The 57,245-nt window shown below is 61.8% G+C and carries 51 protein-coding genes and 4 pseudogenes (1 of these 55 running past the window's edge); 25 read left to right on the top strand and 30 right to left on the bottom strand.

The features are described 5' to 3' along the window. From argF to RHIBR816_RS0116370, 4 genes and pseudogenes are all read left to right on the top strand, one after another. Nucleotides 1-836: the 3' portion of an ornithine carbamoyltransferase gene (gene argF / locus RHIBR816_RS0116385; RefSeq protein ID WP_026187071.1), read on the top strand. Its footprint begins 181 nt before the window's first position; the window shows 836 of its 1,017 coding nt (coding positions 182-1,017); its start codon lies beyond the left edge, outside the window; its stop codon occupies nt 834-836. Between the two features lie 159 nt (nt 837-995). Further along, nucleotides 996-2,592: pseudogene (locus tag RHIBR816_RS34260) on the top strand (MBL fold metallo-hydrolase). A gap of 399 nt (nt 2,593-2,991) precedes the next feature. Then, complete coding sequence (locus RHIBR816_RS38400; RefSeq protein WP_018237652.1) at nt 2,992-3,177, top strand: hypothetical protein; 186 nt, start codon at nt 2,992-2,994, stop codon at nt 3,175-3,177. A 106-nt stretch (nt 3,178-3,283) separates the two neighbouring features. Continuing rightward, the gene (locus RHIBR816_RS0116370; RefSeq protein WP_018237651.1) at nt 3,284-4,594 is read left to right on the top strand and encodes a trypsin-like peptidase domain-containing protein; all 1,311 of its coding nucleotides are present in this window, start codon (nt 3,284-3,286) and stop codon (nt 4,592-4,594) included. Nucleotides 4,595-4,642: 48 nt separating this feature from the next. Here the strand turns inward: RHIBR816_RS0116370 and RHIBR816_RS0116365 are convergent, their stop codons facing one another. From RHIBR816_RS0116365 to RHIBR816_RS0116345, 5 genes are all read right to left on the bottom strand, one after another. Next, complete coding sequence (locus RHIBR816_RS0116365; RefSeq protein ID WP_026187070.1) at nt 4,643-5,842, bottom strand: efflux RND transporter periplasmic adaptor subunit; 1,200 nt, start codon at nt 5,840-5,842, stop codon at nt 4,643-4,645. Between the two features lie 29 nt (nt 5,843-5,871). Further along, entirely contained in the window at nt 5,872-8,208 is a 2,337-nt protein-coding gene (locus tag RHIBR816_RS34250) for an ABC transporter permease (protein WP_245262601.1), read from the bottom strand. A 5-nt stretch (nt 8,209-8,213) separates the two neighbouring features. Further along, nucleotides 8,214-8,933: an ABC transporter ATP-binding protein gene (locus RHIBR816_RS0116355; RefSeq protein WP_026187069.1), complete on the bottom strand. Its 720-nt coding sequence runs from the start codon at nt 8,931-8,933 to the stop codon at nt 8,214-8,216. Between the two features lie 237 nt (nt 8,934-9,170). After that, entirely contained in the window at nt 9,171-10,001 is an 831-nt protein-coding gene (locus RHIBR816_RS0116350; RefSeq protein WP_018237648.1) for a universal stress protein, read from the bottom strand. A 94-nt stretch (nt 10,002-10,095) separates the two neighbouring features. Next, nucleotides 10,096-10,623 (bottom strand): Hsp20/alpha crystallin family protein, encoded by a 528-nt coding sequence (locus tag RHIBR816_RS0116345; RefSeq protein WP_018237647.1) that lies wholly within the window; start codon nt 10,621-10,623, stop codon nt 10,096-10,098. Between the two features lie 308 nt (nt 10,624-10,931). Between RHIBR816_RS0116345 and RHIBR816_RS0116340 the strand changes: the two genes are divergently transcribed. From RHIBR816_RS0116340 to RHIBR816_RS0116330, 3 genes are all read left to right on the top strand, one after another. After that, a complete protein-coding gene (locus tag RHIBR816_RS0116340) occupies nt 10,932-11,114 on the top strand; it encodes a hypothetical protein (RefSeq protein ID WP_157628196.1) in 183 nt (60 codons plus the stop codon). Nucleotides 11,115-11,249: 135 nt separating this feature from the next. Continuing rightward, nucleotides 11,250-11,558: a hypothetical protein gene (locus RHIBR816_RS34245; protein WP_026187068.1), complete on the top strand. Its 309-nt coding sequence runs from the start codon at nt 11,250-11,252 to the stop codon at nt 11,556-11,558. A gap of 220 nt (nt 11,559-11,778) precedes the next feature. After that, nucleotides 11,779-12,468, top strand: a complete 690-nt coding sequence (locus tag RHIBR816_RS0116330; RefSeq protein ID WP_018237645.1) for a dienelactone hydrolase family protein — start codon at nt 11,779-11,781, stop codon at nt 12,466-12,468. Nucleotides 12,469-12,628: 160 nt separating this feature from the next. Here the strand turns inward: RHIBR816_RS0116330 and RHIBR816_RS0116325 are convergent, their stop codons facing one another. The 3 genes from RHIBR816_RS0116325 to RHIBR816_RS0116315 all read right to left on the bottom strand — a co-directional run bounded on the left by RHIBR816_RS0116325 (nt 12,629) and on the right by RHIBR816_RS0116315 (nt 15,809). Further along, nucleotides 12,629-13,159 carry a flavodoxin domain-containing protein gene (locus tag RHIBR816_RS0116325; protein WP_018237644.1) on the bottom strand — a complete coding sequence of 177 codons (531 nt, stop codon included), beginning with the start codon at nt 13,157-13,159 and terminating at the stop codon, nt 12,629-12,631. 323 nt (nt 13,160-13,482) lie between these two features. Continuing rightward, entirely contained in the window at nt 13,483-15,117 is a 1,635-nt protein-coding gene (gene groL / locus RHIBR816_RS0116320; protein ID WP_018237643.1) for a chaperonin GroEL, read from the bottom strand. 86 nt (nt 15,118-15,203) lie between these two features. After that, nucleotides 15,204-15,809, bottom strand: coding sequence for a DUF6448 family protein (locus RHIBR816_RS0116315; RefSeq protein WP_198294149.1), 606 nt, complete (start codon nt 15,807-15,809; stop codon nt 15,204-15,206). A 446-nt stretch (nt 15,810-16,255) separates the two neighbouring features. Between RHIBR816_RS0116315 and RHIBR816_RS0116305 the strand changes: the two genes are divergently transcribed. Then, nucleotides 16,256-16,888, top strand: coding sequence for a Spy/CpxP family protein refolding chaperone (locus RHIBR816_RS0116305; protein ID WP_018237640.1), 633 nt, complete (start codon nt 16,256-16,258; stop codon nt 16,886-16,888). Nucleotides 16,889-16,950: 62 nt separating this feature from the next. After that, nucleotides 16,951-17,097, top strand: a pseudogene (locus RHIBR816_RS39010) (carboxylesterase family protein); the annotation flags it as partial. Nucleotides 17,098-17,298: 201 nt separating this feature from the next. Here RHIBR816_RS39010 and RHIBR816_RS0116300 read toward each other — a convergent pair. From RHIBR816_RS0116300 to RHIBR816_RS0116280, 4 genes are all read right to left on the bottom strand, one after another. Further along, nucleotides 17,299-17,784 (bottom strand): SRPBCC family protein, encoded by a 486-nt coding sequence (locus RHIBR816_RS0116300; protein WP_018237639.1) that lies wholly within the window; start codon nt 17,782-17,784, stop codon nt 17,299-17,301. Beyond that, entirely contained in the window at nt 17,781-17,990 is a 210-nt protein-coding gene (locus tag RHIBR816_RS0116295) for a DUF2933 domain-containing protein (protein ID WP_018237638.1), read from the bottom strand. Before RHIBR816_RS0116295 ends, RHIBR816_RS0116300 begins: the two co-directional genes overlap by 4 nt. Continuing rightward, nucleotides 17,987-20,209, bottom strand: a complete 2,223-nt coding sequence (locus RHIBR816_RS0116290; protein ID WP_084811088.1) for a copper-translocating P-type ATPase — start codon at nt 20,207-20,209, stop codon at nt 17,987-17,989. The genes RHIBR816_RS0116295 and RHIBR816_RS0116290 overlap by 4 nt, the downstream gene beginning before the upstream one ends. Nucleotides 20,210-20,302: 93 nt before the next feature. Continuing rightward, on the bottom strand, nt 20,303-21,769 hold the full coding sequence (locus RHIBR816_RS0116280; protein WP_026187067.1) for a multicopper oxidase family protein: 1,467 nt from the start codon (nt 21,767-21,769) through the stop codon (nt 20,303-20,305). A 559-nt stretch (nt 21,770-22,328) separates the two neighbouring features. Here RHIBR816_RS0116280 and RHIBR816_RS0116270 point away from each other — a divergent pair. Then, nucleotides 22,329-22,922 (top strand): cytochrome c, encoded by a 594-nt coding sequence (locus tag RHIBR816_RS0116270; RefSeq protein ID WP_018237633.1) that lies wholly within the window; start codon nt 22,329-22,331, stop codon nt 22,920-22,922. Between the two features lie 15 nt (nt 22,923-22,937). On the opposite strand, the pseudogene RHIBR816_RS36005 reads toward RHIBR816_RS0116270, so the two are convergent. The 6 genes and pseudogenes from RHIBR816_RS36005 to groES form a co-directional block, all read right to left on the bottom strand. Continuing rightward, nucleotides 22,938-23,147: pseudogene (locus RHIBR816_RS36005) on the bottom strand (NADPH-dependent FMN reductase); the annotation flags it as partial. Continuing rightward, nucleotides 23,140-23,265, bottom strand: a pseudogene (locus RHIBR816_RS37970) (arsenate reductase (glutaredoxin)); the annotation flags it as partial. The pseudogenes RHIBR816_RS36005 and RHIBR816_RS37970, both read right to left, overlap by 8 nt. 68 nt (nt 23,266-23,333) lie before the next feature. Further along, nucleotides 23,334-23,957: an NEW3 domain-containing protein gene (locus tag RHIBR816_RS34240; RefSeq protein ID WP_245262597.1), complete on the bottom strand. Its 624-nt coding sequence runs from the start codon at nt 23,955-23,957 to the stop codon at nt 23,334-23,336. Nucleotides 23,958-24,038: 81 nt separating this feature from the next. Then, nucleotides 24,039-25,379: a Do family serine endopeptidase gene (locus RHIBR816_RS0116260; protein WP_026187065.1), complete on the bottom strand. Its 1,341-nt coding sequence runs from the start codon at nt 25,377-25,379 to the stop codon at nt 24,039-24,041. Nucleotides 25,380-25,581: 202 nt separating this feature from the next. Continuing rightward, a complete protein-coding gene (gene groL / locus RHIBR816_RS0116255; RefSeq protein ID WP_018237630.1) occupies nt 25,582-27,210 on the bottom strand; it encodes a chaperonin GroEL in 1,629 nt (542 codons plus the stop codon). A gap of 28 nt (nt 27,211-27,238) precedes the next feature. Further along, entirely contained in the window at nt 27,239-27,553 is a 315-nt protein-coding gene (gene groES / locus RHIBR816_RS0116250) for a co-chaperone GroES (protein ID WP_018237629.1), read from the bottom strand. 359 nt (nt 27,554-27,912) lie between these two features. Between groES and RHIBR816_RS0116245 the strand changes: the two genes are divergently transcribed. The 3 genes from RHIBR816_RS0116245 to RHIBR816_RS39005 all read left to right on the top strand — a co-directional run bounded on the left by RHIBR816_RS0116245 (nt 27,913) and on the right by RHIBR816_RS39005 (nt 29,415). Continuing rightward, entirely contained in the window at nt 27,913-28,374 is a 462-nt protein-coding gene (locus RHIBR816_RS0116245) for an Hsp20 family protein (RefSeq protein WP_018237628.1), read from the top strand. Nucleotides 28,375-28,476: 102 nt separating this feature from the next. After that, nucleotides 28,477-28,989, top strand: a complete 513-nt coding sequence (locus RHIBR816_RS0116240) for an Hsp20/alpha crystallin family protein (RefSeq protein ID WP_018237627.1) — start codon at nt 28,477-28,479, stop codon at nt 28,987-28,989. A gap of 63 nt (nt 28,990-29,052) precedes the next feature. Further along, nucleotides 29,053-29,415, top strand: a complete 363-nt coding sequence (locus tag RHIBR816_RS39005; protein ID WP_018237626.1) for an NADH dehydrogenase ubiquinone Fe-S protein 4 — start codon at nt 29,053-29,055, stop codon at nt 29,413-29,415. Nucleotides 29,416-29,532: 117 nt separating this feature from the next. Here the strand turns inward: RHIBR816_RS39005 and RHIBR816_RS0116230 are convergent, their stop codons facing one another. From RHIBR816_RS0116230 to RHIBR816_RS0116210, 5 genes are all read right to left on the bottom strand, one after another. Further along, nucleotides 29,533-29,895 carry an SPW repeat protein gene (locus RHIBR816_RS0116230; RefSeq protein ID WP_018237625.1) on the bottom strand — a complete coding sequence of 121 codons (363 nt, stop codon included), beginning with the start codon at nt 29,893-29,895 and terminating at the stop codon, nt 29,533-29,535. A 270-nt stretch (nt 29,896-30,165) separates the two neighbouring features. Continuing rightward, on the bottom strand, nt 30,166-30,465 hold the full coding sequence (locus RHIBR816_RS0116225; protein ID WP_034815378.1) for a DUF982 domain-containing protein: 300 nt from the start codon (nt 30,463-30,465) through the stop codon (nt 30,166-30,168). A gap of 840 nt (nt 30,466-31,305) precedes the next feature. Then, nucleotides 31,306-32,499: an IS91 family transposase gene (locus RHIBR816_RS0116220; protein WP_018237623.1), complete on the bottom strand. Its 1,194-nt coding sequence runs from the start codon at nt 32,497-32,499 to the stop codon at nt 31,306-31,308. Between the two features lie 10 nt (nt 32,500-32,509). Next, a complete protein-coding gene (locus RHIBR816_RS0116215; RefSeq protein WP_026186521.1) occupies nt 32,510-33,397 on the bottom strand; it encodes a site-specific integrase in 888 nt (295 codons plus the stop codon). A gap of 748 nt (nt 33,398-34,145) precedes the next feature. After that, a complete protein-coding gene (locus tag RHIBR816_RS0116210) occupies nt 34,146-35,234 on the bottom strand; it encodes a LacI family DNA-binding transcriptional regulator (protein WP_245262595.1) in 1,089 nt (362 codons plus the stop codon). 238 nt (nt 35,235-35,472) lie between these two features. On the opposite strand from RHIBR816_RS0116210, the gene RHIBR816_RS0116205 reads away from it, so the two are divergent. The 11 genes from RHIBR816_RS0116205 (at nt 35,473) to RHIBR816_RS0116155 (ending at nt 48,154) form a co-directional block, all read left to right on the top strand. Further along, nucleotides 35,473-36,549 carry an ABC transporter ATP-binding protein gene (locus RHIBR816_RS0116205; RefSeq protein ID WP_018237621.1) on the top strand — a complete coding sequence of 359 codons (1,077 nt, stop codon included), beginning with the start codon at nt 35,473-35,475 and terminating at the stop codon, nt 36,547-36,549. Nucleotides 36,550-36,590: 41 nt separating this feature from the next. After that, complete coding sequence (locus RHIBR816_RS0116200; RefSeq protein WP_018237620.1) at nt 36,591-37,826, top strand: ABC transporter substrate-binding protein; 1,236 nt, start codon at nt 36,591-36,593, stop codon at nt 37,824-37,826. A gap of 68 nt (nt 37,827-37,894) precedes the next feature. Beyond that, on the top strand, nt 37,895-38,830 hold the full coding sequence (locus RHIBR816_RS0116195) for a carbohydrate ABC transporter permease (RefSeq protein ID WP_026187063.1): 936 nt from the start codon (nt 37,895-37,897) through the stop codon (nt 38,828-38,830). 5 nt (nt 38,831-38,835) lie between these two features. Next, complete coding sequence (locus RHIBR816_RS0116190; protein WP_018237618.1) at nt 38,836-39,690, top strand: carbohydrate ABC transporter permease; 855 nt, start codon at nt 38,836-38,838, stop codon at nt 39,688-39,690. After that, a complete protein-coding gene (araD, locus tag RHIBR816_RS0116185) occupies nt 39,687-41,435 on the top strand; it encodes an L-arabinonate dehydratase (RefSeq protein ID WP_018237617.1) in 1,749 nt (582 codons plus the stop codon). Before RHIBR816_RS0116190 ends, araD (RHIBR816_RS0116185) begins: the two co-directional genes overlap by 4 nt. Before the next feature lie 10 nt (nt 41,436-41,445). Then, a complete protein-coding gene (locus RHIBR816_RS0116180; protein WP_018237616.1) occupies nt 41,446-42,249 on the top strand; it encodes an HpcH/HpaI aldolase/citrate lyase family protein in 804 nt (267 codons plus the stop codon). Nucleotides 42,250-42,259: 10 nt separating this feature from the next. After that, a complete protein-coding gene (locus tag RHIBR816_RS0116175) occupies nt 42,260-43,144 on the top strand; it encodes an SMP-30/gluconolactonase/LRE family protein (RefSeq protein WP_018237615.1) in 885 nt (294 codons plus the stop codon). A gap of 3 nt (nt 43,145-43,147) precedes the next feature. Then, nucleotides 43,148-43,912 carry an SDR family NAD(P)-dependent oxidoreductase gene (locus tag RHIBR816_RS0116170; RefSeq protein ID WP_018237614.1) on the top strand — a complete coding sequence of 255 codons (765 nt, stop codon included), beginning with the start codon at nt 43,148-43,150 and terminating at the stop codon, nt 43,910-43,912. A 10-nt stretch (nt 43,913-43,922) separates the two neighbouring features. Then, entirely contained in the window at nt 43,923-45,914 is a 1,992-nt protein-coding gene (locus RHIBR816_RS0116165; protein WP_018237613.1) for an alpha-glucosidase, read from the top strand. Nucleotides 45,915-45,917: 3 nt separating this feature from the next. Beyond that, nucleotides 45,918-46,688, top strand: coding sequence for a TSUP family transporter (locus RHIBR816_RS0116160; RefSeq protein WP_018237612.1), 771 nt, complete (start codon nt 45,918-45,920; stop codon nt 46,686-46,688). Next, the gene (locus RHIBR816_RS0116155) at nt 46,685-48,154 is read left to right on the top strand and encodes an NAD-dependent succinate-semialdehyde dehydrogenase (RefSeq protein ID WP_018237611.1); all 1,470 of its coding nucleotides are present in this window, start codon (nt 46,685-46,687) and stop codon (nt 48,152-48,154) included. Before RHIBR816_RS0116160 ends, RHIBR816_RS0116155 begins: the two co-directional genes overlap by 4 nt. Nucleotides 48,155-48,298: 144 nt before the next feature. Here RHIBR816_RS0116155 and RHIBR816_RS0116150 read toward each other — a convergent pair whose 3' ends face one another. The 6 genes from RHIBR816_RS0116150 to RHIBR816_RS0116125 all read right to left on the bottom strand — a co-directional run bounded on the left by RHIBR816_RS0116150 (nt 48,299) and on the right by RHIBR816_RS0116125 (nt 54,809). Then, entirely contained in the window at nt 48,299-49,027 is a 729-nt protein-coding gene (locus RHIBR816_RS0116150; protein ID WP_018237610.1) for a ribonuclease activity regulator RraA, read from the bottom strand. Nucleotides 49,028-49,045: 18 nt separating this feature from the next. After that, entirely contained in the window at nt 49,046-50,782 is a 1,737-nt protein-coding gene (araD, locus tag RHIBR816_RS0116145; RefSeq protein WP_018237609.1) for an L-arabinonate dehydratase, read from the bottom strand. A 38-nt stretch (nt 50,783-50,820) separates the two neighbouring features. Further along, a complete protein-coding gene (locus tag RHIBR816_RS0116140) occupies nt 50,821-51,723 on the bottom strand; it encodes a dihydrodipicolinate synthase family protein (RefSeq protein WP_018237608.1) in 903 nt (300 codons plus the stop codon). A gap of 39 nt (nt 51,724-51,762) precedes the next feature. Beyond that, complete coding sequence (locus RHIBR816_RS0116135) at nt 51,763-53,262, bottom strand: tripartite tricarboxylate transporter permease (RefSeq protein WP_018237607.1); 1,500 nt, start codon at nt 53,260-53,262, stop codon at nt 51,763-51,765. A 27-nt stretch (nt 53,263-53,289) separates the two neighbouring features. Continuing rightward, nucleotides 53,290-53,763 carry a tripartite tricarboxylate transporter TctB family protein gene (locus RHIBR816_RS0116130; RefSeq protein ID WP_018237606.1) on the bottom strand — a complete coding sequence of 158 codons (474 nt, stop codon included), beginning with the start codon at nt 53,761-53,763 and terminating at the stop codon, nt 53,290-53,292. 65 nt (nt 53,764-53,828) lie between these two features. After that, nucleotides 53,829-54,809 carry a tripartite tricarboxylate transporter substrate binding protein gene (locus RHIBR816_RS0116125; RefSeq protein WP_018237605.1) on the bottom strand — a complete coding sequence of 327 codons (981 nt, stop codon included), beginning with the start codon at nt 54,807-54,809 and terminating at the stop codon, nt 53,829-53,831. Nucleotides 54,810-55,046: 237 nt separating this feature from the next. Between RHIBR816_RS0116125 and RHIBR816_RS0116120 the strand changes: the two genes are divergently transcribed. After that, on the top strand, nt 55,047-56,069 hold the full coding sequence (locus RHIBR816_RS0116120) for a LacI family DNA-binding transcriptional regulator (RefSeq protein ID WP_026187062.1): 1,023 nt from the start codon (nt 55,047-55,049) through the stop codon (nt 56,067-56,069). Between the two features lie 868 nt (nt 56,070-56,937). On the opposite strand, the gene RHIBR816_RS0116115 is transcribed toward RHIBR816_RS0116120, so the two are convergent. Then, nucleotides 56,938-57,245 (bottom strand): transposase (locus tag RHIBR816_RS0116115; protein ID WP_198294148.1); only part of this gene is annotated, 308 nt, incomplete at its 5' end.

Raw genomic sequence — 57,245 nt, 5'->3', positions numbered from 1 at the left:
TCTTTGGATCGGAAGTTGCTGCCTATGACCAAGGCGCTCACCCCGTCAGCATGCTTCTTCCTGCGGGTAATACCGGGCAGCACGGATCAATCAAGGACACGGCCCGCGTGCTTGGAAGGATCTATGACGCCATCGAATATTGCGGCCGTTCCCAAAGCGCTGTGGAGGAACTTGCCGCCTGCGCGCACGTCCCCGTCTACAATGGTTTCACCGACGAGTTTCAGCCGATCCAGGCGCTGGCGGATTTCCTGACGGTGCAGGAATTCGCCGGCAAGACGCTGCCCGAAGTTGCTGTTGCGTTCCTCGGCGACGGCCGCAGTTCCATCGCCAGATCGCTGGCCATAGGGGCGGCCAAGCTCGGCATGGATTTCCGTATCGTCTCACCACGGATATTTTGGCCCGCTCCTACCTTTGTGGAGCACGTGACGTCTGAGGCGCGCAAGAATGGTGGAAAGTTCGCAGTCCTGGAACATGTGGGCGCCGGGGTGTTGGGTGCCGATTTCATCTACACGGCATCCTGGCTGGGAGAGCAGGAGACGGGATGGAGCGAGCGCATCAGACTGCTGGCACCGTTCGGCGTCAGGGCTAACGTCATGGAAGCCACCGACAACCCGCATAGCAAGTTTATGCATTGCTTGCCCGCGTTTCACGACAGGAGCACCAGGGCCGGAGGGCGCATTGCGAAGCAGTTCGGTCTCGATTGCATGGAAGTCTCCGACGCTATCTTTGAATCGAAAGCTTCCGTCGTCTTCGATCAGGCCGAAAACCGCATGCATGCCATCAAGGCGATTTTTGTCGCGACCATTGGAGATCAGGAGACCAACGCGCCAAACTAGACCGGGCGATTGGATTGAACGACCGTTCCATTTGCCGCCCATCCGGCAAGGTCCCTGCGCCCCGAATGGGCGCGATTTGCGTTTTTGATCCGCATCAAGTCGCCCGCCGGAGCAAGTGTGCATGCTTAGGCATGCCGTCATCCATATCAGGTCGCGACTATGCCCATCGAACCGACCATCCGCTTTCATGGTGCCGCCGGAAACGTCACGGGCTCCTGCCAGCTCATCGAATTCGGTGCCACGAAGATCCTCGTCGACTGCGGTATGTTCCAAGGATCGAAGACAGAGAAGGAGCTGAACTACCGTCCCTTTCCTTTCGATCCCAAGACGATCGACGCCGTCATCCTCACGCACGCGCATATCGACCATTCAGGCCTGCTGCCGAAGCTTGCCAGGCTTGGTTATGACGGGCCCTATTTTCGCGACGCCGGCGACGACCGATCTCTGCTCCGTCATGCTGCCGGATTCTGCTCATATCCAGGAGAGCGAAGTCGTCCAGCTCAACCGCCGCAACCTGCGCCGGGGCCGGCATGCGGTGACGCCCATTTATACCGCCCGTGACGCCGCTGCCGCGATCACACTGTTCCGGCAGGTGCGCCTCGGCTCTTGGGAGAAGGCAGGCGAGGGCATTCGCTTCCGTTTCTGGAACGCCGGACATCTGCTCGGATCGGCTTCCGTCGAGATGGAGATCGATGCAGCGCCGTCGCCATTGCGGTTGCTGTTTTCGGGCGACATCGGTCCGCGCCACAAGCTCCTGCAGTTCGATGCGAAAGCGCCGAGCGGCTGGGATTATGTCATCTGCGAGAGCACCTACGGCGATGTCGAGCGCAAGGAAACGGACGATGCCGCGCGGCATCACATCCTGCGCTCGGAAGTGTTGAACGCAGTGCATCCGAACGGGGCGCTGATCATTCCCTCCTTTGCGGTGGAGCGCACGCAGGAACTGCTCACCGATCTCGTCCATCTTATGGAGACGAGTGCTGTCCCCAAATGCCCAATCATCATCGACTCTCCACTTGCGACGCGCGCCAGCGAGATCTTCCACCGGCATGCTCGCGGCCTCGAAAACGCCGATGTTCTTGTCAGGGCGATCGAGGCGAAGAACGTGCGCTTCACCGAGACGGCGGAGCAATCCAAGGCGATCGATTTCATTCGGGGCTTTCACATCGTCATCGCTGCGAGCGGCATGTGCGAGGCCGGACGCATACGGCACCGATTGAAAAATTGGCTGTGGCGCGATGAAGCGACGGTGCTGCTCGTGGGATACCAGGCGGCCGGCACGCTTGGGCGCTTTCTCGAAGAAGGTGCCTCCGTCGTGCGCATTCAGGGGGAGGATGTCCGCGTCCGCGCCCGGATCAGAAAGCTGGACATCTATAGCGGCCATGCCGACGGCCGTGAACTCGCCGAATGGGTGCAGTCCCGGCAGCCAATCAGCGCCGCCGTCTTTCTCGTCCACGGGGAGGCCGAAGCACTTGACGGGCTGAGGCAACGCCTCTCCACCTTCCTGGCGGAAGATCGGGTGATCCGGCCGAGCCTGGACAGCGCCTTTCGTCTAACCCCGCATGGTGCGGTGGAGATATCCGAGGCGGCGGCGGCGCCGCGCATCGATCCTGTTCTGGTGGGAAGGACGGATTGGCACAATGATTTCCAGTCGCTCGTCCTCGATCTGCAGGACGAGTTGGCCAAGGCCGCGGACGACAAGGCGCGCGGCGTCGTGATCCGCCGGTTACGGCGTGCACTGCGGGAGGAGGCATGAGAGCCGCCCGTTGGCACGGGAACGGAGATCGAATGGAGCACATGCCAGCGCCGGGTAAAACCTACACGATCCTGATCCGCGTCGATCAGGTGGCCCGTCTTTTCAACTCGCTCGATCCGACGCCGTTTCGGGAGCGGGATCTGGATGATGACGCCGAGCGGTTCATCGTCGAATGGGCTCAAGAGGCGCCCGGCAAAGTGCCCATCGAGATTGTCGTCCAGTTACCGCCCACAGAAGTGAATCTGGAATACACGCAAACCGTGCGGCAGGCGGTCCGATACAATTTCGAGAGCCGCGCTGACCAGGCGCGCCGCGAACTGCGTGAGATCATTAGAGAGGGAACGGCGAGCCCTGTTCGTAGGCATTCCTATTCTGGCGGTCAGTCTCGTCGCAAGCCAATTGATCAGCGATGCCGCGGGGACTGCCGCATATTCGCGTGTCATCGGCGAAGGCCTGCTGATCTTCGGCTGGGTGGCCAACTGGCGCGCGCTGGAGATCTTCCTCTATGGCTGGTGGCCGATCGTGCGCCGCCGCCGGCTTTATCGCCGCCTCGCCGCGGCAGAGGTCAAGGTCCTGTCGGTCTGATCTCTTCCTGGGTCGCCTCGGCGTGAAGCGCGCGGATTGATGCGCGTCAATGCAGTGGCGTGCAAATCCGGTTGAAATCACGGCGCAACTGCCAAGGAGCGCGAAGATGTTCAGGATCTCAAGGCTGCTCGGTCTGGCTGCTCTACTCGACGTCTGGGGAGGGGCAGCCGAAGCTACGAGCATCGAAGCGGGCGTATCCGCGATATTGCAGCGCGTGCGGCCTGCGGTCGTCAGCATCCACACCCTCAGCAGCGGAATTTTCAGAAACGAGAAGCTCGAAGATCCGAACGTCCGAAGGTTTTTGGGGCTTCCGGACGACGTTTTCATCGTCCAGAGCGGTGCGACCGCGGTGGGGTCGGGCGTGATCGTCGACAGTGAGGATGGCTATATCGTCACGAGCCGTCATCTTGTTGCCGACGCCGACGACGTTTCCGTGACGCTCGCGGACGGACGGGCTTTCGAGGCCGACAGGGTAGGGGAGGATGGGCCGACAGATCTCGCGGTGGTCAAGATCAAGGCACCAGGTCTTTCCGCGCTGAAGTGGGGGCATTCATCCGAACTGAAGGTCGGCGATTTTGTCGTCGCGGTGGGTAATCCTCTCGGCATGGCGCAGAGCGCGACTTTCGGCATCATCAGCGGCTTGGGTCGCTCGGGCTTGGATGCCGATGAATATCAGGATTACATCCAGACCGATGCGGCCATCAACCTGGGGAATTCCGGCGGCGCGCTCGTCAATGCCTACGGCGAGCTGATTGGCATTGCGCGCGGCATTCCCGCTCCCAGCGAAGAAAGCACTGGCATCGGCTTTGCGATGCCGTCCGACGTTGCGATGCAGATCGTCCGGGAACTCATCATCCACGGAGAATACAAGCGCGGCTGGCTCGGCCTTTCCGTGACGCCCGTTGCGGCGATAGCCGACGGAGGTAGCGATGAGGGGCAGGGCCTCGTCGTAAACGAGCTGGCCTGCAATTCGCCGGCGGAACGGCAGGGCGTGCGGCTTGGCGATGTCATCATGGCGCTGGATGGCCGGACCTTCGCAACGGACGCAGCCTTCAGGAACGCGGTCAGCTTGCTTCCGGCCAATGCCCGCATCACACTCGATATCCGTCGAGGAGAAGAGCCGCGGAAGCTGAATGTGACGCTTTCGCAATCGAGCGATCGAGACACGGTCGTCGTTGAGTTCCCCTCGGCGACCGGGTCACCGGCCTGTATGCCGACAGGCGCGGTCCTCGTCGACGTCGCAAGAGGTAGCGTCGTCTATGCGATGGGGCTGAGAACCGGCGACTATTTGACCGCTGTCAATGGCAAGGCGGCCTTCTCCGCTGATCAAGTTCGAGACGTTCTGCAAACCATCGGGGTCAAGGCCTCCGTCGATATCCTGCGCGCAGGAACGGCATATCGGATAGAGCTTGAATAGGTTCACCTTTTGGGCTGCTGCGGAGGACAACTTCGCGGCCCGCCTGTCCTAACGCTGAATGATGGTCACCCCGTCCTTGATGCGGTCGCTCGGATATAGAATCACCTTCTCCCCCGATTTAAGGCCCTCGCGGATTTCAACCGAGAGGTTGTTGCGCTGGCCGACGACGATGGGGCGCGCGCGTGCTCTCCCCTGTTCCATGACGAAGACCGTCCATGTGTCGCCTTGCCGGAACAAGGCGCCGAGCGGCAGCTTGAGCACTTCACCTTCGAACAGGAGAACCTGAACGTCGACGCGGTAACCATGCCCGAGCGAACGCCACAGCTCCGACGGATCGGCAAAGTCGAGCATGACGTCGACGCGCTGTTCCTCGATGCCGAGGGCCGAGACCTTGGTCTGCCCGAAGGGCTCGATGCGCCGCACAAGGGCATGCAGATCCTTGCCCCCCCAGCCGGTGATGATCGCCTTTTGACCGGGCTTGATCTTGACAGCGTCTTCCGAGAGGAAGTTGGCGACGATTTCCAGATCCGTAGGATCGCCGATATCGAGCAGAGGGGTTCCCGCCTCGACCACGCCTTCGCTGCGGCGCATGACCTGCAGAACCACACCGCTCACCGGCGCCGTCACCGACACGCATTCGCAGGGACCACTGCGGCTGCTGATCTCCTGGCGCGACAAGAGCCGCGACCGGGCTTGATGAAGTTCGTGCTCTCGCACCTTCAGGCCGGCCTCGGCGGTGGCGAGATTGGCTTCCGCGACATTATAGGCACGTTCGGCATCCTCGAGCGTCCGCCTGGAAATCGTGTTGCGTTCGATGAGAAGTCGGGCACGGGCTCGCTCTCCCTCGGCAAAGATCAGATCGGCTTTCGCCTTGTTTAGTTCGGCGGCGGCGAGGTTGTAAGCTGCTCGCGCCGCCTCGACCGCCGACTGCTGCTCCGCCTCTGAACGTACGTCCAGAAAGGCCGGCGCGGCGGGCTCGATTTGCGCAAGCAGAGTCTCCCCGGCCTTGACGACATCGCCCGCCTCGGGAGTGATGCGCTGCAACTGACCGCGCAACGGCGCGTAAAGCGTGTAGACGTCGCGCACCCGCGTTTCGCCCTCCTCGTCGATGGTTACACGCAATGTGCCGGTTTCGGCGACGGCGAGGTCGACCTGGATTGGCCGGGGCCAGAGCGCATAGGCGATGCCGGCCGCGAGCAGCGCTAGCAGACTACCCCAGATTATCAAGCGGCGCCTTGCGACCCTCACCGACTACTCCCTTGTTTTCAGCACCGCGATCAGATCCAGATGGTCGAGGCGCCGTCGCACGATTGCAGCGCAAACCACGTCGCACTGAGCGCAATCAGCGCCGCCTTGCCGTAGGTTGCGTCCCGAACCACGAGCGGTACGCGGTAGAGTTCCGTCTCGAAGGCGCTCGTCATGTACCATGCAAGGCCGTAGCCGATGGTCGCGCCAAGTGGGATGGCGACCCATGTCAGGATGCTGACTTCGCCAAGCAGGATGTAGGAGATTTCCCAACGGCTGAAGCCGAGGACGCGCAAGGTCGCGAGTTCGCGTGCCCGTTCGGAAAGCGCGATTCGGATCGAATTGTAGGTGACGCCGACCGACAGTGTCATCGAGAAAGCGACGAAGAAGCCGATGAAGATGAAGATCGTTTCGCCCATGGTCTTGTAAAAGGTGTCGATCGCGGCCTGGCGGAAAAGAACGGCGGCGATGTTCGGGATGTCCTTGAGCCTTGCCAGCAGCGTGGCTCGGCTCGGGGCGTCCACACGGATATGCAGGCCGCTCACGACGCGGCCATCGCCAGCGATCCGATTGAGCGTGGCCATGTCCATGTAGACGGGCGTGCCGAGATAGGTTTCGAAGATCTGAACTACTGGCAGGCTTAGTCGCGTCTGACGGCCTTCCAGAAGTTCGACGGCCACGGTGTCGCCAGCTCTGACATCGAGAAGTTCGGAGAGCTTGCGCGAGACCATGAGCCCGCCGGGAGGAGCCTCGATGCGACCGCGCTCGACGTCGAACACAGGACTGAGGATTGCGCCTGGCGGGACGCCGATGATCCCTTGTCGCTCGATAAGATGCCCGTGGCCAATGCGTGCTGATGCATAGCGGTAGGGTTCCGCCGCCAGCACGCCGGGCAGCCCCTCGAAGTCTCCGACCGTATCGATCGGCTGCAGGTCGTTGAACGCGACGGTCGCGTCCTGGTGTTGCCCACGTTCAAAGACGGTCTCGGCAAGGGAATCGATGGCGTCGACCCATTGCAGCGCCATGATGAGCACGGCGATCGACATGGCAAGGCCGAGACTGGCGAGGAACGCCCGCAACGGCCATCGGATGATGCGTCTGAGGATCATGCGCGACGGTTCGTCCAGTGCCCTGGCGAGCACCGTTCGCGATGCCCAGGTGCGCCGATAGATCGGCGGGGAGGGCGGCAGCATGGCCTCGGCAGGCGGGAGCCGGACGGCGCGGCGGACCGCCGCGAGGCTGCCTGCGAGCGCCGCAGCCAGGCTGATCGCGCCGGCGATCACGAAACCGGCCGGGCCGGGGCGATAAAGCAGGAACGGAAAGCGGTAGAACTTGGTGTAGAGCTCCGTGTTCCAATGGCCAAGCCAGGCGCCGATCAGAGAGCCGATCAGGATGCCGATCGTGCCGATAACGAGGACCATCTTCGTGTAATGCCATCCGATCGACCCGTTGTCGTAGCCGAACGCCTTCAGCAGGCCGATCTCGCGACGTTCGGTCTCGATCAGCCGCGCCATCACCATGTTCGTCAGGAAGGCGGCAACCGCAAGGAAGATGGTCGGCATGATCCTCGACATGTTCTTCTGCTGGGCGATCTCGCTTTCCAGGAACCAGTTCGAGGTCTGGTCGGCGCGCCCGTAGGCGCCCACGCCGCCGAACGGGGACAGCAGATTGTCGAGCCGCCGGATGACGTCCTTCTCGTCCGCACCGGGCAGCAGACTGAGCGTGACGCTGTTGAAGGCGGCCTCAAGGTCGAAGGCGGCCGCCAGCGCATCCTGCCCCATCCACAGAATGCCGTAACGCTCGTCGTCCGGCATGAGGCCGCCGGGTGCGATCGCGTAGACGAATTCGGGGCTGAGCGCGGTGCCCACGACCTGAAGTGTGCGCTTCCGGCCCCGCAACACGGCATCGAAGCTATCGCCGGGCTTCAAGCTGTGGGCTTCTGCGAAAGGTTCGCTGACCACGACCTCGTCGGGTCGCGTAGGGTCTGCCAGACGACCGGACCGGATCACCAATGCGTTCAGAAGCTCAGGGCCGCGTTCGGGCAGCGAAATCAGCTGCGCGACGACCGGTTCGGGAAAGCCCGGCATGTCGAGAATGGCGCCTTCCATAATCCGCGTCTCGGCGAGCCGTACGCCCGGAATTTCCGCGATATCGCGGCCGAGATATTCAGGCGCGCGTTTGGCGCGCGCAAACACGTCGGCGAAGCGCGTACGTTCGTAATAGGCGGAGGTCGTCTCTTCCAGCGCTTCGATGGTCGTCAGCGCCATGATGAGCAGCGCCGTGCCCGAGGCGATCACTAGGGCGATGGCGAGGACCTGGGCCTTCAGCCTCCAGAGTTCACGAATGAGCTTGCGATCGAGACTACTCATCATGCTCACCAGGCGAGTTCGCCGGGGGCGCGCTGAATCGCGTTGCGCCGCGTTTCGACGATGCGCCCGTCGGCAAAGTACAGCACGCGATTGGCAATCTCGGCAATCACCGCATTATGGGTGATAAGCGCCGTGGTTGTGCCGAGCTCCCGATTGGTCCTGAGGATCGCGTCGAGCACGAGGATCCCGGTCTTGCTATCGAGCGCGCCGGTAGGCTCGTCGCAGAGAAGCAGGTCGGGTCGCTTGGCGATCGCGCGGGCGATGGCGACCCGTTGCTGCTCGCCGCCGGAAAGCTGCGCCGGGAAGTGATCCAGCCTGTCGCCGAGGCCGACGATGGTCAGAGCTTCGATCGGCGGCATCGGATTCGTGGCGATCTCTGTCACGAGAGAAACGTTTTCGCGGGCCGTGAGGCTGGGAATGAGATTGTAGAACTGGAAGACGAATCCCACGTGATTGCGGCGGTAAAGATTGAGCGCGCGTTCACTGTCCAGCGCCAGCGGCTGATCGCGAAACATGACGCTGCCGCTGGTCGGCATATCGAGACCTCCGAGAATGTTGAGCAGGGTCGATTTGCCGCTTCCGGAGGGTCCCAAAAGAACCACGAGCTCGCCTTGGCGAAGATCCACGTCCACGCCGCGCAGGGCGTGGACTTCCACCGTACCCATTCGATAGATCTTGGTGAGCTTTCGCGCCTCAAGGGCAATGGCCGATGCCTCGTTCTCCACCACTTGCTCCTCGGTTCGCCGGCGTGTCGCTGCGACCGCTGCGAGCATCGCCCCAGGTGGATATCATTCAGAAATATAATGCTCGATCTCAGTGATTGGAAACTGGTGGCCACGGTGCGTGCAATTTGCGCGAGGGGCCAAGAAGGCACGGCGCCGCAGCGAGAACCAGTTCGTTGATAGTTTCGTCGCGCATGAACGCGTCGAGTTATGGCAGGCGTTTCCGATCTTCCCGCCTCATCATCGCGCCATCAGCACGGGAAGCCGGGCTTCATCGAGCATCGATCGCGTGACGCCGCCGAAGACGACCTCGCGCAGCCGGGAGTGCCCATAGGCACCCATCACGATGATGTCGGCTGCGACGTCAACGGCATGTCGCTGCAGGACCTCTACCACGGTCCGGCTGGCGCTTGGCAGCGTATCGACCGTCACGTCGATGCCGTGGCGGGCAAGATAGGCGGCGACATCTGCTCCGGGTTCATCACCACTCGTCCTGAGCGTCGCCGCAGGATCCACCATGGTGACGTGGACGGAATTGGCATTGGCCATCAGTTCGAGCGCCTCTCGCGCTGCATGTGCTGACTGAGCCCGCGAATCCCAGGCCAACAGGACTGTCTTCGGCTTCAGTGTCGGGGTACACGCGGGCGGGATCAGCAACACCGGGCGACCCGATTGGAAGAGGCCGCCGTCGATAATTTGCTGCTTGAGATCGGCGTCCTGGAAGGCGCTGGGACCCAACAGGATAAGATCGGCATAGAGCGCACGTTCCCCTATGTCGTAGGTGACGCCTGCCACCTCCGCATAGATGCTGTCGACATCAAAGGAAATCCCTCGCTTCGAGAGCTGGTCGCGGGCCGTCTTCGCGCTTTCGCCAAGCGCTTGCAGGTTTCGTTCCCGCTGTTCGAACCATGCCGGCGCAAGCGTCGCGTATCTGCTGGTCGGTTGTGGCGCGAATCCGACGATAAAAGCGCTTAAGTGCGCAGAGACTTGATCAGAGATATCTGCAGCCACCTTTAGGTCGCGGTCGGTCTGCGAAACGCCGACGACTGCGAGGATCGTCTTGAATGACATTGTTTTGCTCCGTTGCAACGTAGAAGGGTGACATCAGGATGAGCCCGGCAAGACGCACCAGCGGGCGCGTCTTGCTCTCCCAGAGCGCGAGGTGCTAGTCCGTCTTGACCTGGATCTTGCGCTCGCTCTGCTGCGCTTCCGCGGTCTTCGGCAGAGTCACGGTCAGAACGCCCTTCGCGAAATTGGCGGCGATGTTGTCAATGTCAACGCCGTCAGGCAGTCGGAAGGCCCGCTGGAACGAGCCGTAGCGACGTTCGGAAAGGACATATTCCTTGGTCTTTTCCTCTTTTTCCTCCTGCTTCTCGCCCCGGATCGTCAGGGTTCCGCTGGAGATCGCTACCTCTATGTCCTTTTCCTCCATTCCTGGCAGTTCGCAGGTAATTTTGTAGCTCGTGTCTGTCTCCGCGAGATCAACGGCCGGCGCGACCCTCATGTGCGACACCTGCGGCATTCGACGCATGAACGCGGACGCAAAAGGCCGGTGCCACAGGGTTGGGGCGAAGTCGTCAAACAGGCGGTCGATTTCGGATCTTAGACTGTCGAACGGGAGCCAGGATTCCGAACGATGCTCGATCCCTTTCTCTTCCGACTTGATGGGCAGTTTGCTTGCTGGTTCAGCCATGGGGTGGTCCTCCTTCAAAGCGGTGGTTCCAGGCTCGTCTCGCCGCTGGTTTGCTTAAAGAGCGCGGCCGCAAAGCCAGTCTGGCCGGCTTCTACCCGCGCTTCTCGTCCGCTGGCCCAGCCAGATGAATTCATTAAAACGCTGTGCGGCGGCAGTCTCATTGATCCGCGTCAAAGGTGGCATGAGTCTGAAGTGGCCATTCCCCGTTTCCTGCTTTGACGAAGAGCAAAGCGCGCTGTCTGAAGGTATGGTCTGCTTGGTGACAGCTATCGTTCGTCAGCGATGATGAAGGCGACTGGAACCCGATGATGACCAGGCACAACATATTTCACGTCATACAGACGGCCGTCCTGAACAGGCTGCTTCTGATCATCATCGCGCTCATGATTGCGTCGCCTTTCGTCGTGCTGCCGATCAAGGGCTGCACCACTTCAGGCAGTCAGACAGGCTCCGCACCGATGGAGATTTCGGCGCCCCCCGAGACGAGCTAATTGGATGTATTCCCCAGGCTATAATGATGCAGGGCGCTCGCGTGTCAGCTCATCTGTAGGGTGAGTGCCAAGGCGAGTAGCGTCGTCGTTGCCTGGAAGGATGCCCGTGAGGCAAGACGAGCGGTTGCAGACGCGATGCCCTTCCTTGTCCATGCACGCGAAATCCTTGTAGCGACCGTCGCGGACCACGAACCGGATCGGGCGATGGCCAGTGCCACTGACGTTGTCCGCTATCTTATCAATCATGGTGCAAAAGCGCGCGCAGAGATCGTGGACCATCGCGAAGGGGAGGCTGGGGAGGCGCTGATTGACATCGCCAAGCAGAGGGGAGCGGACCTGATCGTCCGGGCGGTTATGGCCATGCCCGCCTTCGCGATTGTTGCCATCCGTTTTCCTGTCGACGTCCGTTGCAATGACCCGCTCCTCCCGAAATTAGAAGAGTGATCGGAATGGCGGCCGACAGCATTGATTATACAAAAATCGTCTCCCGCGGCTTGTTCTGCGCTTTGCTACGATAGGCCGACGTTACTGGACAGACTCTCTCGATCCTCGCGGATTGGCCGTTGTTGCCAGTCTGATTGAGCCAGATCAAAGCCATTCGGTGACCCTGTGCGACATTAGGACTTTAGCAGTGAAGCCATCGCATGCCCTTGAAAGGCAAACCATGACATCCGGCCCTGCGCAGATAACAACGAACCAAACTGAGGTCATCGATGTCGAGATCTCGCCGCACGGCTTGCCGGGATGCCTTCGCCTTCCGCCAAGACCGCGCGGCGTCATCATCTTCGCTCATGGCAGCGGCTCCAGCCGCAAGAGCCCGCGCAATGTCTATGTCGCAGAGGCATTGCGCGGGCAAGGTTATGCCAGTCTGCTCTTCGATCTCCTCAGCGATCGGGAGGCCGAAAGCCGCGCCAATGTTTTCGATATCCAACTCCTGGCCAAACGGCTGGTCGGCGCATGCAAATGGGCACGCATGGCGCACGAGACCCGTGGGATGCCGATCGGGCTTTTCGGGGCAAGCACCGGTGCGGCCGCTGCTCTCGAAGCGGCCGTTGAACTTGGGGACCAAGTGTCTGCGGTGGTCTCAAGGGGCGGGCGCCCGGACCTTGCGGGGGCGGTGCTCGAAGCAGTCACGTCGCCGACCCTCCTCATCGTTGGGGGGCGCGATCCTGATGTACTCGGATTGAATCGCGCGGCTCTGGCAATGCTGGACGGACCGAAAAAGCTGCATACCATCCCCGGCGCCACCCATCTGTTCTCGGAACCGGGAGCGCTCGACGCGGTTATCTCTGCAGCAGCGGATTGGTTCGACGCCTACTGCCGTCAGCGCGACAACGAACAGGAACGGAGATAGTCTCCGTGCATTTCTCAAATCGCTCTGGGGCGGCAAAGCAAATCGGCAAAGGCGATCGAGCCTTATCGCGACCAGTACGTCGTTGTTCTCTGACTTGCGCGCGGAGGCGTCCTGTCGCGGCAGAGGTCGCAAGTCATCTCGGCGCGCCCCTCGACCTCATCTAGCCGGCCGAATCAAGAAATCGATTTACGAAGTCAGCAAGGACGTCCCAGTCAGTGAACTCGTGATCGCGCTCGGAGATCGCAGTGCCGCTGCGCTTCATGACGATAAACTTGACGACCTGCTCTTGAAAGTAGTCGTATTCGGTGAAGCGCAAAGCACCCCCGAGAAGAAGGGTAGTGCGTGGTTGCCATCCCGTTACGGAGACGAAGCGATCCACGTACTTTTGCGCTTCCGGTCTTTCGTCTTCCAGTACGGCCGACAGACTGACGGAAATGAAGGCTGACGGTCTGGCGTTCAGCAATTCACGATGTGCGAACACGAAGTTCGTGATGGTGTCTTGGTAGTGCTTATGGTGGATCGACGCTGCAACAATGAAAGCGTGAAACCCTTCGAGTTTCAAATCGGATGCGAGTGCTGCGCTATCAAGCAATACGACATGGTGCCCGCGCTCGCGAATATGCGTTGCCGTCCATGTCGCTATTTTCCGCGTCTGGCCTTCAGTCGTTCCATACATGATCAGGACGTTCATGACATCCCTCCGAAAATAGAAGAGACATTCAACGGACAATCGACACGAACCATCCCCCTGCCGGGGTTCGATGCTAATATTTTAGACTACATCGCTGTGCTCTTCGAGCAACTTCTGCGAACCGCCGACGAGAGCGCGGCTCGCGAAGGATACCTTTTGCGCGTGCCGTGACGGCGCGCGCTGTCGGCCGCGCGTGGTCAGACAGCGATCGCCTCCCTCGTACTTTGAAGGAGCGCTCGAAATCAAGGATGTACTTTTCTTCCAGCGCTTTCTTGCGTTCCGACGTTCCCATTGCTCCTCCCGATCGTGGTAGCTGGCTCGGCTCAGCCTGCGACTACGGGCTGCATCGCGGCCTCAGACATTGTTTCCTTCGGCGTCTCGGGAATTTCCGTCATGGTGGCTTCGGTGAGCAGAAGCACGCTTGCGACCGAAACCGCGTTTTCGAGTGCGACTCGGATCACTTTGGTGGGGTCGATGATGCCGGCTGAGACCAAGTCGACATAGACCTTACGCCCCGCGTCGTAACCGAAATTGCCCTGACCCTCGAGCATCTTCGCGACCACCACGCCGCCGTCGGCCGCGGAGTTCTCGGCGATTTGACGTGCCGGGATTTCCAGCGCCCGCTTAAGCACCTGAACGCCGGTGCGCTCGTCGCCTTCACAGGCCTGTTCCTCTTCTTCGACCGCGCTGATACAGCGCAGGAGAGCCAATCCGCCACCCGGCAAAATTCCTTCAGCTACGGCCGCCTTGGTCGCGCTGATTGCGTCATCAAGCGCTTCCTTCTTTGCCTTAAGTTCCGCCTCTGTGGCAGCCCCCACTTTGATCACCGCAACGCCGCCAGAAAGCTTCGCCAGTCGCTCCTGGAGCTTTTCTCGGTCGTACTCGCTGGCTGTGGTCGGAATTTCCTTGCGTATCTGTCCCGCTCGGCCACTGATGGCCTCCTTGTCGCCCGCGCCACCAATGATGGTGGTCGTATCTTTCGTGATGACGATCCGTTCGGCACGGCCGAGCTGTTCGGGCATGACCGTTTCGAGCTTTATGCCCAGCTCCTCGGAGATAAGCTGACCACCCGTGAGAATGGCGATGTCCTGCAGCAGGGCCTTGCGTCGGTCTCCGAATCCAGGTGCCTTGACCGCACAATTGTGGAGCGTTCCGCGCATCTGGTTGACGATCAGGGTTGCCAGCGCTTCGGTTTCCACATCTTCGGCGATAATCAACAGTGGCGTCCCGGCTTTCGCGACGGCCTCGAGGAGTTCCACGCAATCCTTGAGCGAAGTGATCCTCCGGTCGAACAGGAGGACGGCGGCGCTTTCAAGCACGACTTCCATTCGTTCGGCATCGGTGACGAAATAGGGCGAGAGGTAGCCACGATCGAACTGCATGCCTTCGACGACTTCGAGGACCGTCTCGGTCGTTTTCGATTCCTCTACGCTGATGACCCCGTCATCGCCCACCTTCTCCATGGCATCGCCGACGAGCGTGCCGATCTGCGCATCATTATGGGCCGAAATTGTTGCGACCTGCTCCTTTTCGCGCTTCTCTGAGACAGGGCGTGAATTTTTCTTCAACTCGGCGACAGCCCGTTTAGCGCCGCGATCAAGCCCGCGCTTGATGTCGATCGCGCTTGCGCCCGCAACGACATTGCGCAGGCCGTCGGCGAAAATCGCATGCGCGAGAATGGTCGATGTGGTCGTTCCGTCGCCGACGATTTCGCCTGTCTTCTCCGCTGCCTGGCGTAGCATTCGTGCCCCGAGGTTCTCTTCCGGATCCTTAAGGTCGAACTCCTTGGCGATCGTCACCCCGTCATTGCAGACGATCGGCGCTCCCCATTTTCTCTCGATCAGCACAGCTTTTGATCGCGGGCCGAGCGTCACCCGGACCGCATCGGCGAGTTGCGTAGCGCCTTTCAAGATCTTCTCTCGGGCAGCCGAATGGAAAAGGACTTGCTTGTGAGCCATGGCTTTCACCCTCCGTTCCTGTTTTCGTAGCACAGGGCCGAACGGACGCTTTGACGCGCATCAAATCGAATAGTTGCGAGGCATGTTCAGTCATGGTGGTGTTTGGAATCACCCTCGTGGGGCGCCGCCTTTATGGCTTGATAGAGCCGATGCGAGTAGACGAGAAATCCAAGTGTCGCCTCCACGTACCTTCGAGCCTTTGCAATGTCTGAGGGACTATGATCACGAAGATTCCGCACACGCTCGAACCGGTGCTGCACCTCATCCTGGAGGGTGTCGGCCAGCAATCGGATCAATGCCTCGGGGGAGTCGGTCTCAATTGCTTTCTCCGCAACGGGGATGACCGGACCAACGTCAAGGCCGGCCGGCTTGACTCCGGTGTAGGGAGCACCTTCTCCGGCTCGGTGCAGCCGCACGGCAGTTTCGTAGAAGTAGAGGTCGGCGACCGAACGCGCTTCTGGACCGCTGCTGCGGGCTTCCATTACTTTCTTGAAAGCAGCCATTAACTCCGCGGCGCTGCTTTCCTGAACGTAAGGCAGGATCAAATTGACATCCTCGGTTTCCAATGCCCCGCGCGCGGCATTAACAACCGGTCCGTCCATGCTGTCGCAATGTGGAGGCATGTGATTGTCCTCGGACAGTATCGCAACATTATTGTCGCATGCCGGAAGTTCGACATTGATCTGGGACAAATTGCGAGGCCGCCGCGTCCTTCTTCAGGGCCCTCGGCGGCGGCAAGTGTCGTCGCCTTGACCGGATCGGTACAATTCGCCGAGGCGGTCGGCGATAGGCGGCAATGACGACAGTTACCCCTTAGCTCTTCTGCCTTTTTGCGAAAGCAAAAAGATGGTCCAGATCGTTACGGCAGCCAATATTCTCGATCTGCTGCTGCACGGGGCGCGTATGCTCCTGGCTCCAATCGGAGGGCAATACGATGCTCGCCACAGACCCTGGGCCCTCGCCCTCCATCCGCGAGAACGGAGAGGATCTGCCGGCGACAGGGCACTGGCGATGGCGGGCATCCGACGCGCCGTGACGGCGGCTGTTTAGCGGACCGAGTTTGATTTGCGTCAAGGCGAATTTTCTCTGCAGTCGTAGCTTTAAGGCCAATGGTTTAGCGAGAGTGAGGAGAGGCGAAATGACGACGCTGCGAACGTTTCTGCTGGTGAGCACACTGCTTATGCTGGGTGTGCCAGGTTTTGCCGAAGACGCACACCATCCCGAGGCCACCACCCAGGCGAGCGAAGCAACTGCTCAACGACAGATGCCTGCCGCGAACCCGACTGCTGCGATGCCGAGCGGCATGATGTGCGGTGACATGATGAGCGGCATGATGCGGATGATGACCGGGGGACAAGACACCATGGGTATGATGGACCGTCAGGCGGCAATGGGGCAGACCGCCATGGGTGCGATGGCCCAGATGATGGCCCCCGAACACATCGAGGGGCGTATCGCGTTCCTGAAAACAGAGCTCAAGATAACTCCCCAGCAGGAGACGTTGTGGAACGCCTTTGCCGAGCTTCTGCGAGCTAATGCCCGCGGAACACAGGATGGTATGATGCAGATGCCGGGTGGGATGGGAGGACCAGGGGGCATGGCCGTGACACCTTTGCAGCGTGTTGAACTGAGTGAAAGCGCCCTGGCCAGCCGCCTTGAACGCGTACGAAAGCTGAAAGCCGCGCTCGTTCCTCTCTATCAGTCGTTCGAGGGAGCACAGAAACAGATGGCTGATAGGCTGCTTGTGACTTCGATGATGGGGATGATGTGAACTGCCGGGCAGGGAGGCTCTCTGGTGAGCTGCTATGACCGCGCCCACCCAGGACCACCACCATGAGTCGGAATGAGGCTTATGTGGTCAAAACAAAGTCGGGCGATCTGCGAGGCAGCGTTGCTGACGGTGTTCATTCATTCAAAGGCGTGCCGTTTGCTGCGCCACCTTTCGGGCCCAATCTGCTGCGCCCGCCCCAGCCTGTCGAAGCTTGGAAGGCGTGCGCGATGCGCTCACGTTCGGCCCGAAGTCTCCCCAAGCGGACTATCCGCCTGGAATCGCCGAGGCCTTGCAGAGGTGGCAGGTCCGGGCGAGGAACCGGCGGTTCTGTTGTTCGTTCCATGAAAAGCGGCTCTGAACTGGGCTTTTACAAGGCTAGCGAGGAACTCGACACGAAGAAGCGGTTTTCTTCACCGAAACTTGCTGGCAGCGTCATTCGCCATCCGGTTGACGCACCAGCGTGCGTAGATCGGTCCAAACAGCGGCCCCAGGAACTGTCCCGTGAACGTGGCTGGATGATCATAATTGATGAAAACACGAAGCCGCGATGCGCCATCCGAGCCGCTGATCTCGCAGCCCATCCGGTAGGCACCGATGACGACAAGATTCGGCCGTCCCCGCGTCTCCCACACTTTCCGGCGCGGAGGCTGGTACTCGATGACGACTCCCTCCACGAAGAGCCGCAACCCCAGTATGTTGCCGTACATCTTGATGACGGAGCCAACGGCCCGGCCTTGGGCTGCGTCCAACTCGTATGACATCCGGCCGCCGAGCATCATCATCGAGGACTTCTGCATGTGCGAGCCGAGACTGGCCTGGTCGTCCAGGTAGTCAAAAAGCAGCTCGGCGGACGTTGAGATGTCGGCGATGGCTTGTGCCGCGTGTGCGTAGGTCATGTGAGATCATCCGTTTTCGCCCGTTGGCCGCGATGATCATGGCGATGACCGCCGTGGCCATGGAAGAGATGCATCAACGGGCAGGCGAGCAGCAGCAGGTAGGGTGTGAGACCCAGCGCATGTTGCCAGTGCTCGCGGAGAATGAAGAACGCGGCGATCACGGCGAGCGAGGCGACGAACAGCGTCCATTTGCGATCCCAGGTCATATCTGAGCACTCCTTAGCCTGAGGGCATTGCTGATCACGCTGACCGACGAGAGCGCCATCGCCAAAGCCGCAATGATCGGCGACAGCAGCAATCCGAAGGCCGGATAGAGCACGCCAGCGGCAACCGGGACACCAGCGGCGTTATAGATGAAGGCGAAGAACAGGTTCTGGCGGATGTTCCTCATCGTCTCGTGGCTCAGCCGTCGTGCCCGCACGATGCCCTGAAGATCGCCCTTGAGCAGCGTGACACCAGCGCTCTCGATTGCCACGTCGGTTCCGGTTCCCATGGCGATGCCGACGTCGGCGGCCGCAAGGGCAGGGGCGTCGTTCACCCCGTCGCCTGCCATGGCGACGATCCGCCCCTCGCTGCGCAGCCGCGCGACGATCTCGCTCTTATGCTCCGGCAGGACTTCCGCCTCGACCTCCTTTATGCCGAGCTTGCGGGCAACGGCGTTGGCCGTGGTCTTGTTGTCTCCCGTGAGCATCACCACGCGCATAGCGTCCTTCACCAACGCCTCGACGGCGGCCGGTGTCGTCGCCTTGATCGGATCGGAGATCGCGAACAAGCCGCCGAGGCGGCCATCGATGGCAGCAAAAATGACCGTAGCCCCTTCGCCGCGCAGCGCTTCCGCCTCTTTCGCGAGAGTCGAGGCGTCGACGTTCTCCTCGGACATGATGCGGTGGCTTCCAATAGTGAGCCTGCGGCCCTCCACGACGCCGGTCACGCCCCTGCCGACCGGGCTGTCGAAGTCCTCGGCCTTGCCGAGCGACAGCCCACGCTCATTGGCGGCCTCGACGATTGCGGCCCCCAGCGGATGCTCGCTCGGCCGTTCCAAGGTGGCGGCCAGTCGCAGGAGTTCCTCCTCCGACCCGCCTTCAACAGCGACAATCGAAGTGACCTTCGGCCTGCCCTCCGTCAGGGTTCCGGTCTTGTCGACTACCAGAGTGTCTACCTTCTCGAAGCGTTCCAACGCTTCTGCGTTCTTGATCAGCACACCGACGCTGGCACCCTTGCCGACGCCGACCATGATCGACATCGGGGTAGCAAGGCCAAGGGCGCAAGGGCAGGCGATGATCAGCACGGCCACGGCTGCAACCAGTCCGTGGGCAAAGCGAGGTTCCGGCCCGACAATCATCCATGTCGCGAAGGCTATGATGGCGATCAGGATGACGACGGGCACGAACCAGCCGGACACTTCATCGGCCAGGCGCTGGATAGGGGCGCGAGACCGCTGGGCCTCGGCGACCATGCGGACGATCTGCGACAGCATGGTGTCACGGCCGACCTTCCCGGCTTCCATGACGAAGCCGCCCGTCTTGTTCATCGTGCCCCCGATCAGTTTGGCACCGGTCTCCTTGGTGACGGGCATCGATTCCCCGGTGATCATCGATTCATCGACCGAGCTGCGGCCTTCGACGAGGGTACCGTCGACCGGGACCTTCTCGCCCGGACGGACGCGCAACCTGTCGCCGACAGCGACGGCTTCGAGCGGCACGTCCTCGTCTGTGCCATCATCGCGGATGCGGCGGGCGGTCTTCGGCGCGAGGTCCAGAAGGGCGCGGATCGCGCCTCCCGTCTGCTCACGCGCCTGCAGCTCCAGAACCTGCCCGAGCAGGACCAGCACCGTGATGACGGCGGCCGCCTCGAAGTAGACCGCGACTGCCCCGTCCCCGGAACGGAACGTCGTGGGGAACAGGCCGGGCGCGACCGTCGCGACCACGCTGTAGACCCAGGCGACCCCGGTGCCCATGGCGATCAAGGTGAACATGTTGAGGTGCCGGGTGAGTATCGACTGCCAGGCCCTTTCGAAGAACGGAGCGCCCGCCCACAACACGACAGGCGTTGCGAAAACAAGCTGGAGCCAGTTCGACGCCTGAGGGCCGAGCAGCATGTGCAGGTTGGTGAGATGGCCGCCCATTTCGAGCGCCAGCACCGGCAGCGTAAGGACGAGACCAATCCAGAACCGACGTCGCATGTCGATGAGTTCCGGACTGGGTCCCGTTTCGGCGGTAATAATTTCCGGTTCGAGCGCCATGCCGCAAATCGGGCAGTTACCGGGTCCAAGCTGCCGAACCTGCGGATGCATGGGGCAGGTGTAGACGACGCCCTCCTGCTCTTCCGGGCGGGGCTCACCGAGGTGTGCGGGAGCGGCGTTCTCCTGCGGTTGATGTTGGTGATGGTGGTGCTCGTGACCCTGAGGGTGCTTATGCTCGGCCATTTGGGAATAGCTCCGTGATGGTTCTCGCTGTGTAACAATGGTAGCGCACGCTGCGTCTGGACCAACGCTTTCGGGGCCGGCCACCCGTCTCAGCTACGCGTAGGCGACGAAGGACATCATTCCCGAAGCCATGTGATAGAGGTGATGGCAATGGAGCGGCCAACGACCGGGGGAATTGTCGGCGTCGAAGGCGACGGTCACGCTCGCCATGGGCGGCACGAGAACGGTGTCCCGCACCGCGCCCTGGAAAGCCTTGCCGCCGATCTCGGTCACCTGGAAGTGATGTCCATGCAGGTGCATGGGATGCGCCATCATCGACATGTTGCGCATGACGACTTCGACCCTCTCGCCTTGCCTGACGCTCAGTCCATCGCCACCGTCGATCCGCCATTGGTAGCCGTCCATGGTGCCCGCCAGCGCGAGTTCGAAACGGCGGTCTGCCGGACTCGTGGAAAGCGGCGCGGTTGCCTTCAACATCATTTCGGTTTCGAGGCCGGCGACCGGACCGGTTTCCGTGCCACGCGACGAAACCTTGCTGATCTTGGCTCCCGGCGGGGCGAGGATCAGGCCAGTTCGATGGTCCGTTCCTTCGCGTAAAGCAAGAACAGGGTGGGTTTCGGCACTCGTGGGAAGTTCGAGCCGAATGTCCAAGCGTTGGCCCATCGAGATCGGAAAACGGCTCCCGGAGATAGCATGAATTGCCTGTCCGTCGACGGCGATCAACCGGCCGATGAGTGGGCCCGTATCTATGGTGAACTCTGTCGCCGTTGCGCCGTTGATGATGCGCAAGCGGACGCGGGCTCGGTTCTCGACGGGAACCACTTCCGGATCATCGAGCGTACGGTCATTGGCGAGATAGGCATCGTACTCGATGTCATTGAGGTCCGTGGCGGCCATGCCCGGCATCGCCGAGCCGGACATATGGCCCCCGTGCATTCCACCAGCCATGCTCTGCATCATGGCACCGTGGTCCATTGCTTCGCCCATCTGAGCCGGACCCTTGAGCCTGGCGAGCAATTCCTCGGCCGGTGTGAAGGAGAAATCATGAAGAAGGATGACCACTTCCTGCTCGTCGCGCTGCCGATCCTCGGCGGTTCTGACGATCAGAGGTGCTGCAAGCAGATTCTGTTCCTGCAGCGTATGCGCATGCATCCAGTGCGTGCCGCCGGAACCGACCGGAAAGGTGTAGTGCCGGGTTTCGTCTGGTCTCAGCAGCCCGGCTGGATTGTCCGGCACGCCATCCATGTCCCATGGCGGAGTGAGTCCATGCCAGTGGATGAGCGTGGGTTCGCCGCCCTTATTTGAAAGACTGACGTCGAACTGAGTGTCCGCCTCGAGCGCAAGGCCGACCGCGCCGTTCGGCTGAACCAGCCCGAAGACCTCTGCGGCTCTCCCGTTCACCTCCAGCACGCGCTTCACGATTGATAGCGACCGTGTTCCAGTGCTCGCCCCATTATCCGGCGTTCTCTGCGGCCACGCGACAGTTGGAAACAGAGCGGTACCCGGCGCGGAGAGGGCGACGCCCGACATCAGTCCGCCTAAGAATTCACGACGTTTCATTTTATTTTGCCTCTCAATCCGTGCCGGTCACTGCCGACGTAAGCCGCATTTTGGGGATGCGCCCATGGAAGGGCCGCCGAAGGGCGGCCGCGTCTAACCGTCGGATCGAGGAGGGCCGATGGCGGGCCGAGAGTCGAGCCCGACGATTGGCTGCTGCTTTGGGAGATAGCGGTGATTGTCCGACTTCAGGGTAACGCCGATCAGGGGTGGGGCCGGGAATACGGCGTTGCATACGCTGCAGGCACTTTTGCAGCATGCCTTCTGGTCGCCCGGATGAAATTCGACGTGGAGAACCGTGTCCTCCTGGGAGGAAAGGACCTGCTCGCTTCGGGCGGTGTGTGCGTCGCAGTTGACCAGCGTGGCCACAGCCGTCGGCGCAGCTAGGAACATAATTGCGACCAAAACGGCCAGCAATTCTCTTGCGCGGTTCCGGACTATCTGGCTGGCAGCGATCATGATCTCGCTCGAACCCTTGGTACGTATTCAAGCACAGTGCGAGACAGTTGCAAGGCTTGCCTTGACCTCGATCAACCGCTGGTCTGGTCGACCTGCAAGGTCGATGACGTTTTATGGAAAGGGCACAGCAGTGAATCGGAATGCGGCGAAAACGTCGATCCTCATTCTCGTAGCGACTGCCATCGCCACAATCTCTGCGGGAGCGGCGCACAGTTTGTCATCGGGCAATGTCGTGGAGGAAAGACAACAGGACATGAAGGCGATGGCGGCGGCAGCCAAGAGCATATCGGGGATGTTCAAGGGCACGTCCGCGTACGATGGGAAGGCGTTCAAGGGAGCCGCCGAAACCATAAGGTCTCATTCAGGAACGAACCTGTCGTCGCTTTTCGAGGGACCTGTTACTGCCGCTGGCTCGAAAGCCAGCGCCAATATCGAAGCCGAGCGCCAGAAGTTCGAGAAACTCGCTGCCGAGCTTGGCGTCTATGCTTCAACGCTCTCAGCGGCAGCGGACCGCAGCCCGGACGTCCTTGGTCCTGAAATGCGAATGCGACCCGGTGACGCGATGATGGGCGGTCCGCTCGCGAAGAAAAGCTCGGCGGAGCAGGACGCCACGTCCATGCCCGCCGAGCATGCGTTCCATCTGATGCTGCAAACCTGCACGTCGTGCCATGCCAAGTTTCGCGTCGAGTCCGAGTAACGGGGACACGCCTAGCAGCCCGGACGGATCGAACAAGCGCACCTCGGCTCCGAAGTACTCCAGCAGCCGTCCGGCCTCCTCGGCGAGCAGCCTCGAGTACGACACCTGGCGGAGCGATCCATAGAGAATCAGGATCCGCGGCGGATGCGTCGAGACCGGCGGCCGCAGCGCGTCGAGGTCGGGCTGGCGCAGATGGCGTGGATCAGCGGATGGAAGATCAGGCAATGCGCCGGCCCTCCGCGTCGAGAACCGCTTCGCCGTCTTCCTTGACGAACGGCCCGTTGAAGGCGTCGGCGGGCAGGATGTCGAGCACGGCTTCGGACGGCCGCGCCAGCCGGGGGCCGCCCGCTACTTCGACCACGACCGGATAGCGGCCGGCCGGTGCTGACCTCGGCGGCGTGACTTCCAATGTCAGGTTCTCGCTTGCCCCGGCCTCGATCGGCAAGCCGGTAATCTCTTCCGAGCCATAGCCGCGCTCGAGCGTGACTGAAATCCCTCGGGCACATTGGCGGCGAGACTGAACAGGTTCTCTTCCGCGCCGTGATTGGTGGCTTCGATCTTGAAACTGAAGGTGGAGCTGGCCGTGCCTCTCAGCGCCGGCAGCTCGGATTTCAGCTCCAGGCCGCCCTCTGCCGCCTGCGATAGCTTCACCACAAGGGGAAGATCGATGGTCTGGTTTGCGTATCGCGCTTTCACGTTGATCGGAACGCCTTCACCGCTAGCAGTCTCGGGCGGTGTTAGCTCCAGGTTGATTTCCTGTGTCGCATCGGGCGCCACGATGACAGCCGAAACCTCGCGGTTGCCGCCCTTCAGCGTCCACTCCCAACCGTCGGGAATGCCTGTCACTTCGAGTGACGCCCGTTGCGGCGGCAGATTGGCATTGCGCAGCGTCAGCGGAATCGCTTCGGTTTCTCCCGGGCGGATAGCGAGTTCCGGATGCGGTGTCGTGAGCCAGAAGCCAGTAAGCTTGGCCACCTCCTGTTGCTGGTCCTGGGCAACAGCCTGTGTGCATGCAAATGTCGCTCCAAGGGCCAATGCTGCTGCAGTGATCCATCGAGCAATTGTCCTCATCTCATTCTCCCTTCAACGTTCGACATCCACGCGCGCGGGCGGCCGCTAACCGATAACCAGGAACAGTTTTGAGCCGCCGCGAAACAGATCCAGCGCTATCGCGCCGCCCGCCTCCTTTAACGCCGCGGCGAGCTCCGCGACGGTGGCGACGGGTTTTCGATTGACGGCAACGATCACGTCGCCCGCGCGCAATCCCGATCGCTCTGCTGCGCTTCCATCTTCGATGTTGGAGACAACCACATTGCCCGCCGCATCCTGGAACTGCGCGCCCTGCAGGGGAGCGGGTATCGCAGCGGCCTCAGCGTTTGCGTCGGCCGGCTCAATGCGCATTGTCACCGTATTGCGAGCCCGGTCGCGCAAGTATTCGATTTCGACCTGCGATCCGACCGGAGCTAGACCGATACGGTTGCGAAGATCTGCCGAACCTGTGATTCTGCGGTTGTTGACGGCGATGATGACATCGCCGGCTTGAAGCCCGGCCTGCGCGGCCGGCGAATTCTGCACGACGCTTCCGACGACGGCGCCGGAACTCTCCTCTATGCTGAGCGCTTCGGCCAGGTCCGGCGTCAGGTCCTGAACGGAGATGCCGATCCGGCCGCGCCGCACTTCGCCGTGCTTGATCAGTTGCTCCATCACGGCGGAGGCCATCGCGATCGGAACCGCGAAGCCGATGCCGACGTTGCCGCCGGTCGGCGCGATGATGGCGGTGTTGACGCCGACCAACCGGCCGTCGGCAGTCACCAGAGCCCCACCCGAATTGCCGGGATTGATCGAAGCGTCCGTCTGGATGAAATCCTCATAGCCCTCGACATTGATGCCGCCACGCCCAAGAGCGCTGACGATGCCGGAGGTTACGGTCTGACCAAGCCCGAACGGGTTGCCGATCGCGACAACAGGGTCGCCGACGCGAAGCGCATTGGAATCGCCCAAGGGCAGCGCCTTCAGCCTTTTGGCCTCGATCCTCAGCAACGCTATATCGGTTGCCTCATCACTGCCTACCAGTTCTGCGGTGAAGCGACGGCGGTCCTTCAGCGTCACTGCAATCTCGCCGGCGTCGGCGACGACGTGGTGGTTGGTGAGGATATAGCCTTTTCCTGCGTCGACAATGACGCCGGAACCGGCGCTCAGTCGCTGCTGCTGCTCAGGCAATTTGAAATAGCGACGGAAAAATGGGTCGTTGTAGAGAGGGTTCGTTTCAGCGGAGACGCGGGATCTCACGGCAATGTTGACGACCGCCGGCGTGATCTCCACCAGGACGTCAGCGAGGGATCGTTGAGTGACTGCCGAGATGGCGGCCTGCGGCTGCGCCGGCGGTAGCGGCCCAGGACCCATGACGAGGACGAGTGCGGCGAATACGCCAACATATTTCGACGAACGCGTGGTCATTTTTTGCCCCGATTTCTTCAGATCCTCCTTCGGAGCGGACTGGCGGGCCATCGGGTCCAGCCTCGTCGGAGCCACGTCTCCGGCTCCTGCCTGCCATGCTCCAAACCCATATTCGAATGCCGTCCCACCACGGGACAAGGCATCAATTTCACAGCTCTACGTGGCGGTCCGCGCCCATCGGGCGCGGACCCCTTCGCGTCGGTCAAAAGTCCATGCCTCCAGGCGGCATCGGTGGAACCGGCGCTTCCTTCTTGGGCTTCTCGGCGACCATTGCCTCGGTGGTAATCAGCAGGCCGGCGACCGAGGCGGCGTCCTGCAGCGCGGTGCGGACAACCTTGACCGGATCGATCACGCCTTGTTCATAGAGGTCACCGAATTTGTTGGTCTGGGCGTTCCAGCCATAGCCAAATTCGGACTTCTCGCGCAGCTTGCCGACGATGATCGAACCTTCGGCCCCCGCGTTCTCGGCGATCTGGCGCACCGGCGCTTCGATCGCCCGGCGGACGATCTCGATGCCGTGCCTCTGGTCGGAGTTCTCGGTCTGAACGCCGTCCAGAGCCTTGACGGCTCGTAGCAGAGCGACACCACCGCCGGGCAGCACGCCCTCCTCGACGGCCGCCCGGGTTGCATGCATCGCGTCATCGACGCGGTCCTTGCGTTCCTTGACCTCGACCTCGGTCGAGCCACCCACGCGAATCACTGCAACACCGCCGGCGAGCTTGGCGAGACGCTCCTGCAGCTTCTCGCGATCATAGTCCGAGGTGGTCTCCTCGATCTGCGCCTTGATCTGGGCGACGCGACCCTGAATCTCCGACTTCGAACCAGCGCCGTCGACAATCGTCGTGTTTTCCTTTTCGACAACCACCTTCTTGGCGCGGCCGAGCATCTCGAGCGTAACGTTTTCAAGTTTGATCCCGAGGTCCTCGGAGATTGCCGTGCCGCCGGTCAGAATGGCGATGTCTTCAAGCATCGCCTTGCGACGGTCGCCGAAACCAGGCGCTTTCACGGCAGCCACCTTCAGACCGCCACGCAGCTTGTTGACGACGAGCGTGGCGAGCGCTTCACCCTCGACGTCCTCGGCGATAATCAGCAGCGGTTTGCCGGATTGAACGACAGATTCGAGAACCGGAAGCAGCGCCTGAAGGTTGGACAGCTTCTTCTCGTGGATGAGCACATAGGGCTCCTCCAGCTCGACGCGCATCTTCTCCGGATTGGTTACGAAATAGGGCGAGAGATAGCCGCGGTCGAACTGCATGCCCTCAACGACCTCGAGCTCCGTGACTGCGGTCTTGGCTTCCTCGACCGTGATCACGCCTTCGTTGCCGACTTTTTCCATTGCTTCTGCGAGGAAGCGGCCAATCTCCGTGTCGCCATTGGCCGAGATGGTGCCGACCTGGGCGATCTCATCGTTCCGGGTGACTTTGCGGGCATTCTTCCGCAACTCCTCGACCACAGCCTCCACCGCCTTGTCGACGCCTCGCTTGAGGTCCATTGGGTTCATGCCGGAGGCGACGGCTTTCGCTCCCTCCTTGACGATCGCCTGGGCGAGAACCGTTGCCGTGGTGGTGCCGTCGCCGGCGATGTCACTGGTCTTCGACGCAACTTCGCGCACCATTTGGGCGCCCATGTTCTCGAACTTGTCCTCAAGCTCGATCTCCTTGGCGACGGTGACGCCGTCCTTGGTGATCCGTGGAGCGCCGAACGATTTGTCGAGCACCACGTTGCGACCCTTTGGGCCCAACGTCACCTTCACCGCGTTGGCGAGAATGTCGACGCCGCGAAGCATTTTCTCGCGGGCTTCGGTATGGAATCTCACTTCCTTGGCAGCCATTATTCTACTCCTTCAATTGGCCCGGCTCTCAGGCGACCTTTTTCGCCGATGCTTCGTTCTCGATCACGCCCATCACGTCGGATTCCTTCATGATCAGAAGCTCCTCACCATTGAGCTTGATCTCTGTGCCGGACCATTTGCCGAACAGGATGCGATCGCCGGCCTTGACGTCGAGCTCGACGAGCTTGCCGCTGTCATCGCGTGCGCCCGGGCCGACGGCGATGACTTCGCCCTCCTGCGGCTTTTCCTTCGCCGTGTCGGGAATGATGATACCGCCGGCCGTCTTTTCCTCGGCTTCAATGCGGCGGACCAGAATGCGGTCATGCAAGGGACGGAACGTCATGTCGCTCTCCTCGTGGACGAACAGATTTTCTAGAGGCTCCTCCGCGCCGCATCCGGCTCGAATCCGACGCGAGACGCACGATGTTTTGGCATCGCGCCAATCGATCTGGTTGCTGATTTTTCGAGTTTCAAGAGGGTCGCAAAAATTTTTTAGCACTCCCTCGTACAGAGTGCTAATTGCATGATTTCATAGCACCATTTGGCGCCGATCGTGCTCAAGTACTCTTCTTTTCCCCTTGACGCGACGCTGTGGAGTCCCCATCTCATTTCTGCCGACGCCCAATTGGGGTCGGTCTGGTCAGGGAGCGCCAGCTTCTTGGCGCTCCCTCGTATCTATGTTGCTCTACGGAGGATGTAGCTATGAGAACAAGTCTCGACTTCACCCCCTTCTATAGGTCAAGCATCGGCTTCGATCGCATGTTCGATCTGCTGGAAAACGCCAGCCTCAACGCTGAAAACTGGCCGCCCTATAACATCGTCAAACTTGGCGAAGATGCCTACCGCATCGAAATCGTGGTAGCGGGTTTTGCTGAAGACGACCTGACGATCAGCCATGAGGCGAACATGCTCATGGTCAACGGCGCCAAGTCCGAGGATGAGGAGGTCCAGTACCTCCACCAGGGGCTCGCCGTACGGCCGTTCGCGCGCAAATTCGAACTCGCCGATCATGTCCTTGTCGAGGGCGCAAAGCTCGAAAACGGGCTGCTCGTCATCAATCTCAGGAGGGAGATCCCTGAGGAGATGAAACCGCGTCGGATCGCGATCCGAACCGAGATGACTAAGCCAGCTTCGAAGCAGATCGAAGGCGACAAGGCAGCCTAGACGGTGCGCACCGCTCGAACCTCGCCTGTTTCCGAACAGGCGAGGGGAGGGAGACTGCGCCAAACCAAAAGGAGAGAATGAAACCGAAGAAAGGAGGAAACCATGAATGTACGTGACCTGATCCCGTGGAACCGCGGCAGCAGCCAGGTTCCGAGCGTCTATCGCGGCGGCGACGACATGGATCCGTTCCTATCGTTGCACCGCAATGTGAACCGTCTGTTTGACGACGTCTTTCGCGGCTTCGGCCAGCCATCGTTGTTCGGTGGCGCGACACCCTTCAATGGCTCGTGGCCGACCGTGGAGGTCGAGGAGAACGACAACGAGATCCGCGTGATGGCGGAGGTTCCGGGCATCGATCCAGACGATGTCGAGGTGCTGCTGGACGATGGTGTACTTACGCTTTGCGGCGAGAAGAAATCGGAAACCGAGGACAAGGATCGCCGGTTCACAGAGCGCTATTACGGGCGCTTCGAACGGCGGCTGGCTCTTGGCGGCCAGGTGGATGAGAATAAGGTCGCCGCCACGTTCAAAAACGGCCTGCTCTCGGTGACGCTGCCTAAGACCGAGAAGGCGCGAGCCAACATCAAACGGATCAGCATCGATAAATCCAAATAGTACCGCCGCTCGCCGGCCGGGTCGATTGCCCGGCCAGCTATTCTGGTGACGACAACCGACCTCATGACGGAACTCCATTTTCGACAGGGAAACTCTGGTAGCGCTGATCGGAAGTTCGCGGAGCAGGTCAGCGACAGCCAGCGCCCGGCGGCTGACAAGGACCAGCCAAGGCAGAGCATCGATGCGGTAGCACGCATCTTTCGCCCATCACGTTCCGTGATGACGTCAGCGCGCGTCTCAAGGCGACCTTGGCTGCTGGTGTTCGAGCGGAAAGTCCCGCCGGTCATCGACTATCTGATGGGCTACACGGGCGGGAGTGACACGCTGGCTCAGGTCGAACTGCGCTTCCCGACCCGCGATGCCGCGATTGCCTACGCTGAACGACAGAAACTGAACTACATCGTCGTGGACGACAGGCGCCGCTAGTGTTTAGGGGAGCGTAAACGCCGAAGCGCTATACCGTTCAGGTCTTGACGGTGAACGTCGGTTCCAATCATCAATCCGGAACCGTCCGCCGCTGCAGCGGCGGACAGTACTCTTGGATCACACATGGGCGTGAGGGTTCTGCCGATAGTCCCAGAGCGCCCAAGCCGACACGGCTGCGACGAGCACACCCAGGACCACGTGGGTCCACATCGCGTTGATGTTCGTCGCGAATTGCAGCAGCCAGGGCGAGACGATCAACCAGAGCCCGAGCACCAGGTTGGCCCACTCTTCCCACTCCGCAAACGCCGCGAGCGCGGCAATTGCCAGAGCGCCGAGCACCACGCCGACGATCCATGCGTTCCACGCCGGCATAGTCTCAGGGGCGAACCCGATCACCCACGGTGAGACGAATAGGGCGACAGCGAGCACCAGATTAAGCCAATCCTGTGCCTTCTTGCCCTCCATCAATCCGTTTGCCATGACAACCTCCACGAATGAAGCTTGTTGACGGTGTTTTTGCGTGCTGCGCACGCTGCGTAAGACGATGTAATTTGGGGCAAATTGATCTTCAAGAGGGGGATTTCTTCGAGTGGACAAATGCCCAACTTTGATTCCAACGGTGTGCGCGGTAGCCTGCGGCTTGCGGCAAACCAAGAGGAATGCGAAGGCTGGAAATACAAAGAAATGCCGCGTGGCCACGCGAGGAGGAATACGAAAAGGGGCACTCACAGCGCCCCTTTTCTCGCCATCCTAGGCAGGCGAGTGCTGACCGCTGGCGCCAGTCTTCGGCCCGAACATTCCATCCGTGTCCGTCGACATTCCCGCATCACGGCAGAAGTCTACGAAGGCTTCGCGCGCGATGGCCACTGGCGTCATTCGGTTTAGAGCGCGACGACACGTTTGAACGGCTCGGTTGTATTTGCTACCTCGATTCGCCCAATCCTCCTCGAGGAAGTCGAGCGCGTCGTTGACAGAAGCAAAGACCTGGGGCGCCCCGTCCTTGACGCGGACGGTCACGGGCGTCATCCAAACCAATTCCGGGTTGAGCATGATGTCCTCCTTTCGCATTCACGCCGGATGAAAAAGAAGTGACGAAAATATCGTGTCGAAAATGGCGGATTTCAAGACTTTCAGAGACCCACGCTGTGGCCGAACAGATCGCCGCCTAATACCCTCTGGCGCTCACAAACCAGACGCGGAGTATCCGTGCGAGGAGGGGCGCCGAAAAGTGAGAAACTCGTACAACTCCAGCAGTTCTTGTCTGCTCCAATCCTCTTGGAGGTCCATCTTCTCACGTTGTCTCCGCACCTCCTCGTCGAGCGAAGGGTGCGCACGATAGTGCGTCGCCGCATCTAAGGTCCTCGCATGCGCAACTCATTTGGAATTGTCGCCGCTGCTCCTTCTCAAATCTCGGCGGACTATGTGCCACCGCCTCGGCTCCGCAACAAGCGTGCGTTTGATGCTCAGTTGCCGGTTTCGACCGGTTCATGGAGGTCCGCTCTGGGGCTCAGCCAAGCCGTTTATAGGGTCAGGTGCCAAGGTCCGCAAAGGCGAAGGTTTTTCGATGCGGGCCGCGGCGCGACGGTGGTGGCTGGGCCTGTGTCGGCCCGCGTTGACAAACCTCCCAAGGAGGAGGCCGCGGGGGCTGGGTAGAGCGCCTATGGGGAAAGCGTGCGGCTGCGGTTTTTCAAGGGGGCTATCGGCGGCAGCGTCGGGTGCGAAGGTGTAGCCCCGAAGGTTTGCATGAGCCGATCGGGATCGGGGTCACAGGTCTTTGGTAGGTTCGCGCCGGCGATTTTTCAGTGTGCTGGGTTGCCTTAGGCTGACCGGCGCCACCCCGGAACGCCTCGTCGATGCGGACCAGCCTCGGCTGATGTGAGATGGATTTCGTCATGCGGCGTCCTTTCGGGGTGGCGCGCGGCATCTGGGTTGTTGGCCGCGGCGGAAGATCTCGACGATGCGCATCGGGCCGCCGCAAACCGGGCATGGCTCTCTCAGGGTGAGCGGCGTGACCTCGGCGTTTGGTGCGTCGTGCTGCGATGGCGTTTGCGCCCCGAGCAGTTTCCTGATCCTTGCGATATTGGCCTTGTGGCCTGCACTGGCGAGCAGACCGTAATGGCGGATGCGGTGGAATCCGTCGGGCAGCACGTGGATCAGGAAACGGCGGATGAACTCGTCGGTGGCCAGCCGCATCACCTTCTGCCGGTCACCGGTCTTGATCCGGTAATCCTTCCAGCGGAATGAGACCGTCTCGGCGTCGGCGCTGATCAGGCGGCTGTTGGAGATCGCCACGCGGTGGGTGTAGCGGCTGAGATAAGCCAGGACCGCCTCGGGACCGCCGAACGGGGGCTTGGCGTAGACGACCCATTCGGATTTGCGGAACGGGGCAAGCCAGGCAGCGAAGGCCTTCGCCTGTGCAAGTCCGGCGAGAGCCCCGAAGAAGGCGAGGCTGCCGGATTGATGCAGTGCCCTCAGTCCTTCGACAAACAGCCGCCGGAACAGACGCGACAGAACCTTTACCGGCAGGAAGAACCCGGGGCGACATGAGATCCAGCGCGTGCGATCCGGCGACAGTCCGCCACCGGGTACGATGATGTGCACATGCGGGTGATGGGTCAGCGCCGATCCCCAGGTGTGCAGCACGCTGGTCATGCCGATGCGCGCGCCGAGCCGCTTGGGATCGGCGGCGATGGTGGTCAGTGTCTCCGCCGATGCCCGAAACAGCAGGTCATAGACAGCCTTCTTGTTCCAGTAGGCGATTTGGGCGATCTCGGCCGGCAGGGTGAAAACCACGTGGAAATACTCGACCGGCAGCAGGTCTTCGGCGCGGGCGGCCATCCAGTCCCGCGCGGCAGGCCCCTGGCACTTGGGGCAGTGTCGGTTTTTGCAGGAATTATAGGCGATGTGGCTGTGGCCGCATTTGGCACAGGCCGCCACATGCCCGCCGAGCGCCTCGGTTCGGCAGGCTTCGATGGCCGCCATGACCTTGAGCTGGGTGAGGCTGACATGCCCGGCATTGGCCCGCCGCCACGCCGGGCCATAGGCACGGAAGATGTCGCCGATCTCCAGTCTCGGCCGGATCACCGCACCGGCGCTACTCCAGTCCGCGTCGGAGCGTTTGGTCCTGCAGCGTCTGCAGGGTCTCGAACGGGCTGACGGTGTCGCGGATCGTCTTGGTGGCGACATGGGTATAGCGGGCGGTGGTCACCAACCTGGCATGGCCGAGAAGGACCTGGATGACCCTGACATCGGTGTTCGCTTCCAAGAGGTGGGTGGCAAAGCTGTGCCGCAGGCTGTGCAGCGTCGCGGGCTTGCCGATACCGGCCATGGTTTTGGCGGCGGTAAAGGCGCGATTGAGCTGCCGCGGCGAGATCGGGTTGATCTTCGGTTTGCCCGGGAACAGCCACCCCTGTGGTCGCGCCTCGCGCCAATAGTCGCGCAACAGCTTGAGCAGCCCGGGCGACAGCATCACCTTGCGGTCCTTCTGCCCCTTGCCCTGTTCGACATGGATCAGCATCCGGTCGCTGTCGATGTCGCTGATCTTCAGGTTGCAGACCTCGGAGGCGCGCAGTCCGGCGCCATAGGAGATGCTGAGTGCCGCCCGATACTTCAGGCCCGGCCCTGGAGCCGCCATCAGCAGGTCGGAGACCTCCTCGATGCTCAAGACCACGGGCAACGTCTGCGGCTGCCGACGGAACTGCATATGCCGCTTCATCTCCTCGCGGCCGCAGGTGGTGGCGAAAAAGAACCGCAGCGCCACGATGCGGGCGTTGAAGGTCGGCGGGGTGATGCCCGCATTGGTCATGTGCAGTTGGTAGGCGCGCAGGTCATCGGCTGTGGCGGTGTCCGGTGATCGCTTCAGAAACCCGGCGAAATCCTTGATGGCTCGGATATGCGCCTGCTGAGCTTTGTCGCCCATCCCACGGATGCGCATGTCTTCGATCATCCGCTCGCGCAGCGGGGTCGTCCTCTCCTCCGTCATGGCAACCTCCTGTCTGAAGATTGAGAACACCTCAATCGTCAGCCAGGACCGCACACCTGCAAATGCACGCCGTTCAGATCATTCCTGCACCCTCACCACGGGCGCCAGTGCCGCGCGAGCGGCTTCGTCCTCGGGTCGAGAATTCGCCTTCATCAGCGTCGCGGGTGGGTCGATCTTTCCGGTTCCCATCCATCGCGACAGGGTGGAAAGCGGAGGTTGGAGAGCGACTCGCGGAGCGACAGCAATGCGCTCGAGAAGCCGACATTTCGATAACTACCCGCTTGAAGGGATCCGACGTGAAGCAAAACCTGGCTTTGGGAACGCCGCAGTCCCGATCCACTAGCCTTACGTCAGGGCTCATCTTCGGGGCGCCGCGGCGGCTGATCGGACTCTAAGCTATCGTCCAGTCACTTGGGGTCTCTGAATCGGCAGAGTTGGTTGGCTTTGGCACGCTACCGGTCTCGTGCGACGTAATGCCGTAACGGATTACACAACCGAGCTCGCGCCGATGTCACAGAGGGATCTGGACCTGCTCACATCGCGCGGCCAACAACTTGCAGATCTCATTGTCACGAGCAGCAGCTTTGTTGAGAGAGAAGTGTTCCTGTTTCCGTACATGGCAATCCCAAAGCTAGTCCGGCCAGACAATCCTCATGATGGTACCACGACCAGCGCGAGGCACTGACGATGAGCGACCGAGTCCCATCATGAGCAAGGGGCGCCTCGTCCAGGTTGATGGGCCCTGAGCCTAACTGCTCTGACGTTGCAAGAGAGTGAACCGCGTATCGATCACGTGCTGCTTGTTTACGCTGCCACCGGATGTATTCTCGATGATCAGTCGCGCAGCTTCCGTTCCAATAAGATCGCCAGGCGGTCGGATCGTCGTCAATGCTGGATTACAGGCCGCACTAAAGCTGAGGTCACCGAATCCAACGACGGAGAGTCGTTGCGGAATCGTAATCCCCAACCGTTGGCATTCGAAGATCACGCCAAGTGCGATGTGGTCGTTCGAGCAGGCGATGCCGTCGACATCGGGAAACTTCCGTACAGTTTCGGCAAGCAACATTGCGCCAACCGCGGCATTTGACGGGGCGGGGTGCTGAATCACATCCGCGACGATGCCGCCAGCGTTGCGCGCCGTTTCCAGAAATCCTTCGGCACGGAATGCCGCGCGCCTGTCTTCCTGCATGCGTGCACCCAGGAAGACAAGCCGCTTGCGGCCCCTCTGAATGAGGTGGTTGGCGGCGGCCTGACCGACCTGCTCATGATGAAAGCCCACGGCCATATCGATTGGTTCGCTGCCAAGCTCCCAAATCTCGACGACAGGCACGTTGCTGTCGCGCAGTAGCTTGCGTGTGGCATTGGTGTGTGAGAGCCCGGTCAGGACAACGGCCGCTGGTGCCCAGGAAAGCGCCATTCGCACCAGGTTCTCCTCTTCCCGTTCACTGTACTCTGTGTGCCCCAGCATGACTTGAAGCCGCTCCTTGCCGAGCTCGGCCTGCATGGTGGCAACGGTCTCGGCAAAGAAAGCATTTCGCACTGAGGGCACGATAATGCTGACCGCGCGGGACGATGCTGCCGCAAGACCTCCGGCCATGAGGTTTGGCACGTAGCTCAGGGCCTCTATTGCCTGTGCGATCGACCTGCTCGCTGACGGTGAAACGGCGTCGGGCTTGCGGAAGTAAAGCGATACGGTGGACGGGGAGAGTTCCGCTCGCGCGGCAACGTCCATCATCGTTACTCTTTGCATCTTGCGGCGAGTACGCGTCGATTTTGGTGCCGTCATCCTGTTGGCCTTTGCTATGCAAAATAATAGCGCTGCGATCCATGCAATCATAGCGCATCATCGGCTGTCAGGCAAACCAGAATTTATTATCGTCGCGAGTAAAGTGAGTTTTATCAATGGGATAGTTTGAGGCGGAAGCGCCGTAGCCTTCTGTGCGGAGCACGTGATAGGCCGCATTTCACAAAACCGCTTGAAGTTTACAAATCGTAGCGCTATTATTTTTGCGAAATGGGAGGTGGCATGTGCGACTGGATACAGCGGATCGTATGTCGCCCAATGGGAGGGAAGCATGGCTTCTGTAAGTCTACGCAAGCTCGACAAGAGCTACGGCGCCTTGCGCATCGTAAAGGACATCGATCTCGAGATCGCTGACGGCGAGTTCGTTGTTCTCGTCGGTCCGTCAGGTTGCGGTAAATCGACGACCTTGCGCATGGTCGCGGGGCTCGAAAGCATCACGGGCGGGGAGGTGCGGATCGGCGATCGCGTCGTCAATAGCCTACCGCCACGAGAGCGGGACATCGCGATGGTGTTCCAGGACTATGCTCTTTACCCGCATAAGACCGTACGCGAGAACCTGGGTTTCAGCCTGAAGGTGCGCGGCGTGGGCGCCTCGGAATCCGAGGCGAGGATTGCCGCCGCAGCCAATATGCTCGGCATCGCCCACCTGCTCGACCGACGCCCTGGCCAACTGTCCGGCGGGCAGCGCCAACGCGTCGCCATGGGGCGCGCCATCGTCCGCCGGCCACAGGTCTTTCTCTTCGACGAGCCGCTTTCCAATCTCGATGCCAAGCTGCGTGGGCAGGTGCGCACCGAGATCAAGAAGCTGCATCAGGCGCTCGGAACGACCATCATCTATGTCACGCACGACCAGGTCGAGGCCATGACGCTCGCCGATCGCATCGTCATCCTTCGCGGCGGCAATATAGAGCAGGTCGGAACGCCCGATGAGGTCTACAACAAGCCGGCAAGCATTTTCGTCGGCGGCTTCGTCGGTTCGCCGGCGATGAATTTTGCGCGGGCCAAAACGGCCGGCGGCAATCTCGTCTTCGCCAATGGCGATCATCTTGCGCTTTCAGCGCTTGATGCCGGCGGCGTCTCGGCTGCGGAGGGGCGCGAGTTCATCGTCGGCATTCGCCCGGAACATTTCGTGCCGGCAAGTTCGTCTGCAGCAGACCTGAGCGGCCAGGTTCAGGTCGTCGAGCCGCTCGGGTCGGATACGCTCGTTCACTTCGCTCTGGGTGATGCAACCTTAACGGCGAGAATGCCGCCGCAGATGCGTCCGAGGGCCGGAGAGAGGCTGACAATTGGCCTCGATCCCTCGAAAATCCACCTTTTCGACGCCGCAACGGAGCGCGCTATCCACTAGCCGCAAACGGCCCGCGTCATCAATTCAACTGGGAGGAAACAATGACCTTTTCAAAGCTCACGAGCCTGCTTCTTTGTGGAGGCGCACTTGCCTTCGCGAGCCCCGTCTTCGCCGATACCGAACTGAAGGTCTACATCTCAAGTCAGCATCAGCCCGACGTCTGGCGCAAGGCACTTGACCAATACGAAGCAAAGACCCCCGGCGTGAAGGTCGCTATCGAGACAGGCGGCAACACGTCGGAGGCGCAAGCCCAGTATCTCAACACCGTCATGTCGGCAAAGGACAGTTCGCTCGACGTTCTGATCCTTGACGTCATCCGTCCGGCCCAGTTCGCCGCGGCCGGCTGGACGAGCGATTTTTCCGGCAAGGACCTGTCCGGCTATCTGCCGGCCTACGTCGAGGCCAATACCGTTGACGGCAAGGTGGTAGCCCTCCCGGCTTTCGCCGATGCGCAATTCCTCTACTACCGCAAGGACCTCCTTGACAAATACGGCCTGCAGCCGCCGAAAACCTGGGATGAGTTGAAGGCGGCGGCGAAGAAGATAACCGAAGGCGAGGGAAGGCCGGACCTACAGGGGCTCTCCTTCCAGGGTAAGGCGATCGAGGGGGCCGTCTGCACCTTCCTCCTTCCCTATTGGAGTCAGGGCAAGGCACTCGTCGAGAACGGAAAACTGACATTCGATCATGACGCCGCGGTGAAGGCGCTGTCGCTCTGGAAGAGCTTCGCCGATGAAGGCGTTGCCAAGAAGAACATTGCCGAAGTGGCGACGGACGACACCCGTAAGGAGTTTCAGGCCGGCAATGTCGTCTTTGCCGTAAACTGGTCCTATGCCTGGGCGAAATCGCAAGGGGAGGATTCGGCCGTCTCCGGCAAGGTCGGCGTTGCCCGGCTGCCCTCGGTCGAGGGTGGAGAGCAGTCGACCTGCCTTGGCGGCTGGGAGTGGGGCGTTTCGGCCTATTCCGAGCACCAGGATGAAGCCAAGAAACTCGTCGAGTACCTCTCGAGCCAGGAAGTTTCGAAGTTCATGGCGATCAATGGCGCGCTGCTTCCGACTTATGCCGACCTCTACAAGGATGCCGAAATAGCCAAGGCGGCGCCTTGGTTCGCAGACGCACTCCAGGTCGTCGAGACGGCAAAGCCGCGGCCGGTGACGCCGCGCTACAACGAGGTCAGCGAAGTCATCCGCACAACGGTCAACGCCGTATTGGCCGGTGTCGTGACGCCGGAGGACGGAGCGACCCAGATCGAGGCGCGTCTGAAGCGCATCCTGCGTTGAGTGGCTCCGGGGCGGCCGCGCGCCGCCCCGGCAACTCCTCTTAACCCCAACGGTCCGGAGCGGCGATCATGACGACTACATCTATATTGAAGGCGACGGATGCCCAAGAGCAGCGGCCTGCGGCGTGGACACGCTGGCTCGACCTCGGCGACAGGCCGCTCGCCCTCCTGCTCCTGGCACCGGCGACCGTTCTTCTCGCGCTCATCATCGTCTACCCGGTCTGCCGCCTTGCCTATACGAGCTTCTTCAACCTGTCGCTGACGTCCGGGATGCCGGCCGAATTCGTCGGCCTCGACAATTACCGGCTGATGTTCGACGATCCCGTCTTCTGGGAGACGACCTGGAATACCGTGCTGATCACCTTGATCACCGTTCCCGGCGCACTTGTCGTCGGGCTCGCCCTCGCCCTTATGGCCAACCTGCCGTTCAGGACGCAGTGGCCGGTGCGCTTATCGCTCCTCATCCCCTGGGCGCTGCCGCTGTCCTTTGCCGGCCTGATCTTCGCGTGGTTCTTTCATTCGGAATACGGCATCGTCAACGATGTCCTGATCCGTCTCGGTTTCGAGGGCATCATCTGGTTCAATTCGCCCGGCTGGGCCTTCGCCGCGATCTGTCTGACGATCATCTGGAAGACCTCGTCCTTCATGGCGCTGATCATTCTTGCGGGGCTGCAGACCATCCCGCGCTCGCTCTACGAGGCGGCGGACGTCGACGGGGCAGGGCGCCTGCGCCAGTTCTTCGAGATCACCCTGCCACTTCTGAAGCCATCGATCGTCGTCGCGCTGATCTTCCGCACGATCACCGCGCTGCAGACTTTCGACATCCCCTACATGATGACGGGCGGGGGACCGGGCACCTCCACCTCGACGCTCGCCATGTACATCCACCAGAACACGGTGTCCTTTCTCGATCTCGGCTACGGCTCGGCGCTCGCCGTCGTGATGTTCGCGCTGTCGATGTGCGTCACCACTGTCTACCTGCGCATGATCCGGACCAAGGAGTAGTCACGATGAGCGCTGTTACCGCCTCCGGCCCACTTTCCATGCTGTCCGGCAAACCGCTGCGTGGATTTGCTGCCGCCGCCCTCTTGATAAACGGTCTGTTCCCGGCCCTGTGGATCCTGTTCACGTCGCTCAAGACCGAGGGCGAGCTGACGGCCAAGCCGATCACATGGCTGCCGCACGCACCGACCCTGCAGAACTACATGCAGGCATTCTCCGATCAGCCGCTGCACATCTTCCTGCTCAACAGCTTCGTGGTGGCGCTGCTTTCCACAATGCTCACCCTGCTGGTGTCGGTGCTCGCGGCCTATGCGCTGGCACGGCTCGATCTTCGGTATCGCGGCCTGATCCTGTCCGCGATCATCGCGGTCTCGACCTTTCCACTGGTGACGCTGCTCGTGCCGCTTTTCGAGATCATGCGCGCGCTGAACCTCCTCAATACCTGGATCGCGCTCATTCTGCCCTATACCGTGCTCAGCCTGCCCGTCTGCACGCTGATGCTGGTCTCGTTCTTCGAGGGCATCCCGCGCGATCTCGAAAATGCGGCGATGATCGACGGCTGCACCCGGCTCGGCGCGCTGTTCAAGGTGGTGGTGCCGCTTTCCGCACCGGGCGTGTTCACGGCGGGCATTCTCGCTTTCGTCAACGCCTGGGACGAATTCCTGCTGGCCCTCTCGTTCAACTCGAATCCCCTGCTGCGCACGCTGCCTGTCGGCATCCAGCTCTATCAGGGCGAGTTCGCCTTTCCCTGGCCGGTCATTTCGGCGGCGCTGGTCGTCGGCATCGTACCGGTCGCCATTCTCATCGTGATCTTTCAGGAACGTGTCGTGTCCGGGCTCACGGCCGGCGGTATCAAGGGGTGAACGACGTGATCAAGACCAGGCGCGATATTTCCGAACTGCGCAGTCAACGCTGGTTCGCCTCCGACGACATGCGCGGCTTCGCTCACCGGCAGCGAACGCAGCAGATGGGCATGCGGCGTGAGGAATTCCTCGGCCGCCCCGTCATCGGCATCATCAATACGTGGAGCGAAATGAGCCCCTGCCACGCGCATCTGCGCGAGCGCGCCGAAGCGGTCAAGCGCGGCGTCTGGCAGGCCGGCGGCTATCCCGTCGAAATGCCGGCTCTTTCCGTCGGCGAGGTGATGGTCAAGCCGACGACGATGCTCTACCGCAATTTCCTCGCCATGGAATGCGAGGAGTTGCTGCGCTGCCATCCGATCGACGGCGCGGTGTTGCTCGGTGGTTGCGACAAGTCGACGCCCGCGCTCGTCATGGGGGCGATCTCCATGGACCTGCCGATCATCTTCTGCCCGGCTGGCCCGATGTCTAACGGTCAGTGGCGCGGTCTCAAGACGGGTGCCGGCACGCACACCAAGAAGTATTGGGACGAGCTGCGCGCCGGCAACATCACGAAATCCGACTGGGTCGATCTCGAAAGCCGGATGACCCGTTCGGCCGGCACCTGCAATACCATCGGCACGGCATCGACGATGACGTCGATCGTCGATGCCATGGGCCTCACCCTTCCGGGCGCGTCCTCCATTCCGGCGACCGATTCCGGCCATCCGCGCATGGCCTCAGCCTGCGGGGTGCGGATCGTCGAAATGGTATGGGAGAACCTCACGCCATCGCGGATCCTCGACCGGGCAAGCTTCCTCAACGGGCTCGTCGCCTATATGGCGCTTGGCGGTTCGACCAACGCGGCCGTCCATATGATCGCGATGGCTCGTCGCGCCGACGTCGAGCTAACACTGGACGACATGGCGGCGATGGCCGCCAGGGTACCGGTCGCCGCCAATGTCTTCCCGTCGGGCGAACACCTGATGGAGGACTTCTATTTTGCCGGTGGCCTGCTCGCGCTCCTGCGGAAGTTTTCCCGCCATCTCGACCTAACGCGGCCGACGGTCAACGGGCACACGCTGGGCGAAAACATCGAAGACGCCGAATGCTGGAACGACGACGTCATTCGCGATGAAGATAACCCGGTCGTGCCGCTGTCGCGCGGCAAGACACTGGAGGTTCTGCGTGGCAACCTCGCGCCCAACGGCGCCGTGATGAAGTCGTCCGCGGCAAATCCCAAGTTCCTGAAACATGTCGGCCCGGCGATCGTCTTCGACAATCCGGCGGTGATGAACAAGACATTGGACGATCCGGATCTCGACATCACCGAGGACACCGTGATCGTGCTGCGTAACGCCGGTCCCGTCGGCGCGCCCGGCATGCCGGAATGGGGCAATCTGCCGATACCGAAGAAACTGCTGAAGCAGGGTGTGCGCGACATGGTGCGCATCTGCGACGGCCGGATGAGCGGTACGCATTACGGAACGTGCATCCTTCACGTTTCGCCGGAGGCAGCCGTCGGCGGACCGCTCGCCCTCTTACGCACTGGAGATCTCGTCGAGCTCGACGTTGCGGCGGGCAGGATCGACATGCGCGTCGACGAGACGGAGCTTCAGCGCCGCCGCAGCGAATGGAAGGCGGCCGTGCCGGTTTATCAGCGCTCCTTCTCCGCCCTCTACCAGCAGCACGTCAGCCAGGCCGATCAGGGCTGCGATTTCGATTTCCTGAGCGGCGCCGCGCCGGTGCCCGAGCCCCCGATTTTCTGAGGAGATAACGATGAGCTTCACCAATCGTTTCAAGAGCTGGCTCACCGAACGGGACCGGCAGACGCCGTTCGGCACCTGGCTGATGGCTGCCGCACCGTCCACAGCCGAGGCGCTGGGCTATTGCGGATTCGACTTCCTCGTCGTTGATATGGAGCATGTTCCGATCGAAGTCTCCGACCTCGCGGGTATCCTGCGGGCTATCGGCTGCACGCCGGCCGAGGCGGTCGTCAGGCTCGCCTGGAACGACCAGGTTCTCGTCAAGCGCGCCCTCGACGCCGGTGCACGCACCGTCATGCTGCCGTTCGTACAGACGGCCGAAGAAGCGCGTGAAGCCGCTTCATACACGCGCTATCCGCCCGAGGGCGTGCGCGGGGTCGCCGCCGTCCATCGCGGCTCGAAATTCGGCACGATCCCCGATTATCTCAAGCGTGCCAACAGCGAGATCTGCACGATCGTACAACTGGAGACGCCCGAAGCGATCGAGCGCCTGCCTGAGATCGCCGCCGTCGACGGCATCGACGCAGTCTTCGTCGGACCGGGCGACCTTTCCGCGGCCATGGGCCATATCGGCAACATCGCTCACCCGAAGGTGCAGGCGCTGATCGAAAAGGCGGCGGCGAGCGCGCGCTCGGCCGGCAAACCGATCGGCATCGTCGGGCCCAATCCGGACATGGTGAAGCGCTTCGTCGGCTACGGCTACGACTTCGCTGCGATTGCTTCGGACCTGGCGATGATGACCGGCCGGGCGAACGACTGGCTGTCGACGCTGAAGGGCGAGGCGGCGGCCGCCGCTTCTCCCGCCGCCGCCTATTGAGGACATCGTCGTGGAAAGCGAATTCAGCCTCGTCCTCGACCTGAAAGCCTCGCTCGGCGAATGCCCGCTGTGGTCGGCGGCCGAGCAGCGGCTTTATTTCGTCGACATCAAGAATGCCCGCATTCACGCCTTCGACCCGGAAAGCAAGGCTCTTGCGACCTTCGCATTACCGGAGGAAGTCGGCTGCATCGGCCTTGCTGCAGGCGGCGGCTTCGTTGCCGGTCTCCGTTCCGGCATCTGGCTTCTCGACGCTAATGGGCAGCCGATCCAAAAATTGGCGGACAATCCCGAAGACCAGAACGCCAGCCGCTTCAATGACGGCACGGTCGATCCTGCCGGACGCTTCATCGCCGGGACAGTGGACGAAACGCGCGAGAACGGAACCGCCAGCCTTTACCGATACGACAGGCGGGGGCTGCAGCAGCTCGAGGGAGGTCTGCTCACTTCCAACGGCACGGCCTTTTCGCCGGACGGACGACGTCTCTATCATTCCGACACGCTGCGCTACACGCTTTACACCTACGACTACGAGGTGGAACCCGGCACCGTTTCCGATCGCAAGGTCTTTGCGCACTTCGGCAGCGAAACCGATCGGGGCCGTCCCGATGGTGGCGCCGTCGACAGCGAGGGGTGCTACTGGACCGCGCTTTTCGAAGGGGGGCGGGTGCAGCGCTACAGTCCCGACGGGGACCTGCTCGGCGAATATGCCGTACCCGTGCGCTGCCCGACCATGGTCGCTTTCGGCGGCGCTGACATGAGGACGCTCTACTGCACGAGCGCCCGTGTCGGACGCCCTGAGGCGGAATTGGACGCCTTTCCGCTGTCGGGCGGCCTCTTCGCCATGCGCACCGACGTGGCCGGGCTCGCAAAACCACTGTTCAATCCGGAAACCTGACCCATGTCCGCATCCTACGACACAGTTCGCTACACCTCGCTCGAGGACCGAAATGTTCTGATCACCGGCGGCGCTTCCGGCATCGGCGAGGAGATGGTCAAGGCTTTCGCCGCCCAGCGCGCGCGCGTTTCGTTCCTCGATATCGACGAGGTCGCCGGCGCGAAGACGGCCGAAGTGACCGGCGCCGATTTCCTACGCTGCGACATCACCGACATAGCGGCGCTGCGTTCGGCAATCGCCGCGGTGGAACAGCGAAACGGAGCGATCGACGTGCTGGTCAACAATGCCGGCAAGGACGACCGCCATGCGCTGGCGGACGTGGAGCCGGAGTATTGGCGGCGTGCGTTGGCGCTCAACCTGGACCATCAGTTCTTTGCGACCCAGGCGGTAAGCCGCCTGATGGCGGAAAGGGGAGCGGGTTCGGTCATTATGCTCGGCTCGATCTCCTGGATGCGCGGCCGGCCCGGCATGGTCGGCTACACGACCGCGAAGGCGGCGGTTAACGGCATGACGCGGACTCTCGCCCGCGAACTCGGGCCTTCCGGCATTCGCGTCAATTGCATCGTGCCCGGCGCGATTGTTACCGAACGACAACTGAAATTTTGGACCACTCCGGAGCAGAACCAGCAGTTTCTCGATCTCCAGGCGCTGAAATTCCGCCTCGACGCCAGCCATGTCGCCCGCCTGGCGCTTTTCCTCGGCTCGGACGAAAGCAGCGGCTGCACCGGTGCGAACTTCGTCGTCGATGCCGGCTTGACCCAGAATTGAGTATGACACCATGAAACTTGAGACCACCGCGACCGGCTTCACGCTTTCCCTTGATGAGCGGGTCATCTTTAGCCACAGCGCGTCATCTCCCTGCATCTATGCCGGCCACGGCGAGGAGCGCATGGACATGTATCGCGGCAACTTCGAAATCGAGGATTACGTCGTCGAGCGCAGCCCGCTCGCCCACGCCGAAATCGACGGCTGTCGCATCGTGCTTTCCGAAGCCGAGGGTCAGAAGGCGCGCCTGACGCTGACCGTCCGGGATGGTGCCATCGAGTTCTCCGCCGTGGATCCTTCGGTGAACCGGCTCTGGATCCGCGTCGTGGCCGATCACGACGAGCATGTCTGGGGCGGCGGCGAGCAGATGTCCTACTTCGACATGCGCGGCCGCCGCTTTCCGCTCTGGACGTCCGAACCCGGCGTCGGACGCGACAGGACCAGTGAGATCACCTTCAAGTCGAACGTCAAGGATCGTGCGGGCGGCGACTACTTCAACACGAACTATCCGCAGCCGACCTTCGTCTCCTCCGCCCGCTACGCACTGCACGTCGAGACGTCGGCGTACTCCGTTTTCGATTTTCGCCGCAAGGCCTTCCACGAGATCGAAACCTGGTCGATTCCGGAGCGGATCGAGTTCTTCGCCGCGGATACCTTTGTGGAGCTTGTGGAGAAATTGTCGCTCCGTTTCGGACGCCAGCCAACGCTTCCCGACTGGGTCTACAACGGCGCGATCGTCGGCCTGAAGGACGGCGTCAATTCGTTCTCACGGCTCCGAAAAATGCGGGACGCCGGCGTGCGCGTATCTGGCCTCTGGTGCGAGGACTGGGTTGGCCTGCGGCAAACCTCCTTCGGCGCCCGCCTGTTCTGGGATTGGCAGGCGAACGAGGATCGCTATCCGGCGTTGCGGCAGCGCATTGCGCAACTGAACGACGAGGGCGTCCGTTTCCTCGGTTATGTGAACCCCTACCTCTGCGTCGACGGCCCATTGTTTGCTGAAGCGGAAGCCGCGGGCTATTTCGCAAAGGACGCGTCCGGTGGCACGGCGCTGGTCGACTTCGGCGAGTTTGAGTGCGGCGTCGTCGACTTCACCAATCCGGATGCGGCCGAATGGTTTGCCGACGAGATCATCGGCAGCAAGATGCTCGATTACGGCCTGTCCGGCTGGATGGCCGACTTCGGAGAATACCTGCCGATCGATGTGAAGCTCGCCAACGGCGTCGACGCCAAGCTGATGCACAACCAGTGGCCGACCCTTTGGGCCGAAGTCAATGCCAAGGCTGTCGCCAGTCGAGGCAAGACCGGCGAGGCCCTGTTCTTCATGCGCGCGGGGTTCACCGGGGTGCAGAAGCATTGCCCGCTGCTCTGGGGCGGCGACCAGTCGGTCGATTTCTCCCGCCATGACGGCCTTGTGACCGTCATCTGCGCAGCGCTCTCATCAGGGCTCCTGGGCAATGCCTACCACCACTCCGATATCGGCGGATACACGAGCCTTTTCGGAAACGTGCGCACGCCAGAGCTTTTGATGCGCTGGGCGGAAATGGCCGCCTTCACGCCCGTGATGCGCAGCCATGAAGGCAACCGACCGCGCGAAAACGTCCAGATCGACCAGGACCCGGAGGTGCTTGCCCATTTTGCGCGGATGACTGGCATCTACGTCCACCTCGCCCCCTATCTGAAGTCGCTTTCTGAGGAGGCATCGGTGCGCGGCCTTCCTGTTCAGAGGCCTCTCTTCCTGCACTACGAGGACGATCGCAACACCTACGGGATACAGGACAGCTATCTCTACGGGACGGAACTGCTTGTCGCGCCCGTTTGGCAGGCGGCACAATCTGAACGGACTCTCTACTTGCCGGCGGGTGACGACTGGATTCACGTCTGGAGCGGCCGCGAATATGCCGGTGGGCAGAAGATCACGGTGCCCGCGCCGATCGGGCAGCCGCCGGTCTTCTATCGATCAGGCGCGTCGCTTTCGGCGTCGTTCGCCGAACTTCGGAACATCTGACCTATGGACCCCGCCGGCCTCGCAGGACTATTGGCCCTCGCGGCGGTGGCGGCGTACGTGCAGACGCTGACCGGTTTCGCCTTTGGCCTGATCATGATGGGCGGCGTCGGGTTAACGGGGCTCCTCGACTTGCCCGACGCAGCGGTGCTCGTCAGTTGCCTGACGTTCATCAACGCGGCGCAGGTTCTCCTCAAGGGCTGGCGCGATATCGCTGCCCGCGAATTCGTGCCGATCATTTTCTCGAGCGTGATCGCGCTTTTCATCGGCTACTGGCTTCTCGGCGTGCTGGCTGCGGCGTCGATCGACTGGCTGAAGCTGGTGCTGGGCGTCGTTATCGTAGCCTCGAGCATTCAGCTTGCCCTGAAGCCGGCGCCCTTGGCCGAACCGTCATCGGTGCCGTCCTTCCTCTTCTTCGGCGCGATCGCGGGGCTGATGGGTGGGCTCTTCTCCACGGCCGGGCCGCCGCTCGTCTATCATCTCTACCGCCAGCCGCTGCGGCCTGCGGCCATACGTGAGACGCTCGTCGCCGTCTTCGCGGCCAACGCCATCATCCGCCTCGGCGTCGTCGCGTCGGCCGGGCACATGCCCGCTGCAGGCTTCTGGTGGGGCCTGCTCTCTGTCCCGGTCGTGATCGCGCTAACCTTCGCGGCCAAGCGCTGGCCGCCGCCGCTCTCTTACTTCGCGCTCCGCCGTCTGGCGTTCGCTCTTCTGCTCATCTCCGGCCTTTCCCTGGCCGTTCCTGCACTGATCAAAATCATCGGAGGCATTTCATGACCGAGTCCCGCAAGATCGCGCTCCAGGATCCATCGCTGCTGACGAACAAAGCCTTTGTCGCCGGCGAGTGGATCTCGGCCGCGGATGGCAAAACATTCGCGGTGACCGATCCCTTCGACGGCGCCGTGATCGCCGAGGTTCCGAGCCTCGGACGGGAGGTTGTGGCCGCGGCGATCGACGCGGCCGCAGAGGCGCAGAAGCTCTGGGCGAAGCGCACTGCCAAGGAACGCGCCCAGGTGCTGAAGCGCTGGTTCGACCTGATCGTGGCGAACGCCGACGATCTGGCGCTGATCCTGACGACTGAGCAGGGCAAGCCGCTCACTGAGGCCAGGGGAGAGGTCATCTCCAACGCGGCCTATCTCGAATGGTTCGCCGAGGAAGCCAAGCGCATCGACGGCGACATCATTCCGGGAGCCAATCCTGGCCAGCGGATCATGGTCTTGAAGCAGCCGGTCGGTGTCTGCGCGGCCATCACGCCCTGGAACTTTCCGAACGGCATGATCACGCGCAAGGCCGGGCCTGCGCTCGCCGCTGGCTGCAGCATGATCCTGAAGCCCGCCTCCCAGACGCCGCTGTCGGCGCTGGCGCTTGCGGTGCTGGCCGAGCGTGCCGGCGTGCCCAAGGGCGTCTTTTCCGTGGTGACCGGTGAAGCGCAGCCGATCGGCCTCGAGTTCTGCCACAATCCGAAGGTGGCGAAGATTACCTTCACCGGATCCACGGGCGTCGGCCGCTGGCTCATGAGGGAGGCGGCGGACGGCATCAAGCGGTTGTCGCTGGAACTCGGCGGCAACGCGCCCTTCATCGTCTTCGACGATGCCGACCTCGACGCCGCCGTCGAGGGGGCGATGATCTCGAAGTTCCGCAATGCCGGCCAAACCTGCGTCTGCGCCAACCGGATCTATGTGCAGGAAAGCGTTGTCGAGGCGTTCTCCGAAAAGCTGCTCGCCAAGGTTTCGTCGCTCAGGCTTGGCCGCGGCACGGAGGCGGGTGTCAGCCAGGGGCCGCTGATCGACTTCCGTGCCGTAGAGAAGATGGAGGAGCATGTCGCCGATGCTCTCGAAAAGGGCGGCCGGCTGCTTGCCGGCGGCAAGCGCAGCGTGCTTGGCGGCAACTTTTATGAGCCGACCGTCGTCAGCGGAATCACCCAGGCGATGAAGGTGGCGAAAGAGGAGACTTTTGCACCGTTGGCTCCAATCATCACGTTCAAGAACGAGGAGGAGGTGATCGCCATGGCCAATGACAGCGAGTTCGGCCTTGCCTCCTATTTCTATGCCAGGGACCTCGCGCGTGTGTGGCGCGTCGCCGAAGCGCTCGAAGCCGGCATGGTTGGCGTCAACACCGGCATGATCGCCAACGAGATGGCGCCTTTCGGCGGCATCAAGCAATCCGGCATGGGGAGGGAGGGCTCCAAATACGGCATCGAAGGCTTCCTCGAGCTCAAATATGTCTGCGTCGCGGGGATGTGACGCCGATTTGGTCGGCTATTCTCGTCTCATGGCGGCGGATATGGCTATGGCGACATCCAGGCCGAAAAGGCGTTGCGAGGGCCGACGGCGAGATGAAGGCGCTGCGGGTCAGCCATCAGATCGCCTCCCAGAGAGTTTTTTTGCTTAGCCACGTCCCATCTTCTTTCGCCATTCTGAGTAGTCCGCCTGCGCCTTGTCCGATGTCGGCGGGTAGAGGCCGATGACACCAGCGCCGTTGGTAACCTGTTCGAGCACAAAGTCTTCAAAACTTTCCATGCCGATGCATTCCTCGACGATCTCGTCGGCGAGATGCGCCGGTATCACCATCACGCCGTCGCTGTCCCCGAGAATCACATCGCCGGGAAACACAGGGGCGTCCCCGCAGGAAATCGGCACATTGATATCGAGCGCCTCGTGCAGCGTGAGGTTGGTTGGCGCCGACGGCCGCTGGTGATAGGCCGGCATGTCGAGACGGCCTATGCCGTCCGCATCGCGAAAACCGCCGTCGGAGACGACCCCTGCGCAGCCTCGCACGGCGAGCCGGGTGACGAGGATCGAACCGGCCGAGGCCGCGCGCGCATCCTTGCGGCTGTCCATGACGAGCACATGTCCGGCCGGGCAGGTCTCCACCGCCACCCGCTGCGGATGGTCGGCATTACGAAACACTGTGATGGGGTTGCGGTCTTCTCGCGCCGGAATGTAGCGCAAAGTGAAGGCCTGCCCCACCATGTTGACCCCTTTCCAGGAGATGGGATGGACATTCTGGATGAACTGGTTGCGCAACCCTCTTTTGTAGAGAGCTGTTGCTACGGACGCGGTCGAGACCTTCATGAGCTTGGCGCGTGTGGCATCGGTCAATACATAGTCGGACATGCTCGTCTCCAAATCTAATCAGTTGATCGCGGGCTCATCGACCCGGGGGCCGAAATCCGTCTTGAGAAAATCGAAGTCGCAGCCCTTGTCAGCCTGCTCGATGTGTTTCGAAAACATCAGGCCGTAGCCACGGCCGTAGCGCGGGGGCGGCGGCGTCCAGGCGGCGCGTCGTGCCGCCAGCTCATCGTCCGACACAAGCATATTGAGACTGCGTGCGGGAATATCCATCTGGACCATGTCGCCGGTCCGGAGCAGCGCAAGTGGTCCACCGACATAGGCCTCGGGAGCCGCATGCAACACACATGCCCCGAAGGATGTGCCGGACATGCGGGCATCGGAGATGCGCATCATATCGCGCAACCCAAGCTTCAAAAGCGCCTTCGGCATGGGGATCATGCCCCATTCCGGCATGCCCGGCCCGCCTTGGGGGCCGGCATTTCTCAGTACCAGCACCGTGTCCGGCGTCAGCGGATAGTCGGGATCGTCGATGATCTTCTTGAGGTCGGCATAGCTGTCGGCCACCAGCGCCGGCCCCTTGTGCCGGTGGAACTTCGGGTCGCAAGCGGCTGGCTTGATCACGGCGCCGTCGGGGCAGAGATTGCCCTTCAGCACGGCGAGGGACCCCTCGTGATAGACGGGGTTGGTGAGAGGCCGGATCACATCCTCGTTCCAGATTTTCACCGCTTCCAGCCCATCGGTCAGCGGCTTGCCGGTAACCGTAATCGCCGAACTGTCGAGCTTGTCGCCAAGCTGCTTCATCAGCGCGCGCAGGCCGCCGGCATAGTAGAAATCCTCCATCAGGTAATTGCTGCCTGAAGGCCTGATATTGGCGATCACCGGTGTGGTGCGGCCGATCCGGTCGAGGTCGTCGAGCTCCAGCGGAATGCCGGCGCGGCGCGCCATGGCGATTACGTGTATGATCGCATTGGTGGAGCAGCCCGTTGCCATGGCCACCGTCACGGCATTCTCGACCGCCGCAGGGGTAACGATCCGGTCCGGCGTCAAGTCGTCCCAGATCATCTCGACGACGCGGCGGCCGCATTGTGTCGACATGCGTTGGTGGCCGGCGTCAGCCGCAGGGATTGAAGAGGCACCGGGCAGGGAGAGGCCCATGGCCTCGGCGATCGCCGTCATTGTCGAGGCGGTCCCCATGGTCATGCAATGGCCGTAGGAGCGAGCTATCCCGCCCTCGATGCCCTGCCATTCCTCTTTTGAGATCGTGCCGGCGCGGCGCTCGTCCCAGTATTTGAACCCGTCGGTGCCCGAGCCCAGATACTTGCCGGCATAATTACCGCGCAGCATCGGTCCGGCCGGCAGGAAGATGAAGGGCAGGCCCATGCTGAGAGCGCCCATGATGAGGGCAGGCGTAGTCTTGTCGCAGCCGCCCATCAGAACGGCGCCGTCAACGGGATGCGAGCGCAGCAGCTCCTCGGCCTCCATCGCCAGCAAGTTGCGGTAGAGCATGGTCGTCGGCTTGACGAAGCTCTCCGATAGCGACAGCGCCGGCAGCTCCATGGGAAAACCACCGGCCTGCAAGATGCCGCGTTTGACCCATTCCACGCGGTCCTTGAAATGCATGTGGCAGGGCTGGGCATCCGACCAGGTGTTTAGGATCGCGACGATAGGCCGTCCCTCCCAGTCCGCCGGATCGTAGCCCATTTGCATGGCCCTGGAACGGTGGCCGAAGGAACGCTGGTCGTCCGGCACCATCCAGCCGGCGGATCGCAGTTGCTCGTAGGTCTTTTTCGGTGTCATGGACTTCTCCGGCCGGTCTTCGGCCGCATTGGCTTCAATCAGAAGCGGATTTCGTTTGATGTGATGAATGCCTGTAGCGCCGCATGCTGGGATGAAGTGAGCGGCCAAGCTGATGGTGGCCGGGTGGCGCCGCAGTCATGGCCGATCGCTGCCAGTGCCGCCTTGACACCTGTGACATTGGTTCCATTCAGTTCCTCGGCGCGGATATCCTCGAATGCCCTCATGCCCGCAATCAGGCGGTTGGCCTCGTGGTAGTCCCCCGCTTCCAGTGCCGAATGGATGGCGACCGATCGCTCAGGCCAGACATTGATGAGGCCAGAGGTGAAGCCGCGCGCGCCGACCGCATAGAAGGCGGGCGCCCAGACTTCGGCCAGCCCCCCGACCCATACGATGTCGGGATCGGCGGCGGCGATCGCTTCGGCAAGCTTCAGCGGATTGGGCGTCGCCCACTTGACCCCGATGACCGAGGCGAGCGCGCAAAGATCGCGGATCGTCTTGATGCCGATGGCATCGTTGCGCAGGTAGAGCACGATCGGCAGACCATCGGCCGCGTCAGCAACCGTCTTCACATAGTCGACAAAACCGCGCGGCGCCGAGAACGGATCCGGCGGCTGGTGGATCATCAGGGCTGCAGCGCCTGCCGCTTTTGAGGCGCGTGCCAACCGACAGGCATCGCGCACGCCCCGCCCCACACCTGCCAATAGAGGTATGCGGCCATCGACGTGCTCCGCCGAGGCGAGGACCATGGCCTCGGCCTCCTCAACAGTCAGGGCATAGAATTCGCCCGTATTGCCGTTGGCGACAAGAATGTGCACGCCCGCGGCAATCGCCTTGTCGACGACCGGCTTCTGTCGCCGGGGCTCGATCTCACCGGCGTTGTCATAGGGGGTGACGAGGATGCCGGAGATGCCCGTGAGGGCATTGCTTAGTTCTTCAGTCATCGGCTAGTTCTTTCTTGTGTCAGTGAGGTTCGCATCGGCTCACTCGGTGAAGGCTTCGTCACGCTTGCGGTTGATCGAAGGTGCAAGTACGAGGCCCAGCACGAGCACGGCGACCGCCAGCAGCGACAGGCTGAGCGGGCTGCGCACGAAGATGGTCGGATCGCCCTGGCTGATCAGCATGGCGCGCCGCAGGTTTTCCTCCAGCATTGGCCCTAGGATGAAGCCCAGGAGCAAAGGCGCCGGCTCGAAGCGAAGCTTGAAAAGTGCAAAGCCTACAACGCTGAAGCCCGCCATGATGAAGACGTCGAAAACGCTGTTGTTGATGCTGTAGGCGCCGATGCAGCAGAAACCGATGATCGCCGGAAACAGAAGGTGGTAGGGAATGGTCAGCATGCGCAACCACAACCCGATCAGCGGCAGGTTGAGGATGACGAGCATCAGGTTCCCCGACCACATAGAGACGATCATGCCCCAGAACAGCGCGGGCTCCTCGGAAATGACGTTGGGGCCGGGCGTGATGCCCTGGATGATCATCGCGCCGACCATCAGCGCCATGACCGGATTGCCGGGGATTCCGAGTGTCAGCATCGGAATGAAGGAGGTCTGCGCGCCGGCATTGTTGGCCGCTTCCGGGGCGGCCACCCCTTCGATCGCGCCCTTGCCGAACTCGGCGCGGTTTGGCGAGACGCGCTTTTCCAGCGCATAGGCCGCAAAGGAGGACAGCATGGCGCCACCGCCCGGCAGCACGCCGAGCAACGAGCCAAGTGCGGTGCCGCGCAGAACGGGACCGCGGATGCGCCTGAAATCGTCGCGCGTCAGCATTAGACCCGTGACCTTCCTGACGCCGACCGAGCGCTCGTGCTCGTTTTCGAGATTGCGCAGGATCTCGCAGAGGCCAAATATGCCCATGCTGACCGCCACGAAATTGAGGCCGTCATAAAGCTGGGGGATGTCGAAGACATAGCGCGGTGTGCCGCTTTCCACATCGGTGCCGATCGCTCCCAGCAGCAGGCCGAACACGATCATCGCGAAGGCCTTCAGCAGCGAGCCGCTGGCCAGCGCCACCGAGGCCACCAGACCCAGCACCATCAACGAGAAGTACTCGGCAGGTCCGAACTTCAGCGCGACAGCGGCGAGGGGCGGTGCGGCAACGGCAAGCAGGACGGTTGCGACGGTGCCGGCGAAGAAGGACCCGAGCGCCGCCGTTGCCAGCGCCGCGCCCGCGCGCCCGCGGCGTGCCATCTGGTAGCCGTCGATCGCAGTGACAACAGACGAGCTTTCGCCGGGCAGGTTGATGAGGACCGCCGTGGTCGAGCCACCATACTGGGCACCATAAAAGATACCTGCCAGCATGATCAGCGCCGACTCCGGCTGCAGGCCGAAGGTGATCGGCAAGAGCATGGCGATTGTCGCGGTCGGTCCGAGCCCCGGCAGAACTCCGATGGCGGTTCCCAGAAGACAGCCGATGAAGCCATAGGCCAGGTTCACAGGGTGAAAGGCGGTGGCGGCGCCCAGCCAAAGGTCGGAAAAGATATCCATCACGAAACTCCTCGCAGACGGCGTCGGTCAGTTGCCGAGGAACGGAATCCATGGCCCGAAGGCGCTGACGGGAAGCGACAGAAGCCGGGTGAAGAGCACGACCGAACAGATCGCCATGAACAGGGCGAGCGCGACCGAATGGCGCCAGCCCGCATATTTGCTGGCGAAGCTGACGGCGACGATCATCAGGAACATCGTTGGGGCAAGCCCCAGGCGAGAGAGCGCGAGCCCAAAGACAATCGGGGCCAGGATGACCAGTGCGTAAGCCTTCCAGTTGGCTGTTTCATCCGGCTCGGCTTCGGAGGCAACGACCAATGACTGAAGGATAATCAGCACTCCGATGCTGATCAGGAGCAGACTCAGCATCCTGGGAAAATAGCCGGGTCCCATTTGGAACGAGTTTCCGACGTCGAGTTCCCGGCCGAACCAGATGAAAAGGAGGCTGACGACGATCATCGCTACGCCGCCGACGAAGTCGCGGCCGTTTCTAATCTTCAACATGGCTTCAAGATCCACGGGTCAGGATGCACCGGCCGGCGTGATACGCCGGCCAGTGGACGAAAAGGTCACTGCAGCGGAACGTTGGCCGCCTTGATGACTTCGGCCCATTTCTCGGTTTCGCCCTTGATGAACGTGGCGAATTCCTCCGACGTATTGCCGACCGGCGTCGCGCCCATGCTTTCTATCTTTTCCTTCATTGCAGGCTCATGAAGAATGGCCTGAACTTCCTTGCTCAGCTTTTCGACGATTTCTGGCGGGGTACCCGCCGGTGCAAAAATGCCGTGCCAGGATGTCGCCTCGAAGCCGGGAATGACGCTATCCATCGTTGGCACGTCGGGCAGCAGCGATGCCTTGTCGAGGCTGGTGACCGCCAGCGCGCGTAGTTTGCCGGCCTTTACCTGCTGGGCAGCCGTCGGAATGTTGTCGAACATGAAATCGACATGACCGGCTACCACGTCCATGATCGCCTGGCTGCTGCCCTTATAGGGCACGTGGGTGATCTTGACGCCGGTCTTGGTTGCGAGCAGTTCGCCGGCGAGGTGGATCGAGGTGCCGACGCCCGAGGAAGCATAGGTGTGCTTGCCCGGCTCCTTCTTCAGCAGTTCGATTAGTTCCTGCACGGAGTTGACCGGCAGCTTTTCCGGATTGACGACGAGCACGTTCGGCATTCGGGCGATCAGCGACAGCGGCGCAAAACCCTTTGCCTTGTCATAGGGCAGCGTCTTGAAGAGGGTCTGATTAATCGCGTTGGAACTGACCGTTCCCATGCCAATTGTATAGCCATCGGGCTCGGCGCGGGCGAGCTCGCCAAGACCGATATTGCCGCCGGCGCCGGGCTTGTTCTCCACGATGAAGCGCTGACCCAGCCGCTTGTCTAGTTGCTCGGCAACGAGGCGGCCAAATGCGTCGGTATTGCCGCCAGCGGCAAAGGGAACGATGACCGTCACCGTCTTCGAGGGATAGTCCTGGCCGCGACCCGCAGTCGCAGTCACCGCACAGATCGATGCGGCCATCGCCGCCAATGTGATGAAACGCTTCAAATGCATGAATTCCTCCTCCCGTTTGGACGCCGGTGCCCTTCTGAAAATCAATCTTCCGGCTCCTCAACCGAAAAATGAAAGCGCTTCCATTTTATCAGCAAATTCGCGCTCTGCAAGACCTGGCTACAGGCCACTGAACCAAGTGATTTCAACCAATTAGAGTGACTTACAGAATTTTGTTTGGGGAAAGACTTGCCAAAACAAAAAATGAAAGCGTAAATCATTTTTGAGATGGAGACAGTCATGGCGAGACGGGAAAGAGGCGGACAGCCAGAGCAATCCAGCCCGGTTACGCTGGCGGACATCGCCAAGCTCGCCGGCGTCTCTCCGGTGACCGTGTCGCGCGCTATCAATACGCCGAGCCTCGTGAAGCCGAATACGCTTGAGGCCATCCAGCGCATCATCGCCCGCACCGGTTATGTGCCGAACCTGCTAGCCGGCGGGCTCGCGTCGCGCCGCACTCGGCTGGTGGCGGCCATTGTTCCGTCGGTATCGAGTACCATCTTTGCCGAGGCGATCGAAGGCCTCAATGCCGAGCTTGTAGCAGAAGGCTACCAGCTGCTGCTGGGCCTGTCGGGCTATGACCATCAGCGGGAGCTGGAACTGACCCGTGCCATTCTCGCGCGGCGACCAGACGGCATAATTCTGACCGGCATCACGCACTTGAAAGAAACGCGGTCGATGCTGACCGGGGCCGGACTGCCGATCGTGGAGATATGGGATTCCACGCCGTCGCCGCTCGATACGGCGGTCGGGTTCTCGCATTATGACGTCGGCGTGCTGGTCGCGGAATACCTGATGGCTAAGGGGTATGACCGTTACGCTCAGATCGGCGCAAACGACCCGCGCGCGCTCCAGCGCCGCGACGGCTTCATCAACCGACTGGCGAGCGTCGCCCCGGTCGAATTGCCCGATATCGAGATGAACTCTCCCTCGACCTTCAGCGACGGACGGCAGGCCTTGGCACAACTGCTCGACCGTGGCGGCGGCTCGCTCGCCGTCTTCGGCAGTTCAGACGTCGTTGCCCATGGAGCCCTGACTGAGGCGATCGCCAGGGGTCGCCGGATGCCGGAGGATGTCGCGATCATCGGTTTCGGCGATTTCGACTTCGCACCCCATACCTATCCGTCCCTGACGACGGTACGCATCGACCGCCGCATGATCGGCACGCAGGCAGCGCGATCAATTCTTCGAAAGCTGTCCGGCGAGGAGGTCGAGCCGATGATCAAGATCGGCTTTGAAATTGTCGTGAGACATTCGGCATGAATTGAATCGAAACTGAAAAGGTCGGTCTCCTCATTGAGAGTATGTAGGAGACGCCGGGATTGCGGCTCGCCCGAGTTCAAGAGCTTATGCTTAGTGGCCCATAGTCGAGCATGCGTCCAGAGCTGAAGAGGCGGCACGCGCCTAGCGCCAACGACAACACAGGGTCGACCTTGGCCTTCAGCCGGCCAGAGAGCAGCGCGAAGCCGCCATCCGGCATCTGCGCATTCGACTTCGCTCCCGTCGAATGAGGCGTTCAGCGCCTTTAAGATTCGCTATCACGCGGTGACCGCTCGGTTGCGGGCAATAATTTCTTCGTAGGTCAGCTTGCCCCCGGCTGCCAAGAATTCCCGATCAGGGCGTCGCGATAGCCGGGCGCGCGCGCGAACGATCGGCCGACCGCAGCGCCGATTTCAGCTCGTCTGTCGTCAGTTCCGTGCAATAGGCGGGGGGCGCGTGCCGGTGGTTGGATTGGCTGAGATGAGGGCGCAAACCTGCCGTTCACGCGCAACGAATTGACAGTCCGCTTTGGCGAAGGTTTTTCGATGCGGGCCGCGGCGCGACGGTGGTGGCTGGGCCTGTGTCGGCCCGCGTTGACAAACCTCCCAAGGAGGAGGCCGCGGGGGCTGGGTAGAGCGCCTATGGGGAAAGCGTGCGGCTGCGGTTTTTCAAGGGGGCTATCGGCGGCAGCGTCGGGTGCGAAGGTGTAGCCCCGAAGNNTTGCATGAGCCGATCGGGATCGGGGTCACAGGTCTTTGGTAGGTTCGCGCCGGCGATTTTTCAGTGTGCTGGGTTGCCTTAGGCTGACCGGCGCCACCCCGGAACGCCTCGTCGATGCGGACCAGCCTCGGCTGATGTGAGATGGATTTCGTCATGCGGCGTCCTTTCGGGGTGGCGCGCGGCATCTGGGTTGTTGGCCGCGGCGGAAGATCTCGACGATGCGCATCGGGCCGCCGCAAACCGGGCATGGCTCTCTCAGGGTGAGCGGCGTGACCTCGGCGTTTGGTGCGTCGTGCTGCGATGGCGTTTGCGCCCCGAGCAGTTTCCTGATCCTTGCGATATTGGCCTTGTGGCCTGCACTGGCGAGCAGACCGTAATGGCGGATGCGGTGGAATCCGTCGGGCAGCACGTGGATCAGGAAACGGCGGATGAACTCGTCGGTGGCCAGCCGCATCACCT

Source organism: Ensifer sp. BR816 (assembly GCF_000378985.1).
Lineage (GTDB): Bacteria > Pseudomonadota > Alphaproteobacteria > Rhizobiales > Rhizobiaceae > Sinorhizobium.
This window is presented reverse-complemented; position numbering and strand designations above follow the sequence as displayed.

Coding starts and splice junctions, on each gene's coding strand:
- RHIBR816_RS0116370 (WP_018237651.1), top strand. CDS start 3,284: ATGTTCAGGATCTCAAGGCTGCTCGGTCTGGCTGCTCTACTCGACGTC.
- RHIBR816_RS34250 (WP_245262601.1), bottom strand. CDS start 8,208: ATGAGTAGTCTCGATCGCAAGCTCATTCGTGAACTCTGGAGGCTGAAG.
- RHIBR816_RS0116350 (WP_018237648.1), bottom strand. CDS start 10,001: ATGTCATTCAAGACGATCCTCGCAGTCGTCGGCGTTTCGCAGACCGAC.
- RHIBR816_RS0116345 (WP_018237647.1), bottom strand. CDS start 10,623: ATGGCTGAACCAGCAAGCAAACTGCCCATCAAGTCGGAAGAGAAAGGG.
- RHIBR816_RS0116340 (WP_157628196.1), top strand. CDS start 10,932: ATGACCAGGCACAACATATTTCACGTCATACAGACGGCCGTCCTGAAC.
- RHIBR816_RS34245 (WP_026187068.1), top strand. CDS start 11,250: ATGCCCTTCCTTGTCCATGCACGCGAAATCCTTGTAGCGACCGTCGCG.
- RHIBR816_RS0116330 (WP_018237645.1), top strand. CDS start 11,779: ATGACATCCGGCCCTGCGCAGATAACAACGAACCAAACTGAGGTCATC.
- RHIBR816_RS0116325 (WP_018237644.1), bottom strand. CDS start 13,159: ATGAACGTCCTGATCATGTATGGAACGACTGAAGGCCAGACGCGGAAA.
- groL (WP_018237643.1), bottom strand. CDS start 15,117: ATGGCTCACAAGCAAGTCCTTTTCCATTCGGCTGCCCGAGAGAAGATC.
- RHIBR816_RS0116305 (WP_018237640.1), top strand. CDS start 16,256: ATGACGACGCTGCGAACGTTTCTGCTGGTGAGCACACTGCTTATGCTG.
- RHIBR816_RS0116300 (WP_018237639.1), bottom strand. CDS start 17,784: ATGACCTACGCACACGCGGCACAAGCCATCGCCGACATCTCAACGTCC.
- RHIBR816_RS0116295 (WP_018237638.1), bottom strand. CDS start 17,990: ATGACCTGGGATCGCAAATGGACGCTGTTCGTCGCCTCGCTCGCCGTG.
- RHIBR816_RS0116290 (WP_084811088.1), bottom strand. CDS start 20,209: ATGGCCGAGCATAAGCACCCTCAGGGTCACGAGCACCACCATCACCAA.
- RHIBR816_RS0116280 (WP_026187067.1), bottom strand. CDS start 21,769: ATGAAACGTCGTGAATTCTTAGGCGGACTGATGTCGGGCGTCGCCCTC.
- RHIBR816_RS0116270 (WP_018237633.1), top strand. CDS start 22,329: ATGACGTTTTATGGAAAGGGCACAGCAGTGAATCGGAATGCGGCGAAA.
- RHIBR816_RS0116260 (WP_026187065.1), bottom strand. CDS start 25,379: ATGACCACGCGTTCGTCGAAATATGTTGGCGTATTCGCCGCACTCGTC.
- groL (WP_018237630.1), bottom strand. CDS start 27,210: ATGGCTGCCAAGGAAGTGAGATTCCATACCGAAGCCCGCGAGAAAATG.
- groES (WP_018237629.1), bottom strand. CDS start 27,553: ATGACGTTCCGTCCCTTGCATGACCGCATTCTGGTCCGCCGCATTGAA.
- RHIBR816_RS0116245 (WP_018237628.1), top strand. CDS start 27,913: ATGAGAACAAGTCTCGACTTCACCCCCTTCTATAGGTCAAGCATCGGC.
- RHIBR816_RS0116240 (WP_018237627.1), top strand. CDS start 28,477: ATGAATGTACGTGACCTGATCCCGTGGAACCGCGGCAGCAGCCAGGTT.
- RHIBR816_RS39005 (WP_018237626.1), top strand. CDS start 29,053: ATGACGGAACTCCATTTTCGACAGGGAAACTCTGGTAGCGCTGATCGG.
- RHIBR816_RS0116230 (WP_018237625.1), bottom strand. CDS start 29,895: ATGGCAAACGGATTGATGGAGGGCAAGAAGGCACAGGATTGGCTTAAT.
- RHIBR816_RS0116225 (WP_034815378.1), bottom strand. CDS start 30,465: ATGCTCAACCCGGAATTGGTTTGGATGACGCCCGTGACCGTCCGCGTC.
- RHIBR816_RS0116215 (WP_026186521.1), bottom strand. CDS start 33,397: ATGACGGAGGAGAGGACGACCCCGCTGCGCGAGCGGATGATCGAAGAC.
- RHIBR816_RS0116210 (WP_245262595.1), bottom strand. CDS start 35,234: ATGATTGCATGGATCGCAGCGCTATTATTTTGCATAGCAAAGGCCAAC.
- RHIBR816_RS0116205 (WP_018237621.1), top strand. CDS start 35,473: ATGGCTTCTGTAAGTCTACGCAAGCTCGACAAGAGCTACGGCGCCTTG.
- RHIBR816_RS0116200 (WP_018237620.1), top strand. CDS start 36,591: ATGACCTTTTCAAAGCTCACGAGCCTGCTTCTTTGTGGAGGCGCACTT.
- RHIBR816_RS0116195 (WP_026187063.1), top strand. CDS start 37,895: ATGACGACTACATCTATATTGAAGGCGACGGATGCCCAAGAGCAGCGG.
- RHIBR816_RS0116190 (WP_018237618.1), top strand. CDS start 38,836: ATGAGCGCTGTTACCGCCTCCGGCCCACTTTCCATGCTGTCCGGCAAA.
- RHIBR816_RS0116180 (WP_018237616.1), top strand. CDS start 41,446: ATGAGCTTCACCAATCGTTTCAAGAGCTGGCTCACCGAACGGGACCGG.
- RHIBR816_RS0116170 (WP_018237614.1), top strand. CDS start 43,148: ATGTCCGCATCCTACGACACAGTTCGCTACACCTCGCTCGAGGACCGA.
- RHIBR816_RS0116165 (WP_018237613.1), top strand. CDS start 43,923: ATGAAACTTGAGACCACCGCGACCGGCTTCACGCTTTCCCTTGATGAG.
- RHIBR816_RS0116160 (WP_018237612.1), top strand. CDS start 45,918: ATGGACCCCGCCGGCCTCGCAGGACTATTGGCCCTCGCGGCGGTGGCG.
- RHIBR816_RS0116155 (WP_018237611.1), top strand. CDS start 46,685: ATGACCGAGTCCCGCAAGATCGCGCTCCAGGATCCATCGCTGCTGACG.
- RHIBR816_RS0116150 (WP_018237610.1), bottom strand. CDS start 49,027: ATGTCCGACTATGTATTGACCGATGCCACACGCGCCAAGCTCATGAAG.
- araD (WP_018237609.1), bottom strand. CDS start 50,782: ATGACACCGAAAAAGACCTACGAGCAACTGCGATCCGCCGGCTGGATG.
- RHIBR816_RS0116140 (WP_018237608.1), bottom strand. CDS start 51,723: ATGACTGAAGAACTAAGCAATGCCCTCACGGGCATCTCCGGCATCCTC.
- RHIBR816_RS0116135 (WP_018237607.1), bottom strand. CDS start 53,262: ATGGATATCTTTTCCGACCTTTGGCTGGGCGCCGCCACCGCCTTTCAC.
- RHIBR816_RS0116130 (WP_018237606.1), bottom strand. CDS start 53,763: ATGTTGAAGATTAGAAACGGCCGCGACTTCGTCGGCGGCGTAGCGATG.
- RHIBR816_RS0116125 (WP_018237605.1), bottom strand. CDS start 54,809: ATGCATTTGAAGCGTTTCATCACATTGGCGGCGATGGCCGCATCGATC.
- RHIBR816_RS0116120 (WP_026187062.1), top strand. CDS start 55,047: ATGGCGAGACGGGAAAGAGGCGGACAGCCAGAGCAATCCAGCCCGGTT.